The sequence below is a fragment of the Curtobacterium herbarum genome (assembly GCF_016907335.1).
In the GTDB taxonomy this organism is placed as follows: domain Bacteria; phylum Actinomycetota; class Actinomycetes; order Actinomycetales; family Microbacteriaceae; genus Curtobacterium; species Curtobacterium herbarum.
The window spans coordinates 2158669-2215942 of the sequence record NZ_JAFBBT010000001.1 but is presented as its reverse complement, the minus strand read 5'-3'; the positions used below and the strand labels follow the sequence as shown (position 1 = coordinate 2215942).

Here is a 57274-nt window from a genome sequence, read left to right as displayed (position 1 = left end):
GGTCCCGTTCCGCGGCGGTGTGCCCGACGCCACCCTGGTCTACGTCGTCGACGGGGACGACGGCGCGCTCGCGGTCATCGACCCGGGGTGGAGCGACGGCGGCGAACTCGACGTCCTGACCGAGGGCCTGCGGCAGATCGGCCGGACGGTGGAGGACGTCACCCTCATCGCGGTCACGCACCTGCACGCCGACCACCTCGGCGCGGCCGCCGCACTCCGTCGTCGCTCGGGAGCGCCGATCGCGATGCACCCGGCCGAGGTCCACGCGCTGGAGCACGCCCGCGCCGACGCGGAGCAGAACGAGCGGGACGCCCGGACCTGGGGCGTCCCCGACGACCGGCTGGACGGGGTCCTGGCGGCGTGGGGCTCCGGCCGGCAGCTCGGGCAGGGGACGGTCGAGGCACCGTTCGCCGATCTGCTGCTCGGGGACGGCGACCGGTTGCCGATCCCCGGGCGGGACCTCCGCGTGCTGTGGACCCCGGGCCACACCGGCGGCCACGTCTGCTTCGTCGACGAGCCGGACGGGCTGCTGTTCACGGGGGACCACGTCCTGCCGCGGATCAACTCCGGCATCGGTCTGGGCGGTCGCACCGAATCGAACCCGCTGCGGGACTCGCTCGACGCGCTGACGGCACTCGAGCCGTTCGCCGACTTCGAGGTCTGCCCCGGCCACGAGTACCGCTTCCGCGACGTGGTCACCCGCGCCCGGACGCTCGCCGCGCACCGTGACGAGCGCACCCGCCACGTCGCCGCCGCGCTCGACGCCCTGGACCACCCGACGGTGTTCGAGGTGGCGTCCCGCGTGCCGTTCAGCGGCGGGATCGAGTCGATGTCGGGGTACCTGCTCGCCAGCGCGCTGAGCCAGACCGTGTTCCACGCCGACCTGCTCGGACGCGCCGGCGAACTCCGCCGAGCCTGACCCGCGTCAGCCGAGCGTCGTCGCCAGGCGTTCCACCACCACCGTCGCGTCCGCGAACTCGGCAGCGGCGTGGTCGGCCAGCGGCGCGAGCCCGGGCAGCCGGTCGGCCAGGGTCGCGCTGACCACGACCGGGTGCACCGTCATGCCGAGCGCGGTGCGGAGGATGATGTCGAGCACCGGCGACGCGTGGTCCCAGTGCTCCGTCGGCGTCCCCGCGTCGTAGGTGCCGCCGCGGCTGACGACGGTCACGACCGGACGTCCGGCCAGGGGCTGCGGCGTGCCGTCGGGCCCGGGGACGAGCACGCCCGGGATGTGCACGCGGTCGAGCCAGGCCTTGAGGCTCGAGGGCACCGTGTAGTTGTAGAGCGGCGATCCGATGACGACGACGTCGGCGGCCAGCAACTCGTCGATGACGTCCTGGCGCAGCTGCTCGGCGGCGTCGGGCACGGACTCCTCCGCCCTGCGGTCGGCCGCGGCCCAGTGCAGCGCCGACGTCTCGAGGTGCGGCAGCGGGGCCACGTGCAGGTCACGGCGGACCACGGTGTACTCCGGACCGCGGGCGCGCCAGGCGTCGGCGAACGCGGCGGTCAGCGCGCGTGAGCGGGAGTGGGACAGGTCGGCGGACGAATCGATGTGCAGCAGGCTCGGCATGGCCCCAACGCTAGCTGCGGCGACCGGTCCGGCACGCGGGCACCACCGACCTGTGGATGACGGAACGGCCCCGTCGATCCGTGGAGGGATCGACGGGGCCGCGGGAGGAGCCTCCCGTCCGGATCAGCGCTGTGCGCGCCGACGGACGGTGCGGAGGCCGACCAGTGCTGCACCGGCGGCGAGCATGCCGAGCGCCCAGGGCAGGGAGTCGGTCGCGTCCGAACCGGTGTAGGCGAGACGGCCATGCGCTGTGGTCCGGACTGGGGCGGTGCCGATCGGGGCAGCGCCGATCGGAGCGGCTGCGACCGGGGCCGTGACCACCGGGGGCGTCGCGACCGGGGCGGTGGCCGTCGGCAGGACGCGGACCGGGAACGACGTCGAGAACGTGTCACCCGTTGCGGTCAGGGTGTGCGTCGACGCATCGGTGAAGGTGACGTCCGTGAAGTTCCCGACGCCCCCGAACAGCGGATCGGCGGAGATGACGTCTGAGGCGACGTTCGAGGTGAACGTCACCGGAGCCGGCATCGCGTCCTCGTCGGTCACCTCGTTGCCGAACGCATCGACGAGGCCGCCGCTGGTGAGCAGCATCCCGCCCTGCTGGACCGTCGGCGTTCCGCCGGGAGTCTCGATGTCGGAGAAGTCGCCACCGTCCTCGTCGACGGAGTAGGTCGTGTCGACGGTCGTGACCGCACCGCGGCGGTCGATGATCCAGCTGCGGATCTCGCCGTCGCGCGGAGCGGCGTCACGCTCGGATGCCGCGGCGGCACGCGACGAATCGGCGCTGAACTCCGCGCCGACCTCGAAGCCGAGCCCCGCACCTGCCTGGAGGAAGTCGGTGAACTGCTGACGGTCAGCTGCGAAGACCTCCACGCCCACGGGTGCACCGGCGACGACGGACAGTTCGACGTACTGCGTGGTGGATCCCGCATCGTTCGTCGCGGTGACCGCGAAGTCGATGTACGAGTTCGCCTCGTCCGTGTCGACGGAGAGGACACCGGTCTCGGCGTCGAAGGTGACGCCGTCGGGCAGCTGCTCGGCGGGGGTGTCCTCGGGGTCGTCGGGGTCACCTTCGTCATCGCCGTAGTACCAGGCGAGTGCGAGCTTCGGTGCCGGGCTCCCGGTGGTGCGGAAGGTGTAGGAGTACGCCTGGCCAGCAGTGGCCTCGAGGGGCAGGCTGTCCTCGTCCGCGACGGTGCCGCCGACGACGGGCTTGCCGGCCGCGTCGACGAAAACCGGCAGCTGCGTCACGGCCGCGGTCGTCGCGGTCGCGGTCTCGTCCGTGTGCCCGGCGAGCGTGTTGCGCACGGTGACGGACACGACCTTCCCCGCATCCGCGGCGACGATCGAGTAGGCGGGGCCCTGCGCCGTGGTGACGCCGTCCACGGTCCAGCGGTAGTTCAGGTTGTTGTCCTCGGTGAACCCGGCGGGGTCGGCCTCGAGTCGTTGTCCGACCTGGGCCTTCCCGACGATGGTCACGGTCGGTGCTGCGCTGGCGGCCGGCGCGGCGGCCGGGGTCGCTGCCGCAGGTGCGACGGTCGTCGGCGTGGTGCCGGTCGACGTACCACCCGCGGTCGGGGTACCACCCGCGGTCGGTGCCGACGTGGCCGTCGGTGCCGACGGCGCGGTGGTCGCGGTACCGGTGGGCGTGCCGGCTGCGGTTCCGGCGTCGGTGCCGGCTGCGGTGCCGGCTGCGGTTCCGGCGTCGGCCGGGAGGCTCGTGTCGGTCGGCGGGGTCGCGTCGCCACCTGAGACGACGGGCGCGGTCGTCGCGGTGGCGACCGGCGCCTCAGCTGCGTACGCGGTGGTGGCGGTCATGACGCCGAAGCCGGTCGTCAGGCCGATCAGAGCAGTGGCGGTGCCGACGGCGCAAGCGCGTCGGACGAAGGCTGTGCTGCGGTGCACGGGTTCCCCCAGGGTCCATCTCCGGTCAGGCACCGGAGTGTGTGAATCAGCCGAGAATCCCCGACCTGTTCCGGATCGTATTGGTACAACGCGGACGGATCCGGCCCGGACGCCCGAATGTGACCCGAGTTGGGGGGAGTGTGCGGTTTCCCGCACGATGGTCGGCCACGTCGTGTCGGTGCCCGCTCAGGACCGGGGAGCGCCGGCCGCCCGCTCGAGTGCCGTCCGGAACGCCGACACCGCCGGGGACTCGGCGCTCGCCAGACGCTGCGCCGTGAAGAGTGTCCGCCGCCCCGGTTCCGGCAGCTCGAGCAGTCGGCAGCTCGTCGACCGGCCGGCCCAGACCAGGTCCGGCATCAGTGCGACGGCGTTGCCCGACTCGATGAGCCGGATCTGCGCCTGCAGGTCCGCCGTCTCGTACCGGACGTCGGGCTCGAAGCCGGCGCGACGACAGGTCTGCTCGGCGAAGTGCCGGGAGGCCGCACCACGCGGTTCCATCACCCACGGCAGGGTCGCGGCCTCCGCGAGCGAGGTCACCGGCCAGAGTGCCGTCGCCACCGGCGGCAGCGCCAACCGCACCGGGTCCGTCGTCAGGTCGCGCCGGTCGAGGCCCGGGAACCGCGGGGCCGCGTGCGCCGGGTACTGCTCGGCGATCACCATGTCGAAGTCGCGGGCCCAGGTCTCGTTGAGCGCCGTCTCGGGTTCGCGCTGCACCATCTCCACCCGGACGTCCGGGTGGTCGAGCGCCATCGTGCGGAGTGCGGACGGCATCAGGGCGAGCGCGGCGGACTGGAACACCGCGACCCGGATGCGGCCCTGCACGGTCGTCAGCGTCGACTCGACGGACGCCTGCGCACGCTCGAGCGTGTCGAGCACCTCGCTCGCCGCCGCCACCAGGACCTCGGCCTGCGGGGTGAGCTGCAGCCGGCGCCCGGCCCGGCGGAGGAGCTGCACGCCGGCCTCCCGCTCGAGCACCGCGAGCTGCTGCGACACCGCCGACGGGGTGAAGTTCATGGCCTCGGCGACGGCGGCGACCGTGCCCCGGATCGACAGCTCGCGGAGGAGCACCAGGCGGCGGACGTCGAGCATGCCGAAAGCGTAGCTGAGCTGAACGGAATGCATCAGGAACGGTTGCTTCCGCTACCGAAACAGCGCCCGTCACACTGTCCCCATGACCGACGTCCAGCCGCGCTCCGACGCTGCCGCCCCGACCGTCCACGACGACCTCGCCGACGCGTCGGTCGCGCTCGTCCGCCAGTGGCTCGCCGAGGCCGAGACGTACCCCGTCGACGGCTCCGCGAAGCAGCTCGCCGGCGTCCTCGCCGACCCGAAGGGCCTCGCGTTCGCCGTCGGGTTCGTGGACGGCGTCGTCCGACCGGAGGACCTCGGCGTCGCCGCCCGCAAGCTCCGCGCCATCGCACCGGACGCCCCCGGGTTCCTGCCCAGCGCACTCCGCGGTCTGGTGCGTCTCGGTGGCGGACTGGCACCGAGCCTCCCGACCGTCGTCGTGCCGATCGCCCGACGGGTGCTGCGGAACATGGTCGGCCACCTCATCGTCGACGCGACCGACGCGAAGCTCGGTCCGGCGATCGCGCGGATCAAGCAGGACGGCGTCCGCCTCAACGTGAACCTGCTCGGCGAAGCCGTGCTCGGCGAACGCGAAGCCGCACGGCGTCTCGCCGGCACGCACGCGCTCCTCAGCCGCGACGACGTCGACTACGTGTCGATCAAGGTGTCCTCGACGGTCCACCCGCACTCGCCGTGGGCCTTCGACCACGCCGTCGACGACATCGTCGAGCAGCTCCGCCCGCTGTTCGCGCGTGCCGCCGCCGCGTCGCCGCGGAAGTTCATCAACCTCGACATGGAGGAGTACAAGGACCTCGACCTCACCATCGCGGTCTTCACGAAGCTCCTCGACGAGCCGCAGTTCACCGACCTCGAAGCGGGCATCGTCCTGCAGGCCTACCTGCCCGACGCCCTCGCCGCGATGGAGCACCTGCAGGAGTGGTCGGCTGCGCGCCGTGCCCGCGGTGGCGCCGACATCAAGGTCCGGCTCGTCAAGGGTGCGAACCTGCCGATGGAGCAGGTCGAGGCGTCCGTGCACGGCTGGCCGCTCGCCACCTGGCACACCAAGCAGGACTCCGACACGAACTACAAGCGCGTGCTCGACTGGGCGCTGACGCCCGAGCGGATCGCGAACGTCCGCGTCGGCGTCGCCGGCCACAACCTGTTCGACGTCGCACACGCCTGGCTGCTCGCCGGGCAGCGCGGGGTCCGCGACGGCATCGAGTTCGAGATGCTGCTCGGCATGGCGCAGGGGCAGGCCGCCGCGGTGAAGAAGACCGTCGGCTCGCTGCTGCTCTACACGCCGGTCGTGCACCCGGGGGAGTTCGACGTCGCGATCGCCTACCTGATCCGCCGTCTCGAAGAGGGCGCGTCGCAGGACAACTTCATGTCCGCGGTGTTCTCGCTCGCCTCGTCGCCGACGCTCTTCGCCCGCGAGGAAGCCCGCTTCCGCGACTCGCTGGCACCGCTCGCCCTGCCCGGTGGACTCGACGCCCCCGCCGCGCACCGCGTCGCCGACCGGTACGCCGCCGTCGAGCGCCCGGCACCCGGCCGCTTCGAGAACACGCCCGACAGCGACCCGTCCGTCGCAGCCGTCCGCGAGTGGGGCGCCGGCATCACCGCCCGCATCGCGTCGTCGACGCTCGGCGTCTCCGCCGTCCGGGAGGCCCGGATCACCTCCGCCACGACCCTCGAGTCCGCCCTGCGGCGCGTCCGTGCCGCCGGCACCACCTGGGGATCCTGGTCCGGGGCGGCCCGCGGTGCCGTCCTGCACGCCGTCGGTGACGCCCTGGAGGCGAACCGCGCAGCCCTCGTCGAGGTGATGGCGTCGGAGACCGGCAAGACCATCGACCAGGCCGACCCCGAAGTGTCCGAGGCGATCGACTTCGCGCACTTCTACGGCGAGCTCGCGGCCTCGCTCGACACCGTCGACGGCGCGGTCTTCACCCCGGCGGCACTGACGCTCGTCACCCCGCCGTGGAACTTCCCGGTCGCGATCCCGGCCGGCTCGACCCTGGCCGCCCTCGCTGCCGGGTCCGCGGTCGTCCTCAAGCCCGCGCCGCCGGCCGCCCGCAGCGGCGCCGTCCTGGCCTCGGTGATCGAGACGGCCCTCGACGCACACGGTGCACCCGCCGACGTGCTGGCGTTCCTCGACGTCGAGGAGTCCTCGCTCGGTGCGGAGCTCATCGCGTCGCCGCTCGTCGACCGGGTGATCCTGACCGGGGCGTACGAGACCGCCGAGCTGTTCCGCTCGTTCCGGCAGGACCTGCCGCTGCTCGCCGAGACCTCGGGCAAGAACGCCGTCATCGTCACGCCGTCCGCGGACCTCGACCTCGCCGTGAAGGACGTCGTCGCCTCGGCATTCGGGCACGCCGGGCAGAAGTGCTCGGCCGCGTCGCTCGTCGTGATGGTCGGGTCGGTCGCCGGGTCCAAGCGCTTCCGCAACCAGCTGCTCGACGCGGTGTCCTCGCTGACCGTCGGCTACCCGAGCGACCCGACGAGCCAGATGGGGCCGATCATCGAACCGGCCGCCGGCAAGCTCCTCGACGGCCTGACCACGCTCGGCGCGGGGGAGTCGTGGGCGGTCGAGCCGAAGCAGCTCGACGACAGCGGCGTGCTCTGGAGCCCGGGTGTCCGTCAGGGCGTCCGCCGCGGCTCGGACTTCCACCGCACCGAGTACTTCGGCCCGATCCTCGGCGTGATGACCGCCGAGACGCTCGACCAGGCGATCGACATCGTCAACGACGTCGACTACGGCCTGACCTCGGGCCTGCACTCCCTGGACCCGGGTGAGATCGGCACCTGGCTCGGCCGGATCCAGGCGGGCAACCTCTACGTCAACCGCAGCATCACCGGCGCGATCGTCCGCCGCCAGCCGTTCGGCGGGTGGAAGAAGTCCGCCGTGGGCGCGGGCACCAAGGCCGGCGGCGTGAACTACCTGGTCGGCCTCGGCTCCTGGGCGCCCACGGCTGCGACCGCCGGATCGACGCCGTCGTCGGCCGTGTCGGCGTTCGTCCGAGCCACCGGGGTCGACTCCGAGTCCCTCGGCCGCGCGGTGGCGTCGGACGAGCTCGCCTGGACGTCGGAGTTCGGTGTCGCCGCGGACGTGTCGGCGCTGACCGCCGAGCGGAACGTCTTCCGGTACCTGCCGTACCCGGGGGTGCACGTGCGGCTGGCCTCGGCTGCTGCTTCGGCTGCGGAGGGCGGGTCGGACGTGGACGGCCTCGTGCGGGTCGTCGCAGCAGCGCTGCGAGCCGGTACCCCGGTGGACGTCTCCGTCGCCGGTGACCTGCCGCTGTCGGTCGCCACGGCCCTCCGCGGACTGTCGATCGTCGGCACGCTCCGGCAGGGGGAGTCCGACGACGCCTTCGCCGCCCGCATCGCCGCCGGGCCCTCCACCCGGGTGCGACTCATCGGCGGGGACGCTGCTGCCCTGGCGGTCGGGACGAACGGACGCCCGGACATCGCGGTGTACGCCGAGCCGGTCACCGAGGCCGGCCGGATCGAGATGCTGCCGTTCCTCCGCGAGCAGGCGGTGTCCATCACGGCGCACCGCTTCGGCACGCCGAACCACCTGTCCGACGAGCTGATCTGACGTCCGGACAGCTGTCCGGTCGCCGCACGTTGTGGGCGCACCGTCAGCTGACCGGCGTTGCCTCGGACCGGCCACCACGACGGTGGCGAGTCGTACCGAGGAGCACCGCATGACCGAACCGATCGCCCGCCCCACCGCCCTGGCCCACGTCCGCGTGACCGTGACCGACATCGCCCGCAGCAAGGCGTTCTACCAGCAGCTGCTCGGCGTCGACCCGGTCATCGACTTCAGCGACCAGGTCGACGAGCCCGGCGTCACCGAGGACCGCGAGCGCTTCTACGGCGGCTGCGTGTTCCCGCTCGGCGACCAGGTGTTCGGGCTGCGTCCGGTCGCACCGTCCGGGCAGCGGTTCGACCCGGACACGGTGGGCCTCGACCACGTGAGCTTCACCCTCGGCTCGGTCGACGAACTGCACCAGGCGGCGGCCCGGTTGGACGCGGCGGGCATCGAGCACGGAGAGGTCACCGAACTCGGGGACGCCGGCATGACGATCCTGTCGGTGCAGGACCCCGACGACATCAACCTGGAGTTCGCCGCCCGGAAGTGAGTGGTCGGGTGCCCGGGCGGACGGTCGAGGCCGTCTGTCCGGGCATCGGCTCACTCGCCGTTGCCCTGCATCTCGGCAGCGTCGCCGGGGGTGCACACCGACAGGCCTTCGATCGTGTACCCGACCGGGTCGGCGTAGAGGTCGATGGACGTGGTCGGACCGCCGGAACCTCGGACACCGCGCACGGGGTCCTTGCCGCTGTTCTCGTAGGCCTGGGTCGTGATTCCCTTCGCCTTCCAGAGGTCCTGGAGCTTCGCGACGTCGGACGGAGGCGTACCGCCCGGCTTCCGGTCCACGATGTAGGAGTACGCGGCTCCGGTGCCGCCACCCGGCAGCGGGCACGACTGCACGGCGGGCCCGCTGCGGATCGTCCACTCGCCGCCGATCTCGGCGGACGACCGATCGACGATGTCGACGACCGCCCGCTTCGCCTGCGCACTGGTCATCGTCGGTGGCTCGGCCGTCGTGTGCTCGCCGGTGCACCCGGCGAGCAGGACCACGGCGGCAGCGGCGAACGTGATCGCGGCGGGTGTCCTGGTCACAGGGTGGCGGCCTTCCTCGTCGGTGACGGCGTTCAGCCGTCGGACCCGTGCTGCACGGGCCGCAGGATGTACTCGAACGTCGTCCGTGCCCGCTCGGGGTCCGGGGTCTCGCCGGAGATCAGGTCCGCGTACGTGAACGACTCTGACACGCGCACGAGCAGACGGCCGAGTTCCTCGGGGGAGAGCGGCGCCGGGTCGAACACACCGGCGGCCCGCTCCGTCTCGATGAGCGACGCCACGACGGCCACGAAGCGCCGCTGCACGTCGCTGTCGGTCGTCGTGAGCAGCCGGAGGGCCCGGGCCGGCTCGCGGGTCAGGAACGCCCGGAAGTACGGCGCTCGGATCAGGTCCGCCGTGAACCGGTCGAGGACGTCGACGATCCGCTCGGCTCCCGAGGGTGCCGCGGCTCGTCCGGCGGCGTCGAGCGTCGGGACGGCCAGCGACCAGAGGATCTCGGACAGCAGCTGGTCGCGGTTCCCGACCCAGCGGAACAGCGAGGTCCGGTCGACCCCGAGCGAGGACGCGAGCGCTCCCATGTCGATGCGGGAGCCGTCGATGAAGCTGTGCCGCGCGGCACGGAAGGCGCGCTGGGAGTCGGGGTGGGCCTCCAGGCGGGTGGCGAGCGCGCTCGGGACGAGGGCCGAGCCGAGCGCGCCGAGTGCCTGCCTGCTCACGGTTCCCCCAGAGTCGTCGTACCCGTCTTGCAACGTTTCCGAGAATGATGCATCGTTGGGGTCATGTCAATGACCGCCGCGCAGACGCCCCTGCTGGAATCCGACTTCTACCGGTTCCAGGAGCAGCTGACCGACCAGGAACGCGACTCCCTGGGCAGGCTCCGCGAGTACCTCGAGCGCGACGTCGCACCGATCGCGGACCAGTACTGGGCCCGCGCCGAGTTCCCGAAGCAGGTCATCGCACCCCTCGCCGAGCTCGGCATGTACGGTCCGGGCATCCCGCTGGTCCGCCAGTTCGAGAACTCCGCCGTGTACCGCGGCTGGGCTGCGCTCGAGCTCGGCCGCATCGACGCCGGCGTCTCGACCTTCATCGGTGTGCAGTCCGGCCTGGCCATGAACTCCATCGCCGTCGCCGGCAGCGACGAGCAGCAGCGCGAGTGGCTGCCCCGGATGGCCTCCGGCGAGATCGTCGGTGCGTTCGGTCTGACCGAGCCGCTCTCCGGCAGCGACTCGGCCCGCGGCCTCCGCACCACCGCCCGTCGCGAGGGCGACACCTGGGTGCTCAACGGGTCGAAGCGGTGGATCGGCAACGCCACGTTCGCCGACGTCACCGTCATCTGGGCGAAGGACGAGTCGGACAACCAGGTGAAGGGCTTCCTCGTGACGTCGGACACCCCGGGGTTCACCGCGACGAAGATCGAGGACAAGATCGCCCTCCGGTCGGTGCAGAACGCCGACATCACGCTCGAGGACGTCCGCGTCCCCGAGGCCCGGCGGCTGCAGCACGCCGATTCGTTCCGCTCGACGGCGACCGTCCTGCGCCTGACCCGGACCGAGGTCGCCTGGCAGGCCGTCGGGATCTCGATCGGTGCCTACGAGGCAGCGCTCCGGTACGCCCAGGAACGCGTGCAGTTCGGCAAGCCGATCGCCTCGCACCAGCTGATCCAGGACCTGCTCGTCAAGTCGCTCATGAACATCACCGCGTCGATCGCGCTCTGCACCCAGGCGTCCGCGCTGCAGGACCAGGGAGTGGGCGGCGACGAGCACTCGGCGATGGCCAAGGCGTTCGCCACGACGAAGATGCGCGAGACCGTCGGCTGGTGCCGTGAGGTGCAGGGCGGCAACGGCATCGTGCTCGAGAAGGGCGTCGCACGGTTCTTCGCGGACGCCGAGGCGATCTACTCGTACGAGGGCACACGCGAGGTCAACACGCTCATCGTCGGTCGCGCCGTCACGGGTCAGGGCGCGTTCGTCTGACCTGCGGCGGCGGCCGTCGCCCGGAAGCCCGGGCGACGGCTGCCCTGTCTCAGCCGAGCAGCTCCGGCCGCTCCCAGTCCTGCCCGAGCACGTGCTGCCCGAGGAACGCGAACACCGTCTGGTACCAGAGCTTCGCGTGCTGGGGTTGCAGCACCCAGTGGTTCTCGTTCGGGAAGTACAGGAACCGGTGCGGCATCCGGCCGTCGGCGTCCGCGTGGTGTTCGGCGAGCTCGGACCACAGTCGCAGTCCCTCGCCGATCGGCACGCGGTAGTCGTGGTCCCCGTGGACGACGAGCATCGGCGTCCGGATGTCGCCGACGAAGCGGTGCGGGTCGTTCGCCGCCAGACCGTCCGCGTCGAAGATCGACTGCCAGTACTGCGCAGCGTCCGTGGTGCCGGCGAACTGGTCGAGTGCCCAGAGGCTGGCGTGGGTGACGATCGCGTCGAACCGGTCGGTGTGCCCCGCGACCCAGTTCGCCATGTAGCCGCCGAACGAGCCGCCCATCGCGGCTGTCCGGGTCTCGTCGACGTCATCGCGCGCGACGACGGCGTCGGTGATCGCCATCAGGTCGGTGTACGGCGCCTGCCCCCAGGCGTTCCAGCCGCGGTTGACGAAGTCCAGGCCGTAGCCGGTCGACAGCGCCGGATCCGGCAGCAGCACGGCGTAGCCCTGCGCCACCGCGAGCATCGGCGTCCACCGCCACGACCACTGGTTCCACGAGTTCAGCGGTCCGCCGTGGATCCAGAGCAGCAGCGGGTGCGCCGTCCCGGTGGCCGTGGTGTCGTCGGGCAGAACCAGCCAGCCGCGGACACGGGTGCCGTCGGCCGCGGTCGTCTCGACCTCTTCCAGGCGTCCGGGGACCTCCGGCAGGGGAGCGGGCGTCGCCAGGACGTGGACCGTCCCGTCGGCGTCGATGCGGACCGGGTGCAGCGGCGCCGCCCAGGAGGCCCGCAACGCCACCACGACGCCGCTCTCGGCCGCCACGTGCAGGCTCGAGTACGCCCAGTCGTCGTGCGTCAGCTGCTCGACGGGGCCACCGTCGAGCGGCAGGCGGAACACCGGCGCCCGGCCGTCCTGGTCGGCGGTCGCCAGGAGCGCCCCGTCACCGTGCTCGAAGACCAGCTGGCTCGGCCAGCGGTCCCAGTCGGTCGCGATCCGCCGGGCACCGCTGCCGTCGATGTCCGCCGTCCAGACCTCTTGCTGGGAGGCGCCGGCCGGGGTCGAGCGCACCGTCCGCATCCAGGCGATCGTGCGGCCGTCCGAGCTGAGGGCGGGCATCTCGTGGTCGACGCCCGCGTCGTCGAAGAGCACGGTCCGCTCGGCGCTGTCGAGGTCGATCGTCACGAGGACGAACCGGTGTCCACGTGCTTCGGGCACGCCCACCGTGGCGAGCAGGGTGCGTCCGTCGGGGGTCAGCGCGCCGTCGACGGCGTCGAGGCTGCGGCCCGGATCTGGCGTGGCGTCGGTCGGCCGCGGCAGGTGTGCCGGGTACCGGGGCTCCTGCTTGCCGCTGGCGTCGTCGCCTGTCTCGCCGTCGACGCCCCCGTCGGTGCCCTGCGCTTCCTGCAGCGCGCCCAGGTCGATCCGCAGCACGTGCGTCTGGTCGGGCCCCAGGTCGTGGTCCCAGTACCGGATCGGGTAGGACTCGTGCAGGATCGCCCGGACCTTCTGGTCGTCCCGCTGCTTCCGGAGCGCAGCATCGCGGTCGACGTCCCCGTCGGCCGTCGGCAGCAGGGGTGCGGTGACCGCCACCACGTCCGATGTGGTGGCGGTCCCGAGCAGGCCGCCGATCCCGCCGGCCAGCCGGGTGACCGGGCGCGCGTCACCTCCGGCGGCCGGCAGGAGCCAGAGCTGCGCGGGAGCGCCGTCCTTGCCGGACTCGGCGTCCGGCCGGCCGGAGACGAACAGCAGGTCGCCGTGCCGGGTGAACGCGGCCGCGGACTCGCCCGTCGCCGAGCGGGTCAGCCGTGTCGCGACACCGTCGCCGGAGGTCGGGACCGACCACACCGACTTCTTGTACGTGGTGCCGTCCGCGTCGAGCGTGCTCACCGTCACGGCTGCACGTTCGCCGTCGGGGCTCAGCACGAGCCCGTCGACACGGGGCAGCGCGAGGAACTGGTCGAGGTCCGAGAACGGTGTCGTCATGCCGTCACGCTACCGACGGCACCGCCTCCGGCACAGGGCTCCGACCGGCTCTGTGGAGAACCCGGCAGAACCCACAGGCACTGGTCGTCACGCCCAGAACGCGGCGACCCGCTCCGCGACCTGCTCCGCCTGCGCCCGCCCGGCCTCTGCCGAGGGCCGCTGCGTCGACAGCGCCAGCGAGTTCGTGCCGAAGGCCCGGATCGACGCCTCGTCCGCGACCAGGACCTCCACCTGCGACCCGGCATCGCGGAGGGCGGCGACGGACCGGTCGAGCCACGGCCCGAGCGGCGACGGCCCCTCCGGGCTGCACGCGATCACGAGGACGCGCTCGTACCCGGCGGCGACGTCCGCGTTGGTCGCCGACCGCACCCCGCCGTCGACGTACGGGTGCCCGTCGATGCGCACCGGCGACCAGACGATCGGCACGGAGCAGCTCGCCGCGACCGCGCGCTCCAGCGGCACGCCGTCCTCGGCGCGGAAGACCCGGAACGAGCCGTCCACCGCGTCGACCGTGGTCACCGCGTAGGGCTGCTCCGGCCACTCGGCGCTCGGCAGCGTCTGCCGGAAGGTGGCGACACGCTCGTCGTCGCTCTGGCCGGTGGTGACCTCCTGCGCCGCAGCACCGACGCGTGCGCGGGCGTCCTGCTCGGAGGTCGCGCCCTGCATCGCGGCGCCGAAGCGCTGCTCGACCTCGGAGACGTCCACGGCGGCCGGCTCCTCGTACGTCGTCGGCAGCGGGCTCGTCTGCTGTGCGTAGGCGTCCTGCACAGCGCCGGCCCGCAGGAACGCCCCCACCACGCTGCCCGCACTCGTGCCGACCACCAGGTCAGCGGCGCCGAGGTCGACCCCGGCGTCCTCGAGCGCGGACAGGACGCCGAGCTCCCAGGCGATGCCCGCGACCCCACCGCCTCCGAGGACGATCGCGCGGGTTCCGGGCGTGGGAGTGGGCTCTGCAACATCGGTCATGTGTCCTGCATACCAAGTCCGGCGATGAACGCGCACCACGTCGGGTCGGCGGAGCCCGCCACGGGCCGGCCGGGAGGCGCGGATCACCCCCGCCCCGTGCCTCCCGTCCGCCGGTGTGCCCCGCACGACAGCAACCGGCTCGAGCCGCGGTTTCCCGTGGTTCGAGCCGGTTCCTGTTGCGCGGCGGCGAAGTGCGCCGCGCCAGGCGCGACGTCGGGTCGGCGGAGCCCGCCACGGGCCGGCCGGGAGGCGCGGATCACCCCCGCCCCGTGCCTCCCGTCCGCCGGTGTGCCCCGCACGACAGCAACCGGCCCGAACCGCGGTTTCCCGTGGTTCGAGCCGGTTCCTGTTGTGCGGCACCGAAGCGCGCCGCGCGCGTCGGGTGCCCGCGCCGCCCGCCGGGCGCGCCCGCTCGGCGCCCGCCCGCCGCCCGCCAGGCGCGCCCGCGGCCTACTCGGCCGCGACGTCGATGAGCACCTTGCCGACCGCGTCGCCCTGCACGGCGTCGTGCGCCGCCGCGGTCTCCGCGAGCGGGAAGCGCAGCAGCGGCAGGCCCGCGTCCTCGCCGACCGGCAGGACGCCGTCGCGGAGTGCGGCGGTGACGTCCTCGGCGGCGGCCGCCAGGGCAGCGTCACCGATCGTGTAGAGCAGCAGGAACTGGTACCGGGCGTTGATGCTCATGTTCGGCCGGACCGGGATCGACGCCGCGTCGCCACCGTTGTCGGCGTACATCGAGACGACACCGTGGTTCGCCAGCACGGCAGCGTCCAGGTCGGCGTTCGCGGGGATCGACACCTCGACGACGATGTGCACGCCGTCCGGGGCGATGGCGCGGATCTGGTCGGCGGCGTCGTCATCGCGGTAGTTGACGGTGTGGTGCGCGCCGGCCGCCCTGGCGAGGGCGGCCTTGTCGTCGGAGCTGATCGTCGCGATGACGGTCGCACCGGCCCACCGTGCCAGCTGGATGGCGGCGTGCCCGACGGCACCCGCGCCTCCCGCGACCAGGACGATGCGACCGGACAGGGCACCGGGGGCGAGTCGGGCGGGGCCGTCCTCGTGCACGGTCAGGGCGCGGTGGGCGGTCATCGCGGGGACGCCGAGCGAGGCGCCGACGTCGAACGAGACGCCCTCGGGCAGCGGTGCGACGCGGGTGGCGGGGACGACGGTGTACTCCTGCGCGGTGCCGGTCGGGCGGGAGGCCGCGGCCATGAACAGCCAGACGTGGTCGCCGACCGACAGACCCTCGACACCGGGGCCGACCGCGTCGACGATGCCGGCGCCGTCCTGGTTCGGGGTGATCTCCGGGAACGGCAGGCCGTCGCCGTAGGTCCCGCCCTGCCGGGCCTTCCAGTCGGTGGGGTTCACGCCGGAGACGACCACGCGGACGCGGACCTCGCCGTCGCCGGGCTCGGGGACCGGACGGTCGGCGAGGGAGAGGACGGCGGACGTTCCGGGCTGGGAGTAGACGATGGATCGCATGTCTCCACGCAACCACCGGCGGGCGGTCGCGATTCCAGGAGGGACGGGTTCAGCCGCGCGTGTCGTACCCCGAGCGGGCCTCGGCGACGCCGTCCATGTGGTCGATCGCCCACTGTTCGAGCGGCACGAGGACCGTGCGGAGGGACCGTCCGGTGTCGGTGAGCTCGTACTCGACGTGCGGCGGGATCTCGGGGAACACCGTCCGGGTGACCAGGCCGTCCCGTTCGAGGGCACGGAGGGTCTGCGTGAGCATCTTCTGCGACACGCCCTGCACCCGGGTGGCGATCGCCGAGTAGCGGCGGGGGCCGTCGGCCAGGGCGCCGATCGTCAGGACGCTCCAGCGGTCGCCGATCCGGTCGAGGAGCTGCCGGGAGGGGCAGTCCGCCGCGTAGGGGCTGTACTCGAGCGTGCTCATGGTGACCTTCCGTGGGGCCCGACCCGCGACGCGCCCGGGAAGGGCACGCACCGCGAGGTGCCTACTTACTGAAAGAGAGTAACACCCGTAGAGTGAGTGGCACGGCGCGTGACCGCGTCGGCACCATCACCACGAAGGAGCTCGAATGTCCACCATCGTCGTCTTCGGAGGCACCGGCTACGCCGGCTCCGCCATCGTCCGTGAAGCCCTCTCCCGCGGCCACGAGGTCGTCGCCGTCGCGCGCGACACCTCCAAGCTCGACGCCGCCGAACACCTCACGCTCGCCCAGGGCGACGCGTTCGACGCCGGCTTCGTGGCCGACGTGACGAAGGGCGCGGACGTCGTCATCGTCTCCCTGCACGCGGTCCAGTCGGACGGCAGCGAGCTGAAGGACAAGTTCCAGCACTTCGTGGACGCCGCAGAGGCCGCTGGCGCCCGTCTCGGCATCGTCGGCGGCGCCGGCTCGATGCTCGTCGCCGAGGGTGGCCCGGCCCTGTACGACACCCCCGACTTCCCGGACGCGTTCAAGGGCGAGGCGAAGAGCCACGGCCAGATCCTCGAGGCCCTGCGCGCCGGCGACACCGAGGTCGACTGGTTCTACGTCAGCCCCGCCGCGGCCTTCGGCGGCTACAACCCGGGCGAACGTCGGGGCACCTACCGCTCCTCGGACGACGTCCTGCTCGCCGATGCCGAGGGCAACTCGGACATCTCGGGCGCCGACTACGCGATCGCCGTCGTCGACGAGATCGAGCAGCCGAAGCACCACCAGGCGCGTTTCGGCGTCGCCTACTGACCCGACGGGCCCTGCGGGTCCGGTCGTTGCTGGAAAACACCGGTGTTCGTCGGTCGCGCCGCGCGAAAGCGCGATGCGACACACGAACACCGGTGTTTCCGCGTCGGTTACGCCCGCCGCGACGGCCGGGAGGCGCGTCAGCGGTTGCCGACGATGGCCGGCAGGGGCAGGTGGTGGCGCATGCGCACCTCGAGGTGCAGCCCGCCCCGCCGCGCCAGGACGAGCGCGGTGACGGCCGCCGCGGCGGCCGGGACACCGCCCGCGACCATCATCCCGACGTGCGCTCCGAAGTGGTCGACGACCTGGCCCATCAGCGGCCCGCCGATCGCCTGCCCGCCAAGCAGCACCAAGACGTAGAGCGACATCACACGCCCGCGGATCGCGACGTTCGAGGACAGCTGCACCAGTGAGTTCGAGGCGGTCTGGAAGAGCAGCTGCGACAACCCGACCACGACCAGCAGGACCGTGAACGGCGCGATCGTCGGGGTCGAGCCGGCGATGACGAGCAGGACTCCCGTCCAGAACACCCCGCCGACGATCGTCCGGAGCCGCACCACGGCACGCCGGGTGGACAGGACCGCCCCGGTCAGGGCACCGACGGCGACCGCGGAGTTGAACAGGCCGTACCCGCCCGCGCCGACGCCGTAGACCTTCGACGCGAACGCGGAGAGCAGCACCGGCATCGTCAGCGCGAAGACCGAGAAGAACGCCACCAGGATCACCGGGACGATGATCGTCGGCTTCGCGGCGGCGTAGCGGAGGCCCTCCATCAGCTGCCCCTTCGACCGTGGGGCCGGCGGGGTGCGGTGCAGTTCGGAGACGCGGAGGAACCCGAGCGTCACGACCACGGCGACGCAGGCGATCGCGTTGATGCCGAACGACCACCCGGCCCCGACGGCGACGAGCAGGATGCCGGACAGCGCCGGGCCGATCATGCCGCCGAGCTGGAACACCGACGAGTTGACGCTGATCGCGTTCCGCAGGTGCTGGTGTCCGACGATCTCGGTGACGAACACCTGCCGCGCGGGGTTGTCGATGACGGTGACCATGCCGACCAGGAACGCGATCACCCAGATGTGCCACGCCTGCACCACCCCGGCCAGGGTCAGCACCGCGAGCAGCAGCGAGAGCACGGCGAAGGCGCCCTGCGTGATCATCATCAGCGCGCGCTTCGAGTAGCGGTCGACGAACACCCCGCCGAGGAGCCCGAACAGCAGCATCGGGGCGAACTGGCACGCGACCGTGATGCCGACCTGCGCGACCGACCCGGTGAGCTGCAGCACGAGCCAGTCCTGGGCGATGCGCTGCATCCACCCGGCGGTCATCGCGACGAGGTTGGTGGCGGTGAACAGCCGGAAGTTCGGGACGGACAGGGCGATGAAGGACCGGCGCCACGGCGGGCGGACGGTGCTGATCGGGAGCGGCTCGGTGGGCGGGTGGATGGTCGTCGGTGACGATCGCACGGTGACGGGGAACTCCGGCTGTCGAGGGTGGGAACGGTACCCGTACGAAACTAATCGCTCGGCGCCCATTCGATCCTCCTATGATCGGCATCACTCCATTGCGATGTCGAATGAGGTGCCCGTCGTGCTCGATCCCGTCCTGCTCCAGACCTTCCTGGCCGTCGCCGAGACCGGCAGCTTCACGCAGGCCGGCGTCCAGCTCGGCATCAGCCAGCCGACCGTGTCCCAGCACGTCCGCCGACTCGAGTCGACGGTGTCGCGGACCCTGGTGGCCCGGGACACCCGCGGCGTCCGCCTGACCGACAACGGTGACGCGATGGCCGGGTTCGCACGGACGATCCTCGCCGCCCACGCCACCGCCGACGCCTACTTCTCCGGCGTCGCTGCCCGCGGCCGGCTCCGGTTCGGGGCAGCCGACGACCTGGCGATCACGCAGTTGCCGCGCATCCTCCGCGACTTCCGGAAGCTGCACCCCCAGGTGGACCTCGAGCTGACGGTGAACCAGTCCGCGCCGCTCCTCCGCCGGGTGCACGCCGGGCAGCTCGACCTCGTGTTCATCAAGCGCACCGCGGGGGAGTCCGCCGAGGGCACCCGCGTCGCCTCGGACCAGATGGTCTGGATGGCGCAGGACGGCATCGCCCTCGAGGTCGACGACCCGGTGCCGCTGATCGCATACCAGGCGCCGAGCATCAGTCGGCAGATGGCGATCGACGCGCTCGAGGCCGCGGGGCGCACCTGGCGGATCACCTGCAACACCCGCGACGTCAACGGCGTGCTGGCAGCGGTCCGAGCCGGCATCGGCGTCGCGGTGTTCCCGCACTCGCTGATCCCGGCGGACCTGGTGAAGGTGTCGCAGCGGCTGTCGCTGCCGGACCTGCCCGCGGTCGACTACGTCCTGATCGCCAACCCGACCGTGCAGCGCGAGCCGATCGAGGCCCTGACGAACGCGATCCTGTCGCGCGGGGTCGTCCGCGCAGTCTGATGCGCTGCCGAGGTCAGGGCGCGAGCATCGGGGCGGTGCCGGTGCCGGTGCCGGTGATGTCCGGCAGCGGTGCACCGAGTGCCGAGGCGACCGCCCACAGCAGCACGAGGGTGCCGACCGTGCCGAGCACCGCGCCGAGCAGGGCGACCGGCCGCTGCCACGTCGTCAGCGGGTTCCGCATCGTCACGACGGACACCAGGACCGCGAGCAGACCGAGGACCACGCCGACGGCGTGCACGGTCGCGGGAGCGGTGAACCACCACGCCGCCAGTCCGATCGTGCCGAGTCCGGCCACGGCGCCCAGGACGGCGCCCGGGGTCGGTCCGAGGGACCGTGCGGAACGCGCTGTCCCCGGCTGGGCATCGGTCGGGAGGCGCACCGCACCGTCCGGCGCGGCCGTCGCGATGGTCCCGGTCCCGGCCCCGGCGGGTGCGGGGAGCGCGACGGCGGTCGCGCGGCGCTTCGCCGGCTCCTCGACGACGGTGCGGGAACGGAAGGGACGTCGACCGGTGGTGCCGCGTCCGCGGGCGTTCCGGTGGTCGCGGGCCGAGGTCGGCGCTGCGGCCGGAGCGGAGCCCCCGGTGGTCGCGGCAGCGGTGCCGACCGCGGAAGTGGTGACCGGCGGCAGGACCGGGGCGAGCGGCGGTGCGACCGAGGCGTCGTCGGACGCGCTCGGGCCGGCGGAGGTCGGAGCAGTGGTCGGAGCCGGAGCGAGCGCCGGAGCCGGAGCAACGCTCGGTGCCGGTGCACCGATGACCGCGTCGAACGTCGGGGGAGCCGTGACCGCGGGCGGGAGGACCCGGGCCTGCTGCCGGGCGAAGCGGGCGGGGGTGCGGTAGCCGATCGGGCCGACGGGTTCGGGCTCGCCGCCCTCGACGACGAGGTGCTCCAGGCCGGGCACCGAGAACCGCGGCTGTCCGGCTGCCGGGACGACGGGGACCGCCGGTGCCGGCGGCATGGCCGGTGTCGGCGCGGACCAGGCCGCCGTGTCGTCGGCACCGGCGCGCGGGACCGGTGCAGCGACGGCGGGGAGCCCGGCTCCTGCGGACGGCGAGGGTGTGTCGGTGGCAGCGGGTGTGCCGGACTGCGGTGTGTACCAGTTGGCAGGAGCGCCGGGCGTGCTGGCGTCGACGGTGCCGAGCGGCCGGGGCTGACTCTCCGGTGCGGTGTTCCGGGGATCGGCTGGCTGCTTCCCGACGGTGTGGGCTCCGGCGTGGGGAGCGACGGGCATCGCCATCCCCGCACCGCTGCGCCTGGACGACGTGGTCTGGGCAGCGGCATCTCGCCCGGCGCCGTGTCGACCGACGGCGGTGACGCTGGCTGCGATGGTGGTGACGGTCACTCCGCTGCCGGCGGCTCCGACGGCCGGCACGCCGACAGCAGGCGCACTGGTGAGCGGGCTCACGGGGACCATGTCGACGTCCGGGGAGGTCGGGGCCGGCGGGAGCAGCTCCTGAACCGGCAGGTGGTCGGGGGCGACCGCGTTCGGGTCGAGGACCGGCGGGGCGGAGGTGGGGTGCGCCTCCAGGCCGGTGGCCGAAGCCGACCCGACGACCGGCGCCGACGCGACGACCGGAGCCGACCCGACGACCGGGACCGACCCAACGACCGGCACCGCGTCCGGCACGACGCCGACGGCGGGGACTACGCCGGCGCTCGCCGAGGTCAGCGGTGCAGCAGCGGGACGGGCGTCCTCCGGCGGGGCCGTGACCCACGCGGGCACTGCCCGGCGGGGTCGCTCCGACTCGGGCATGCGATGAGACGCCACGGCCGCTGTTCCTCTCCCTGGATTGATCCATCGTCAGTTCTACCCGGGGAGGAACAGCGGCCGAGAGCCCCAGTCAGAGGGGGTCGAACGCGCAGTGCGCGAACGTCACATGTCGCGGTAGCGCTTCGCGGCGGCGAGGGCCTCGCGGAGCTCGTCGACGGTCAGGCGCGGGCCGTAGCCGGGGGTGTCGCGCTGGATGCGCCATCCCTCGGCGAGGGGGCCGGCGTCGACGGTGTCGAAGCCGAACTCGTCGATCAGGTCGGCGACGGTCGTCTTCGCGGCGGCGTCGTCACCGGCGATGACGAGGGCGCGGCGGTCCGGGGTGCCGGCGGGGGTGGCGTGCTCGGTGAGGTGGTCCGCACCGATGTGGTTGAAGGCCTTGACGACGTGGGCGCCGACCAGGTGGTCCTGCAGCATCTCCGCCGTGGTGGTGGTCTCCTGGTCGAGGGCCGCGATCTGGCCGTCGCGCTCGGGGTAGTAGTTGTTGGTGTCGATGACGACCTTGCCGACGAGCGGCTCGACGGGGATCGTGTCGATGGCGCCGAGCGGCACGGTGACGACGACGATCTCGCCCTGGGTGGCGGCGTCCTCGCGGGTGCCGGCGGTCGCGTGCTCGCCGAGCTCACTGACGAGGTCGGTGAGGGTCTCCGGTCCGCGGGAGTTCGCGATCACGACCTGGTGGCCGTGCTGCACCGCGAGGCGTGCGAGCTGGGATCCGATGTTGCCTGCTCCGATGATTCCGATGGTTGTCATGCACAGTGCAACACCTTCGCCCCCGAGGCATTCCGTCTGGCGTTCACCGGAGGTCGGTCGCACCGGACCCTGAACGGCGGTGCAGGATGGCGGCATGACACACGAGTTCCGGAACGAGGCCGACCGAGACCGGTATGCCATGTACGTCGACGGGACCCTCGTGAGCGTGCTCGACTACCGCGTCAACGGTGACGCGATCGCCTTCCCGCACACGTACACGGTGCCGACGCACCGGGGCCACGGGTACGCGGGCGAACTGGTGGAGCACGCCGTGTCCGACGTCGAGACGACATCGACGAAGCGCATCGTCCCGATGTGCTGGTTCGTCAGCCAGTGGTTCGACGAGCACCCCGAGAAGAACGACCTCCTCAGCCGCGGCGTCGCGGACTGACCCCACCGAGAGACCCGTCATGCCGCGCATCGTCCCCTTCCTCTGGTTCGACGACCAGGCCCAGCACGCCACCGAGTACTACACGGAGCTGTTCCCCGACTCCCGCATCGACGGGGTGGGGCGGGCGCCGGACGGCTCGGTGCTCGTGGTCGATTTCACCCTGATGGGGCAGCCGTACCGGGCGATGAACGGCGGCCCCGGGCACCCCTTCACCGACGCGCTCTCGCTGCAGGTCGACGTGGACACGCAGGAGGAGCTGGACCGCATCTGGGACGCCCTGATCGCGGAGGGCGGGCACCCGGTGGCGTGTGGCTGGTTGGTCGACCGCTGGGGGCTGTCCTGGCAGGTCACCCCGTCGATGATGGGCGAGCTGATGGCGGCCGGCGGCGACCACGCGGCGGCGACGCGCGTGTACGAGGCGATGCGCGACATGGTCAAGCTCGACATCGCCGCACTCCGGTCGGCGGCGGCTCCGGCCTGATCCCGGCGGGGCAGCGGTGCCCCGGTCGGTCCCGGATGTCCCCTCTTCAGCGGACGCCCCGTTATCGTGGGTCGACGCCGTCGGCGGAGGGGCCCGTGTCAGCGACGCGGGGACCGCCACGCAGCACCGTGCCCGGAACCGGGCGACCGACCTCCGGCCGACGCCGGACGACAGACTGGAACACCATGGCCGACCCGAGGGGCCCCGGGATCCGCGAGGCGGACATCGGACGGGCGTACACCGAGCTCTCCCGCATCACCCGGCGCGCGAGCGTCCGCGCGCGCGGCACCGACGAGGCGCTGAGCATCGTGGACCAGTCGCTCGTCGACTTCGTGGTGCAGCACCCCGGGTGCATGGCGATCGACATCGCGCGCTACCTGCGGCTGAACCGCTCGACGATCTCGCGGCAGCTGTCCGGTCTGCTCGCCGCGGGCCTGGTCCGCACGGTCGACGGCGGCTCCGGCAACGCGAAGCCGCTCGAGGCGACGGACGCCGGTCGTCGGGCGCTCGCCCGGTCCGTGCAGCTGCACCGGGACGCCCTGGTGGAACGGCTGGCCGACTGGTCCGACGACGACGTGGCACTGCTCGCCGGCATGCTCGAACGACTCGGCGCCGCCGACGAGGTCGACCTGCCGATGCCGCACCACGCATCCGACGAGTGACGACACCGTGAGCACCGCGCTGGTCCTGCTGTCGGACACGCACCTGCCGAAGCGCGCGGCGGACCTGCCGCCCGAGCTGTGGGCCGACATCGACGCCGCCGACCTGGTCGTGCACGCCGGCGACTGGGTCGACCTGGCGACGGTCGACCGGCTCGAAGCCCGGTCCCGCGACCTGCTCGCCGTCCGGGGCAACAACGACCTGGGGTTCGAGGACCGTCTTCCCCTCGTCGCCACCCGCCGGATCGAGTCGCTGCGGTTCGCGGTCGTCCACGAGACCGGGGCGTCGACCGGCCGGGAGCGTCGGGCCGAGGCGGACCACCCGGACGTCGACGTCCTGGTCTTCGGGCACTCGCACATCCCGTGGGACTCCACCGCGTCGAACGGCATGCGCCTGCTGAACCCCGGGTCGCCGACGGACCGCCGCCGGCAGCCGGACCACACGTGGATGCGGTGCGAGGTCGACGGGTCGGACCTGTCGGTCACGCTGGTCCGCCGGGCACCCGGCGCGGACGGCATCCGTCTGGTCCCGTCGCCGGAAGCGTACTGACGGGCGCTCGACCGCCGACATCCGACCGGGAGGCCCGTCCCACCCCCGTCAGACCGGCTCGCCCAGCCGCTCCGGCATCCGGAAGAACGCGAGCTCCTGCGCCACCGACTGCCGGAACGCGCGAACCATCCGTCCCCGCAGCTCGGGGTCGGCCCGCCGCGCGAGCTCCTCGACGAGCTCCGTGGCCCGCGCGCTCGAGGCCGCGAACCCCGGGTCCCGGTACGCCGTGATCCAGTCGGCGAACGGGTGCCCGACCGGTGCCGTGCCGAGCCGTTCCCCGACCCAGGCGTAGACCCGGAAACAGGGCAGCACCGCCGCCGCCAGGATCGAGACGTCCCCGGACTCGGCGCTCTGCCGTGCCGCGTCGGCCAGGTGCGCCAGGTACCCGGCGCACACCGGGTGGACGGGGTCGTCCGCGTGCGATCCGGCGAGCCGACGCTGGTGCAGGTCACGGGCCTCCGCGGCGCAGCCCTCGCTGGCGGTCGTCCAGAACGTGGCGGCATCCCCGGTCGACCCGGCGGCGATGGTGGCGAGGTGCTGCTCGTACGCCCGGAGGTAGTGCACGTCCTGCGCCAGGTAGCCCGCGAACACCTCGGGGTCGAGCGTGCCGTCGGCCAGGCCCCGGAGGAACCGGCAGTCCAGCGTCTCGTCGAGGACCGCGGCGGCGTCGACCCACCAGGCGTCGGTCAGCCGCGGTGTCGGCAGGGCGGCGCGGACGAGTGCGTTGTGGTCGATCGGCCCGTGGCCCTGCCCGACCTGCAGGGCGTCCGCGCCGCGGAGGGCCGCGGCCAGCCAGGTCTTCGCCGCCCCGACCGCCAGCTCCCAGTCGCCGTGGCGGGCGACGAGCGTGGCGATCGCACTCGACAGCGAGCATCCGGTGCCGTGCGTGTTGGTCGTCGCGATCCGCGGTCCGCTGAACACCCGGACGCTGCCGTCGGGGGAGACCAGGGCGTCGTCCGCGGTCGGGCCGTCGTCGTGACCGCCCTTCGCGAGCACCCGGACGTCCCACCGGCGGGCCACCGCACGAGCAGCGCCGATGGCGTCGTTCGGCTGCGCACCCGCGAGTTGGGCCAGGACCCGGAGCTCGTCGCGGTTCGGGGTGACCAGGTCGGCGAGGGCGAACAGGTCCGCCATCGCCGACTCGGCGTCCGCGTCGAGCAGCCGGTCGCCGCTCGTCGCCACCATCACCGGGTCGACCACCACCCAGGCCGGCCGGTGTGCCCGGAGCCAGTCGACGACGACCCGCACGACCTGGGCCGTCCCGAGCATGCCGGTCTTCACCGCGTCGATCGTCACGTCGTCGGACACCGCGTCGAGCTGCTGCCGGAGGAACACCGTGTCGGGGACGTGCACCGACCGGACCCCGAGGGTGTTCTGCGCGACCAGGGCCGTGACGACCGCCATGCCGTACCCGTCCTGCGCCGCGATCGACTTGAGGTCCGCCTGCACCCCGGCACCACCCGTCGGGTCCGTGCCGGCGATGCTGAGCACCCGCGGCAGCGGCGGAACCGACGCGCCCACGCTCCCGTTCACCGGCCCGCTCCGTCCCACGCCGCCACGAACGCCCGCGCGGCAGCGCCCGGGTCCGGCGCCGCACAGATCCCCGACACGACGGCGACGCCCGCGGCCCCGGCCTGCCGGAGCGGTCCGACGTCGTCGAGCGTCACGCCGCCGATGCCCACGCACGGCACGGTCGTCGTCGCCGCGAGCCGCCCGAACCCGGCGACCCCGAGCGCCGGCGGGTGGTCCGGCTTCGTGCTCGTCGGGTGCACCACCCCGACCCCGAGCAGGTCGACCGACCCCGCGGGCATCGTCGCGACCTCGACCAGGTGCCGCGTGGTGTTCGCCGTCAGCCCGACGTGGGCGTCCGGGCCGAGCAGCGCACGGGCGGCGCTCGCCGGGACGTCCGACTGCCCGAGGTGCACGCCGGCCACCCGGTGCCCGGCGTGCCGCGCAGCCAGGGCGACGTCGAGCCGGTCGTCCACGACCACCAGGGCCCGGTCGCCCACGGCGTCGGCCACGGCCGCGGTCAGTGCCAGCAGATCGCGCGCCGACGCGGTCTTGTCACGGACCTGCACGATCCGGACCCCGGCACCGACCGCGGCCCGGACCGCGCCGAGCACCCCGTGCCCGTGCCGGTCCGCCAGCGCGGTGTCGGTCACCAGGTAGACCCCGACGTCGTCCGTGCCGGGCATCAGGCGCGATCCCCGACGGCCGCAGCCGACGTGTCGGCGGTGATCCGGGCCTCCCGGACGACGTCCTCCGGGCTCAGCGACGCGAGCCGGTCGAGGAACAGCGGCTGGAAGGTGCCGGGGCCACCGGCGTCCCGCGCCGCCAGCTCGGCCGCGATCGTGTGCACCGCGGTCGCGGCGACGGCCGCGTCCAGGGGACTGCCGGGGGACACCGCAGCGAAGGCCGCGACCACCGCACCGAGCGCACACCCGCCGCCGGTGATCCGGGTGAGGAGTTCCGTGCCGTTCGCCACCCGCACCAGCCCGGACGGCGCGACGAGCAGGTCGACCGCACCCGAGACGGCGACGGCGCCGACAGCCTCGTCACGCACGGCGGCGACCGCGGCGTCACGGGCGTCCTCGGTGCCGACGGTGCTGTCGACACCGCGACCACCGGCCGAGGCGCCGAGGACCGCCAGCACCTCGGACGCGTTCCCGCGGAGGACCGTCGGCCGGAGCGCGAGCAGGTCCCGCGCCAGGGCGGTCCGGACCGGCAACGACCCGACCGCCACCGGGTCGAGGACCCACGGCGTCCCGGCGGCCACCGCGGCGGCCGCGGCCTCGAGCGACGCCACCCGCGGCTCGGCGTGCGGGGTGCCGGTGTTGACGAGCAGCCCGTCCGCGACACCGGCGAACGGTCCCGCCTCGGTCGGTACGTCGACCATCGCGGCCGACGCCCCCAGCGCGAGCAGCACGTTCGCGGTGACGTTCTGCACCACCGTGTTCGTGATGCACTGCACCAGCGGCGCCCGGGTGCGGACGGCCTCCAGCAGGTCGGCGGTGCGGTGGGCCCAGTCGATCGTGGGCGCAGCGTTCTCCATGGACGATCCCTTCGCGAGTACGAGCTCGAGCAGGTTCGACGGGTGTGATCTCAGCCGCTCGGATGCGGCACCCCGTGTCTCGGACGACACCGTACACGCATCGCCGCCGACGTCCAGGGCCCCTTGACGGACGTTTGTGGAAAGGTGGACACGTGGACGACGAACGACGGACCGCGACCCCTGCCGGACCGCCGCCCGGACCCCCCTCCGGCCCCCGAGACCCCGGCGACGCCTGGGCCTACGGTGACGACGGCACGAAGGCCTGGGGACGCTTCGGCGCCGCGGGCCTGCTCGTCGACGACGGACACGGCCGCGTCCTGCTGCAGCACCGCGTCGAGTGGAGCCACCACGGCGGCACCTGGGGCATCCCCGGCGGCGCCCGCCACCAGCACGAGGACCCCGTCACCGCCGCCCTCCGCGAGTCCGCCGAGGAAGCCGGCGTCCCCGACGACGCCGTCGACCTCCGCCACACCGCCGTCCTCGACCTCGGGTTCTGGAGCTACACGACCGTCGTGGGGCGCGCCTCCCGGCCCTTCGAACCCGTGATGGCCGACCGCGAGAGCCTCGCCCTGTCCTGGGTGCCCGTCGCCGACGTCGAGTCCCTCGACCTGCACCCCGGCTTCGGCCGGTCCTGGGCAGCCCTCCGCGCCACCCTCGACCGCACCCCGCACGTCGTCGTCGACGCCGCCAACGTCGTCGGCAGCATCCCCGACGGCTGGTGGAAGGACCGCGCCGGCGCCGCCGCCCGACTCGTGGCGCAGGTGCGCGCGCTCGCTGCGGTCGGCGTCCCCGCGTCCGCGCTCGACCTGCCGTCGACCGCCTGGTGGCCGCGGTGGACCGTCGTGCTCGAGGGGGAGGCCCGCAGCGCCACCACGGACCCGGCACCGTCCGCCCCGCGGCCGGGTCTGCCGCCGGTGACGATCGAGCGGGCCGCCGCGTCGGGTGACGACGCGGTCGTCGCCGCGGTCGAGTCCGTCGTGGCCGCCGGCGAGGCGCCCGTCGTCGTGACCGCCGACCGCGGGTTGCGCGACCGGGTGCAGGCGCTCGGCGCCGAGGTGCGCGGTCCGGGGTGGTTGCGGGAGCTGCTGCCCGGCTGAGGACGTCTGGCGCGGTGCGGTCGGGGCTGGTCAGACCCAGCACAGCCCGATCCGGTCCGGCCTGCGGCTTCCGGCTCGTCCACGGCGCGCCCAGTGGATGGTGTCCCGGCGACCCGCCCGAGCGTTCGCTCCTGCCACTACAGTGACGAGCACGTCGACGACGACGTACAGGAGGTTCCCCCATGGAACGGATCACCAAGGCCGACGACCGGGTGCACCGGCCTGCCGGGCCGTGGACCCCCACCGTGCACCGCTTGCTGACGCACCTGCACGAGCAGGGTTTCGTCGCGGCCCCCGCCCCGATCGCCCTCGGCGCGAAGCTCGAGACGGTGACGTTCGTCCCCGGCGAAGCGGGAGAGTACCCCTGGACCGCCGACGTCGCGAGTGAAGCCGCCCTGGTCACCACCGCGCGGCTGCTCCGGCAGTTCCACGACGCCGCCGCCTCGTTCCCGCGCGACGACGCGACCGACGTGTGGTCCCAGGCCGAGCACCTGCCGGTCGAGACGATCGTGCACGGCGACTTCGCCCCGTACAACGTCGTGTACGACGGCATCGCGGCGGTCGGCGTGATCGACTTCGACACCGCGCACCCCGGCCCACGGGTCTGGGACGTCGCGAGTGCCGTGTACCGGTTCGCCCCGTTCACCAGCAGCGTCGACGAGGGTGCCCCGGTGCCCGAGTTCGCCGACCGGGTGACCCGCGCCGCCGAGTTCTGCCGTGCCTACGGTCTGGACGCCCGATCCCGCAGCGTGCTCGTCGAGACGATGACGGCGAGCCTGGTGGCCCTCGTCACGACGCTCGAGACCGAGGCGGCCGTGGGCAACCCGAAGTTCGTCAGCGACCTGGCGCACGGGCACGCGGACCTCTACCGCGCGGACGTCGCCTGGCTCGAGGAGCACGGGGACGCGATCACGGCCGCACTGGCCTGACCCGCCCGGCGGGGCGTGGACGCTCTGTCCCGCCCCGCCCTGCTGCTCAGCAGCCGCTCAGCCCGCTCGCGGCCGACACCGACCCGACGTCGGGTAGCGTTCCAGGGCCATGACCGACAGCCCGGCCGACGCCACCCCGTACGAGGTCCTCGGCGTCCCCGCGAGCGCGGACGACGAGACCCTCCGCCGTGCCTACCGGCGTGCGGCACGCGAGAGCCACCCCGACCTCGGCGGCGACGCCCAGCACTTCCGCCGGGTGCAGATCGCGTGGGAGCTGATCGGCACCCCGGCCGCCCGTCGGGCCTACGACAGTGGCGCGGTCCGTCCCGGCTCGTCGTCGGCGCCGACCGGCTCGGCAGCCTGGAGGAGCGGTGCCGGTCGCGACGACTACGCACCGCCGACGGCGCGTCGCGACTCCCGCCCCAGGGCCCGGTCGCACGGTCACCCCGGCGGTCGGTCGCGCGAGGTCTTCCTGGCAGCGGAACGCGAGTGGGTCGGACTCGGCGACCCGATCGAGGACCCCTACGACCCCGCCCTGGTCCGCTCGGCGCCGCGGTCCGTCCGCCGGCTGCTCGGCGAGGCGCTGGCCGAGGAAGCCACCGCCGCGATCATCGCCGACATGGGCATCGGCGTGACCGTGTGGCACGACCTGGACGCCGGCGTCGAGGGCAAGCTCGACCACGCCGTCCTCACCCCGACCGGGCTCTGGGCCGTCGAGTCGATCGACTGGGGCGGCCCGGTCGCGATCGAGCACGGCGAGGTCGTCGGCGACACGCTCGAGCCGGGGGAGCGCCCGGTCAAGGAACTCGTCCGCGCGGCGCGTGCCGTGCAGAAGCAGACCCGGGTGCGCTTCACCGGGCGGCTGCTCGTCGTGCCGGACTCCGCGGTGGACGAGGACGTCGAACGCATCGGCACCCCGCGGAAGCCGACCGCCCTGATCGTCCGGCGGAGCGCGCTCGTGCAGGTGCTCGCCGGCAACTGGTCCCCGGAGGGGTCGGTCGACGTCTTCGCGATCCGCGACCGCCTGCAGCAGACCGTCCGCTTCGTCTGACCGGTCGGAGCTCTGCCGGGAGCCCGGTCAGTACCCGCGGAGCTTCTCGAGGTCGCGGCGCTCCCGCTTGCTCGGACGCCCCGCGCCGCGTTCGCGGATCGGGACGAAGCCGGCCTCCTCGCGGGGGAGTCGGGGCGGGGTGTTGTCCTCGAGGTGCTTCGCCGCCTCGGCCGCACTCACCCGCTTGAGGATGATGCTCTTCACGACGACGATCCGGTCGAACCCGGCCTGACGGACCCGCACCTCGTCACCGGGGCCGACCGGCTGCGACGGCTTCGCCCGCTCGCCGTTCACCTTCACGTGCCCGGCCTTGCACGCCGTCGTCGCCGCGGACCGGGTCTTGGTGATCCGGACCGCCCAGATCCAGCTGTCCACCCGGGCCTTGTCCATCCCGCCACCCTAGCCGCGGCGGTCGGGCGGACCCCGGGCCGTACGCTCGAGGCATGCCCGACCCCGCTCGCGACCCGGACCCGGACGCGGCCCCTGACCGCGAACCCGCCCCGGACGACGCACCGGCTGCTGCCCCGTCGCAGGCCGAGATCGCCCGCGCGCAGGCCCTCGCCGTGCTCGACGCGGCGGCGCTCGGTGACCGGGTGGTGGTCCGGGCGCACGACGGCGCCGGCGCGCGGGACGCCCTCGGCGACCTCACCGCCCGCACGCCCGAGTCGGTGACCGTCACCACCCGCCGTGGACCCGTCACCGTCCGCCGTGCCGACGTCGTCGCCGCGAAGCCCGTCCCGCCGCCCCCGCCGCCCCCGCCGCCCCGACCGCGGAGCACCGCCCCCTGATCCGCTCCGCCCGGCGATCCGCCCCGCCCCGGCGAGCCGCTGACCCGGGGCCGTCGGCACGCCCGTAGCCTCGCAGCATGCTCGTCCCCGACCCTCCCGCCGCCGCAGCCGGGCAGACCGAGGACCGCACCGCCCGCGTCCGCTTCGTCCGACCGACCGGGTGGCGCACCGACGAGTCCGCCGGCGTCGACCTCCGGGTCCGCGGCGACGACGTGGTCCTCACCGTCCGCTCGCGTCCGAGTGACCGGGCGATCGGGGACGAGAACGCCTCCCTGCTCGAGCGGCTGCCGGGCTCGGTCGACGGACTGCTCCTGGTCGGCTGCGACGTCTGGACCACCGCCGGTGCTCCCGCGCGGCTGGTCGAGTACGTCCGCCCCGACGAGGAGGGTGACGTCGCCGGCGCGCACCTGCTGCTCGTCACGGGCCGCCACCGGGTCGACCTGACGATCGAGCGACCCCTGGCCCGGATGACGGCGACGGACGACGTCGTCTTCGCCGTGCTCGACTCGGTGCGGGTCCTCGACCAGGTCACCGCCCGTGAGCCCCGCACCCTCGAGACACTGCCCGTCCTGCTGAGCGGGTCCACCCTCACCGGCCCGTCGCTCGGTGCCGAGGCCGTCTCGACCCTGCAGAACCTCGCCGGCCGGCGCTGGAACCCCGCGCTCCTCCGCACCGACGGTGGCCGGGAACTCGTCGCCGCCGACCTGGTCGGCCGCTTCGGCACGGTCCCGCCGGACACCGCGACCGTCCTGGCCCCCTGGGCCGAGGGGGTGCAGCCGACCACGCTCGACCAGCACGACGACGCCGGGCGGGTGACGCGCCTCCAGGCCTGGTCCGGCACCGTCGTCGACACCGGTGCCGACGGCCGGTCCGTGGTCGCGTCCGTCCCGCCGGAACGGGTGGTCGGGCTGCTGGCCGGGAGGGTCGGCATCCGCCCGACGTGGACCTGGCCGTTCCGCACGCCGGTCCTGCCCGGCGACCTGCTCGACCGACGCCTGGCCGGTGGCGGGTCGACGCCCGACCTGCCGGGCGCGGTCGCGTCGGTCGATCCGACGCTGGCGGCGTTCTGGGCGGCCCCGTGGACGGTGTCGGCGCTCGTGCGTCCGGGGCGGACCCGCCCGCTCGTCGTGGTGTCGGCCGAGGGGATCGGCTTCGCCCGGGTCGGCCGGACCGAGGGCGGCGCGACGGCGTTCACGGCCGAGGCGTCGGCGAACGTCTACCGGACGCTCGTCCGCGCGCTGCTCGGCTGAGCTGAGCCCCACGTCCGGACAGCACGCCGTCCGGACAGCACGCCGTCCGGACAGCCCGCCGTCCGGACAGCACGACGCCCGCGCTGGGCGGCGCGGGCGTCGTGCGGTCGGATCCGTCGGGTGCCGGTGCGGTCAGGCTGCGGGACCGGCCGTCAGGGTGACCGTGACCGTCTTCGCAGTGCCGTCGCTCGTCGTGTACCCGACGGCGACCTCGTCCCCGACCCCGTGGCCACTGATGAGCTTCGTCAACTGCTCCGAGCTCGTGACCGCGGTGCCGTCGACGCTCGTGATCGTGTCGCCCGCGGCCAGTCCGGCGCTCGCGGCCCCGGAGCCCTCGACGGTGCCGGCGATCGGCACCCCGCTGGTCGTCCCGGTCGCGGTGCTGCTGATCTGCACCCCGAGGAACGCCGGCAGGCCGATCGTGATCGTGCCCGAGGAGTCACCCGCCAGGATCTTGTCCGCGATCGACTTCGCCGTGCTGATCGGGATCGCGAAGCCGGTGACGTCGGCCGTCCCCGAGGACGCGGCGGTCGCCATGCCGACGACCTCGCCCTCGCTGTCCAGGACCGGACCGCCGGAGTCGCCGGAGACGACCTGCGCCGCCAGCTGCAGCAGCCCGGTCAGGGACTCGGTGCCGGTGCCGGACTCGCTCTGCACCTGGATGTCCTGGTCGGTCGCCGTCACGGTGCCCGTCGCGGCGACCAGGTCACCGGTGCCCTCGGCGTTGCCGACGTCGGTGATCGCGTCACCGGTCGACGCGCCCCCGTCGTCGCCGAGCGTCACGGTGGACAGGCCGGAGGCGTCCCGCAGCTTGAGGACCGCCACGTCGTTCGTCGCGTCGGCGCCCACGACGTCGGCCGTGTACTGCTTGCCGGTCGTCTCGTCGGTGACCCTGATCGACGTCGCGCCCTGGATGACGTGGTTGTTCGTCAGGACGGTGCCGTCGGAGGTCAGCACCATGCCGGTGCCGGCGGCCTGCTGCGACTGGTCGTAGCCGATCACGGTGTCGATCGTGACGACGCCCTTCTTCTGCGCCGCGGTCGCCGCGGTGGCCGCGGACTCGGACGTGCTGCCGGAACCGCTGCCGCCGGTGCCACCGGTGCCCGAGCCGCCAGTGCCCGAGCCGTCCGTGCCCTGGCCGGGGACGGTGAAGCCGTTCGTGCCGCTGCCGTCACCCGTCGAGCCGGAGCCGGAGCCCGGGGTCGTGCCCTGGGACGAGGAGCCCTGGGACGAGGTCGTCGTGGTGTGCACCGAGGACAGTCCGAGCGCGGTGCCACCGGCAGCACCGACGATCGCCAGCGCCGCGATGCCCGAGCCGATCGCCAGCGCGAGCTTCCGGGAGCGCCGGTTCGTCCCGGGCGCCGTGCCGAAGGCCCCGGTCCAGCCGTGCGGCGCCGACGGGTTCGCTGCGCCGTACTGGTCGCCGCGCCCGCCGCCGTACTGGCCGCTGGCGGGGCCGCCCTGCGGTGTCCCACCCAGCGCCGGGCTGCCGACGCGGTACGGGCCGCGCCCGTCGGGGGAGTAGGCGTAGGGACCGGAGCCGTCGGGTCCGTACAGGTACGGACCGGAACCGTCGAAGGCGTACGCGGGACGCAGGGACGCCCGGTCCGCGTGCGGCGGCTCCCAGGCGGGGACCTGCTCCTGCTGCTGGCGGTGCTCCGGCTCGCGACGCTCGTCGTCCGGGGTGGGGTTCGGGGTCTCGTTCATCGGTGCTCTCCGGTCGTTCCCGGCGGCCCGGTCGGCCGTCGATGGATGTCAGTACAGGCCCCGTTCCCATGACGACCCTATGAACGCACCATGGTCACGCCGAGCAGCTGCTCGACGGTTCCCGACAGTCGTGCCGCTGCCCCTCGGCGCCGCGGCCGGGGGCATCCATTAGGCTCGCCTCACTTCCCATGCGATCCCGATCCGTCGCGCCTCCCGCGCCCGCTCCCGTGTCCCGGCTGGTGCTCGCCACCGTCCTCGCGGTCGTCGTGCTCGCCGTCGCCTGCGCGCTGAGCATCGCCGTCGGGTCGCGTCCGATCCCGCTCGGAGTCGTCGTCGACACCCTCCTGCACCCGGGACGCAACGACGAGATCGGGCTCATCGTGCTCGGCAACCGCGTGCCCCGGACCGTCGTCGGGCTGCTCGCCGGCGCCGCCCTCGGTGTCGCCGGCGCCGTCATGCAGGGGATCACGCGCAACCCGCTGGCCGATCCGAGCATCCTCGGCGTGAACGCCGGCGCGGCCCTCGCGGTCGTCGTCGGCATCGCCGTGTTCGGCATCAGCGGCACCGCCACCTACCTGCCCTTCGCGTTCGCCGGCGCCGCGCTCGCCGCGCTGCTCGTCTACGGCATCGCCGCCGTCGCCCGCGGCGGGCTGACCCCGGTCGGCCTCGCCCTGTCCGGAGCCGTCACCGCCGCCGCGCTCTCGTCCGTCACGACCGCAGTGCTCGTCACGAACGCCAGCCTGCTCGACCAGCTGCGCTTCTGGCAGGTCGGGGCCCTCGCCGGCAAGGACCTCGGCACCGCCGGCGTCGTCGTGGCCCCGGTCATCGTCGGGCTCGTCATCGCCGTCGGACTCGGCCGGTCGCTGAACACCCTGGCGCTCGGCGACGAACTGGCGGCGTCGCTCGGGCAGCGCGTGGTGCTCGTCCGCGCCGTCGGTGCCGTCGTCACCGTGCTCCTGGCCGGGTCCGCGGTGGCCGCCGCCGGACCGATCGCCTTCGTCGGGCTCGCCGTGCCGCACGCCGTCCGCCGACTGTCCGGACCCGACCACCGCTGGACGATCCTCCTGTCCGCCGTGGTCGCGCCCGCGCTCCTGCTCGTCGCCGACGTCATCGGCCGGGTCGTCGTGTACCCGGGGGAGCTGCAGGTCGGCATCGTCACCGCGCTCATCGGCGCACCGGTCTTCATCGCGCTCGTCCGGTCACGGGCGGTGCGCGGACTGTGACGGCGACCACGACCCGGACCGGCCGGAGCACACCGCGTCGACGGGGGACCCGGCGCCGCGAGGTGCTGGTCCTCCTCGGCGTCCTGGTCGCCCTGCTCGTCCTCGTCCTGGTCGGCCTCGGCGTCGGCGACATCCCGCTCTCGCCGCTGCAGGTCCTCGGCGCGCTCGTCGGGCACGGGGACACGATCTCGGACTTCGTGCTCGGGCAGCTCCGTGGCCCGCGGGTCCTGGCCGCCGTCCTCGTCGGGGCGAGCCTCGGCGCGGCAGGGGCGATCGTGCAGAGCGTCGTCCGGAACCCGATCGCCAGCCCGGACATCATCGGCATCACGGCGGGGGCCAGTGCCTCGGGCCTCGTCGCCATCGTCCTGTTCGGCGCCTCCGGCGTGCTGCTCTTCGGGGTGGTGCTCGTCGGTGCAGTGGCCGTCGCCGTGCTCATCGCCGCACTGGCCTGGCGGCGGGGGATCACCGGCAACCGGGTCGTCCTGGTCGGCGTCGGCGTCGGCGCGATGGCCCTCAGCGTCACCGGGTGGCTGCTCACCAGCGGCAGCCTGCAGCAGGCCGGCACCGCGCTCCTCTGGCTCTCCGGCAGCCTGAACGCCGTCGACCGCACGGTCGTCGGTGCGCTGCTGGTGGGGTTCCTCGTGCTGATGGCGCTCGCCCTCGTGCAGTCGCCGCGGCTCGCCGTGCTGACCCTCGGCGACGACGTGGCGGCCTCCCTCGGGCTCCGGCCCGACCGGGCGAAGGTGCTGCTCCTGCTCACCGCGGTGCTCCTCACCGCCGGTGCCGTCGCCACCGCCGGCCCCGTCTCGTTCGTCGCGCTGATGGCGGCACCCATCGCGCGGCGGCTCGTCGGCGGCGGCCGGATCGCCCTCGGTCCCGCCGCGGCGGTCGGCGCCGTCGTCACCCTCGGGTCCGACCTGGTGGCGCAGTTCGCACTCCCGGGCGTGACCCTGCCGGTCGGTGTGGTCACCGGCCTCGTCGGCGCGCCCTACCTGCTCTGGTTGCTCGCGCGCGGGCGCTGAGGACCAACCTGCCGCCTGGCCGCAGCCGGTCGACGGACGTGCACCGTGCCTCCAGGCCGTGTCCAGCCGGCGGTCGGACTCGCCGTGGAGCGGGGCCGATGCGGGTCTGCGCGCAGGCTTGCGGGAACCCGCAGAAGGCACCCGAAACCCCCCGTCCGAGGGTCCGCACGACGACATCCGTCGCCGTACCGTCATCGACGACCACCGGACTCCCGACAGCGCCCACACCCGACGGCTGCTGGTCCGGTACGAACGAAGGACAGCATGCCCGAACACCTGGACGGCGCCCCGACGCGCCGCCGCCAGTGGGGTGCCGAGCGGCGGACCCAGCCGCTCGACACGATCCACGCCCGCCCCTCCGACCGGAAGCTCGTCTCCGGACGCGTCGCCATCATCCTGACCGTCGCCTTCTGGCTGGCGTACGTCGTGTACACCGTGATCCGCCAGTTCCTGGACTCCGGCACCGAGAGCTTCCGCTTCACCACCGAGGCCATCTCGTACACGGTCGTCGTCACCTTCCTGACGTTCTCGGCCCTGATGCACCTGGTCGCACGCCAGGGGGCACTCGAGCGCTTCGCCACCCACGTCCGCGTCCCGCGCGCCGAGCTGGACCGACACTTCGCCGAGGGCCACGAGTCGCCGCTGACCGTCCTCGTGCCGAGCTACGCCGAGGAGCCCGAGGTCGTCGCCACCACGCTGTGGTCCGCCGCCCTGCAGGAGTACCCCAACCTCCGCATCGTGCTGCTCGTCGACGACTCGCCGTTCCCGACCGACCCGGAGACCGCCGCGAAGCTCGACCGCACCCGCGCCGTCGCCGACTCGATCCAGACGCAGCTGGCCGCACCGTCGCGCCGGTTCCAGGAGGCCCTGTTCGCCGCCGAGTTCGAGGCGGACGACGCACCGCAGGCCTCCGTGGAGGCCGTGCGCACCCTGGCCGAGCACCACCGCTGGGCAGACGCCTGGCTCCGGCGCCACGCCCGTGAACACGGCGTCGCCGACCACGTCGACCAGTTCTTCACCGACCAGGTCCTCGTCGGCCTGGCGGACGAGTTCCGCCTGACGGCCGAGGCCCTCGACGCCGCGATCGCCGACGCCGGCACCGCCCGGACGACCGACGTCACCTCGGCCCGCGCGGTCGAGCTGCAGCGTCGCCTGGCCTGGACCTTCACCGCCGAGATCACCACGTTCGAGCGGAAGCGCTACGCGAACCTCTCGCACGAGGCGAACAAGGCGATGAACCTCAACTCGTACATCGGCCTGCTCGGCGGCGCCTACCGCCACGAGGGGACCGCGTCCGGAACCGTCCTCCGCGCCGTCACCGACCCGGCCGACGCCGACCTGGTCGTCCCGGCGTCCGACTACGTCCTGACGCTCGACGCCGACTCGGTGCTGCTCCGCGACTACTGCCTGCGCCTGGTCTACTTCCTCGAGCAGCCCGAGAACGAGCGCGTCGCCGTCACCCAGACGCCGTACTCGTCGTTCCGCGGCGCCGCGACCCGCATCGAGCGGCTCGCCGGTGCCACGACCGACATCCAGCACATCCTGCACCAGGGCATGTCGAAGTACGGCGCCACCTTCTGGGTCGGCGCGAACGCGGTCATCCGCACCCGGGCCCTCCGCGACATCGAGGAGACCGAGACCGTCGGCGGCTTCGAGGTGAAGCGCTACGTGCAGGACCGCACCGTCATCGAGGACACCGAGTCGAGCGTCGACCTCGGCATGCACGGCTGGACGCTCGTCAACTACCCGGAGCGCCTGTCCTACAGCGCCACCCCGCCGGACTTCGGCTCCCTGATCGTGCAGCGGCGACGCTGGGCGAACGGCGGCCTGCTCATCCTGCCGAAGTACATCCGCCAGGTGCGCGAGCGCCGGGCCCGCGGGGAGCGCGTCAGCGTCGTCGAGATGGCGCTCCGCGTCAACTACATGGCGTCGATCGCCTGGGGCTCGCTCGGCCTGATCTTCCTGCTGGCCTACCCGTACGACTCCCGCCTGCTCAGCCCGATGGTGCTGCTCGCGGCGCTGCCGTACTTCTGGCTCTTCTCGAGCGACCTGCGGTACTGCGGGTACAAGCGCACCGACATCCTGCGCATCTACGGGTTCAACCTCGTCCTCATGCCGGTGAACGTGGCCGGCGTGCTGAAGAGCGTGCAGCAGGCCCTCACCGCGAAGAAGATCCCGTTCGCCCGGACGCCGAAGGTCAAGGACCGCACCGCCTCGCCGGCGCTCTACGTCCTGGCCCCCTACGCGATGGTCGCCTTCTCGGTCTTCACCTTCGTGCGGGACTTCGGTGCGCAGAACTGGGGCAACGCGGTGTTCGCCGCGTTCAACGCCCTGCTCGCCCTGTACGCGATCACCGCCTACATCGGGCTCTGGAACTCCGTCGTCGACGTCTTCATCTGGGCGACGAAGTGGATGTTCTACGACCCGTCCGCCCGCGCCGCACGCCGTGCCGCCCGCAAGGACGACCGCGCCACCGCGAAGGCGGTCCGACGCGGACTCGTGCCGGAGGCCGTCCCCGCGACCGAGGACTGGCGCTCGGTGCTCTACTTCGGCCAGCGCGGCACCACCATCCCCGAGCACCTCGGGACCGACCACGTCGGGACCACCCACCAGATCGGGACCGGCGCCGCCGGTGCCCAGCGCGGCACCGCCGTGCAGCACGACGAGAAGACGGCGGCCTGAGCATGAGCACCACACGACGACTCTCCCCGGTCCGGGTCACCCTGGCCGCCGTGGTCGCCCTCGCGGTCGTCGCCGGCGGGTACGTCGGCGTCGACCGGTGGCAGAGCGCTCAGGCGTCCGAGACGGTCAAGCCCTGGTTCGCCGCGTACACCGACGTCACCGTCACGCCGACGTTCCCGTTCGAGGACGTCAAGTCCGCGAAGGGCCGCGACGTCATGCTGTCCTTCGTGGTGGCCGACCACGACCAGGCCTGCACGCCGACCTGGGGTGCCGCCTACGGCCTCCAGGAGGCGGGGGACCAGCTCGACCTGGACCGCCGCATCGCCCGGCTCGAGCAGCAGAAGGGTGCCGTCGGTGTGTCCTTCGGCGGCCTGGCGAACGACGAGCTCGCCTCCACGTGCACCGACCCGGGCAAGCTCGTGTCGGCGTACCAGCGCGTCGTCAAGCGCTACGACGTCTCCACCGTCGACTTCGACATCGAGAGCGACGACCTGACCAAGGTCGACGCCGGCAAGCGCCGCGCCCGGGCCGTCGCCGCCCTGCAGGAGGAGCGCCGCGGTGCCGGACACCCGCTCGCCGTGTGGCTGACGCTGCCCGCCGCGCCTGGCGGGCTGACCGCCGACGGCACCCGTGCGGTGTCGCAGTTCCTGCACGCCGGGGTCGACCTGGCCGGCGTGAACGCGATGACGATGGACTACGGCGACAGCATGGGCTCCAGCCAGAGCATGTCGTCGGCGTCGATCGAGACCCTGCAGCAGGTGCACCGCCAGCTCGGCATCCTGTACACCCGTGCCGGCACCCCGCTCAGCGACCGCACGCTCTGGCACAAGGTCGGCGCAACCCCGATGATCGGGCAGAACGACGTGCAGGACGAGGTCTTCACCATGTCCGACGCGGCGAAGCTCAACGCCTGGGCCCGCCAGACCGGTCTCGGCCGGATGTCGATGTGGTCACTCAACCGCGACACCACCTGCGGCTCGAACTACGTCAACCTGTCCACCGTGTCGAACTCGTGCTCCGGCGTCGACCAGGACGGCAAGCTGTTCGCCGACGTGCTCGGCAAGGGGTTCGGCGGTGGCATCGTCGCGGCGTCCGGTGACGTGACGACGGCCGAGCCGTCCTCGACCACGCAGCCGTCCGACGACCCGTCGACGAGCCCGTACCCGGTCTGGGACAAGGACTCGGCCTACCTCGAGGGCACCAAGATCGTCTGGCACCGCAACGTCTACGAGGCCAAGTGGTGGACCTCGGGCGACCTGCCGGACGACGCCGTGCTCAGCTCCTACGAGACGCCGTGGCAGCTCGTCGGCCCGGTGCTGCCGGGGGAGAAGCCCGTCGCCGCCGTCAGCCTGCCGTCCGGCACCTACCCGGCCTGGTCGGGCACCACGCGCTACGACACCGGCGACCGGGTCCTGTTCGACGGCACGCCGTACCAGGCGAAGTGGTGGAACACCGGCGACAGCCCGGAGGCCTCCACGAGCGACCCCGACGGCTCGCCCTGGACGCGGCTGAAGGACGGCGAGGTGCAGGAGATCCTGCACGACGTGCAGTCCGGCAAGGCGGCGCCGTCCGGCGCCGGTCACTGACCGCAGACGCGCCGGAACGCCCTGGCCCACGGGTCGGACGGGAGGCTCCCCACCAGCTGGTGGGGAGCCTCCCGTCGCGTCCGTGGGTACTGCCGGGCGCCCCCTGTGGACGGGGCTCTCGCCGAGTGCGTCGTTTCCGATACGCTGGACGACCAAGAGGAGGAGGTCCACGATGCCAGATCCAGTGGTCCCGCAGCCGGGACGCCCGGAAGAGCGGCTGGTCGACACCACGCTGACCTTCAGCATGGAGAACGCCGCGGCGCTCACGCCCGAGGCCGGAGTCACAGCGGAAGAACGCGACGCGATCTCGGCGCTGCCGTCGGGCTCGGCGTTGCTCGTCGTCCGTCGCGGTCCGAACGTCGGTGCGCGGTTCCTCCTCGACTCCGACGTCACGACGGCCGGCCGACACCCCGACGCCAGCATCTTCCTCGACGACGTGACGGTGTCGCGCAAGCACGCCGACTTCATCCGTCGCGGCACGTCGTTCAGCGTGAAGGACCTCGGCTCGCTGAACGGGACGTACTTCGACGGTGTCCGCATCGACGAAGCCCTGCTCGTCGACGGCTCCGAAGTGCAGGTCGGCAAGTTCCGGCTGACGTTCTACGCCTCCCGGGTCGACCTGGCGCGCCTGGCGAACGCGTAGTGGCACCCCGCTCCGCTGCGGCGCGGGCGGTGTCCCCGGCGCCGGACCTGCTCACGATCGGGCAGGTCCTCGCGCGTCTCAAGCCGGAGTTCCCCGACCTGTCGAGCTCCAAGCTGCGCTTCCTCGAGGAGCGCGAGCTCGTCACGCCGATCCGCACCCAGAGCGGCTACCGGAAGTTCTCGCCGGCCGACGTCGACCGGCTGCGCATCGTGCTCGGTCTGCAGCGCGACCACTACCTGCCGCTCAAGGTCATCAAGGACTACCTCGCCGACCTCGACGCCGGACGCGAACCGACCCTCCCGGGTGGCGGGGACGCCCCACGGCCGTCGATGCTCGGACGGGAACGGCGGTACTCGCGCGACGAGCTCCAGCGTGCGGCCGGTGCGTCCCCGATGCTCGTCGGCGACGCGGTGTCGGCCTCGCTCATCCCGGCGTCCGACACCTACGGCGAGGACTCGGTCGGCGTCCTGAAGGCCCTGGTCGAGCTGCAGCGTTCCGGCATCGAACCCCGGCACCTCCGGACCTTCCGCAGCACCGCCGAGCGCGAGGTCGGTCTCATCGAGTCCGCGCTCATGCCGGTGTCCCGCCGCGGCGACGCCACGTCCCGCGCGAAGGCCCTCGAACTCGCCCGGGAGATCGCCGGACACCTCGAGGTCATCCGTTCGTCACTCATCCGCGCGGCCATCGGTCGGCTCGACTCGTGAGCGGCCCGGGCGGGTCGGACCCTCGACGGCGGTCGGTGTCGGGGCATATCCTCGACACGCCGGACGCGCCGGTGCGGATGTCCCGCCTCCACGCCGCCCGACTCGCTACCGTGGACCTCGGAACAACTCTCAACCCGCTGTTGAAGCTTCGGGTGGGAGCTCGATCGTCGTGGAAGGCAAGCTGATGAGTGGGAACGATGTCCCCGGTACCCCGTCTGACATGACGCGGTACGACCTCGGGCTGCTCTTCACCGACGGCCTGCCCGAGCACGACGAGCAGAACGGCTACCGCGGCACCGTCGCCGCGAAGGCAGCCGGCATCAGCTACCGCCAGCTCGACTACTGGGCCCGGACCGAACTCGTGCAGCCGACGATCCGCGGCGCTGCCGGCTCCGGCTCGCAGCGGCTCTACGGCTTCCGCGACATCCTGGTCCTCAAGCTCGTGAAGCGCCTGCTCGACACCGGCATCTCGTTGCAGCAGATCCGCACCGCGGTGAACCAGCTCCGCGAGGCCGGCGTCAGCGACCTGGCCCAGACGACCCTGATGTCCGACGGGGCCTCGGTGTACCTGTGCACCTCCGACGACGAGGTCATCGACCTGGTCTCCCGCGGGCAGGGCGTCTTCGGCATCGCCGTGGGCAAGGTCCTGCGCGAGGTCGAGTCCTCCCTGGTCGAGCTCGACGCCACCCCGGCCGAGGACCCGAGCGACGAGCTCGCGGCGCGCCGGGCGACCCGCGCGTCCTGACCGTCCTGACGGCCGCGCCCCGAGCCTCCCGGCCCGCGCGTGTGCGCACCCGCGCCGGCTGCCGCCGCGCCGCGTGCCCTCCGCCGAGCGGTCACGAATCGTCGCTCTGACGTCTCCCAGCCGACACTTCGTGACCGCTCGGCGGAACTGAGCGGGGTGTCTCGGCCGCTCGGGGCCGCCCGGGGCCGCCCACCCGGGCCACCAACCGGCCGCCCGCCGGGTACGGCACCCCCGCGTCACTCCGCCGAGCGGTCACGAATCGTCGCTCTGACGTCTCCCAGCCGACACTTCGTGACCGCTCGGCGGAACTGAGCGGGGTGTCTCGACCAGTCGGGGCCGCCCGTTCGGGCCACCACTCGGCCGCCCGCCGGGCACGACACCCCCGCGTCCCTCCGCCGAGCGGTCACGAATCGTCGCTCTGACGCGTCCCAACCGACACTTCGTGACCGCTCGGCGCAACTGAGCGGGGTGTCTCGGCCGCTCGGGGCCGCCCGTTCGGGCCACGGCCCGGCCTCTCGCCGGACACGACACCCCCGCGTCCCTCCGCCGAGCGGTCACGAATCGTCGCTCTGAAGCGTCCCAGCTGACACTTCGTGACCGCTCGGCGGAACTGAGCGGGGTGTCTCGGCCGCTCGGGGCCGCCGGCGGACGCGCACCCGGGAACGAAGAAGGGCCGCCCGCGGGCGACCCTCCGAGTGACGAACGCGCGTCAGGCGATCGCGCCCGCGCCGTCCGCGTACGGCCCGATCTTGCCCGTGCGCATGATCCGCTCGAGCAGCTGGTCGAAGTTCCGCGCCATCTCCTGCGCCGACTCGCCCGGCCAGACGTGCAGAGGCTTCGCGGCACCCTGCGCCTGCTGCAGCGAGGTGCGCTCCGGCAGCTGCGGCGAGAGCACGAGCGGCCCGAACATGTCGCGGAGCTCCTTGATGCGGAACTGGTGCTCGAGCGACTGCACGCGGGCGCGGTTCACGATGATGCCGAGGGGCTGGAGGCGCGGCGAGAGACCACGACGGATCTCCTCGATCGCACGCAGGGCACGGTCGGCGGCGGCGACGGAGAACAGGCCGGGCTCGGTGACGACGGTGACGCGGTCGGACGCTGCCCACGCGGTGCGGGTCAGGGCGTTCAGCGACGGGGCGCAGTCGATGAGGACCAGGTCGTAGTCGGCCTCGACGTTCGCCAGGGCCTCCTCGAGCTTCCAGATGTCGCGGATCGACGGGTGCGGCCCGTCGAAGTTGATGGCCGACGGGGACCCGACCATGACGTCGACCTTGCCCTGGGAGCCCTTCGTCCAGCCGGACGGCGCGATGGCCTGGCGGACGATCTTCTCCTTCGGGTTCTCGAGGACGTCGGCCACGTTGAGGTGGCCGGTCAGGTTGATGTCGAGGCCCGTGGAGACGTCCGACTGCGGGTCGAGGTCCACCACGAGGGTGCGCAGACCCTTGGCGAACGCCGCCGACGTCAGGCCGAGGGTCACGGTCGTCTTGCCGACACCACCCTTGAGGGAGCTCACGCTGAGTACATGCACGATGAGCAACGTTACCGCCAGTAAGGTTGTGAGACCTCAACCCGGGCTGAAAGGGACCTCGTGTTCACCAAGATCCTGGTCGCGAACCGTGGCGAGATCGCCATCCGAGCCTTCCGCGCAGCGTACGAGCTCGGTGCCCGGACCGTGGCGGTCTACCCGTACGAAGACCGCAACTCCCTGCACCGGTTGAAGGCCGACGAGGCCTACTTGATCGGCGAACGCGGGCATCCGGTGCGCGCCTACCTGGACGTCTCGGAGATCATCCGTGTCGCCCGCGAGTCGGGGGCGGACGCGATCTACCCGGGCTACGGCTTCCTGTCCGAGAACCCGGAGCTCGCGGCCGCTGCCGCCGCGGCCGGCATCACCTTCATCGGCCCGGGCGAGCACGTGCTCGAGATGGCCGGCAACAAGGTGACGGCGAAGGAGCACGCCATCGCCGCGGGTGTCCCGGTGCTCGCGAGCACCCCGGCCAGTCGGGACGTCGACGAGCTCGTCGCGGGCGCCGAGGCGATCGGCTTCCCGGTGTTCGCGAAGGCCGTCGCCGGTGGTGGCGGTCGTGGCATGCGCCGCGTGGAGACCCCCGCCGAGCTCCGGCCGGCCCTCGAAGAGGCGATGCGGGAGGCCGACAGTGCGTTCGGCGACCCGACGATGTTCCTCGAGATGGCGGTGCTCCGGCCGCGCCACATCGAGGTCCAGATCCTCGCCGACGCCACCCATACTGACGCGGGCACGATCCACCTGTTCGAGCGGGACTGCTCGGTGCAGCGCCGCAACCAGAAGGTCGTCGAGATCGCGCCGGCGCCGAACCTGGACCCCGCGGTCGCCGCCGCACTGCACCGCGACGCCGTGGCCTTCGCCCGGTCGATCGGGTACGTCAACGCCGGCACGGTCGAGTTCCTGCTCGACACCGTGGGCGAGCGCGCCGGGCAGCACGTCTTCATCGAGATGAACCCGCGCATCCAGGTCGAGCACACCGTGACCGAAGAGGTCACCGACGTCGACCTCGTGCAGTCGCAGATGCGGATCGCGGCGGGGGAGACCCTCGCCGACCTCGGCCTGTCGCAGGACACGGTCTCGGTTCACGGTGCCGCGCTGCAGACCCGCATCACGACCGAGGACCCGACCCAGGGCTTCCGCCCGGACACCGGCCGGATCACCACCTACCGCAGCCCCGGCGGCGCGGGCGTGCGACTCGACGGCGGCACGGTCGCCACCGGTGCGCAGATCAGCCCGCACTTCGACTCGATGCTCGCGAAGATGACGTGCCGCGGTCGGGACTTCCCCGCGGCCGTCGCCCGCGCGCGTCGTGCCCTCGCCGAGTTCCGGATCCGCGGCGTGAGCACGAACATCCCGTTCCTGCAGGCCGTGCTCGAGGACCCGGACTTCGCCCGCGGTGACGTCTCCACGGCGTTCATCGGTGAGCGTCCGCAGCTCTTCGACGGCCACGTCTCGAAGGACCGCGGCACGAAGGTCCTCAACTGGCTGGCCGACGTCACGGTGAACAAGCCGAACGGCTCGCCCGCCGCGCACGTCGTCGACCCGGCACTCAAGCTGCCGGCCGCCGACCTCACCGCCCCGGCACCCGAGGGACAGCGCGACCTGCTGCTCCGCGTCGGCCCCGCCGAGTGGGCCCGGTCGCTCCGCGCGCAGACCGCCCTGGCCGTCACCGAGACCACGATGCGGGACGCGCACCAGTCGCTCCTCGCCACGCGGGTCCGCACGAAGGACCTCGTCGCGGTCGCCCCCTACGTCGCCCGGCTCACCCCGCAGCTGCTCAGCGTCGAGGCGTGGGGCGGTGCGACCTACGACGTCGCCCTGCGCTTCCTCGGCGAGGACCCGTGGGAGCGTCTGACGTCGCTGCGGCAGGCGATGCCGAACATCCCGATCCAGATGCTGCTCCGCGGCCGCAACACGGTCGGCTACACGCCGTACCCGACCGAGGTGACCGACGCGTTCGTCGCCGAGGCCGCCGCGACCGGCGTCGACGTGTTCCGGGTCTTCGACGCGCTCAACGACGTCAGTCAGCTGCGTCCCGCCCTGGAGGCCGTGCTCGCCACCGGCACGGCCGTCGCGGAGGCCGCGCTCTGCTACACGGGCGACCTCCTGGACCCGGCCGAGGACCTCTACACGCTCGACTACTACCTGCGGCTCGCCGAGCAGATGGTGGACGCCGGTGCGCACGTCATCGGCATCAAGGACATGGCCGGGCTCCTCCGTGCGGGTGCGGCCGAGAAGCTGGTCGCCGCGCTGCGCGAGCGCTTCGACCAGCCGGTGCACGTGCACACCCACGACACCGCCGGTGGGCAGCTCGCGACGCTGCTGGCGGCCTCCCGAGCCGGTGCGGACGCGGTCGACGTGGCCGCGGCACCGATGGCGGGGACCACCAGCCAGCCGAGCATGTCGGCCCTGGTGGCGGCGCTCGCGCACACCGAGCGGGACACCGGCATCGACCTCGGCGCCGTCGGCGACCTCGAGCCGTACTGGGAGGCCGTCCGCCGTGTCTACGCACCGTTCGAGTCCGGGCTCGCCGGCCCGACCGGCCGCGTGTACAAGCACGAGATCCCCGGCGGACAGCTGTCGAACCTCCGGCAGCAGGCCATCGCGCTCGGCCTCGGGGACCGCTTCGAGCAGGTCGAGGACTGGTACGCCCAGGCGAACCGGATCCTCGGACGCCCGCCGAAGGTCACGCCGTCGTCGAAGGTGGTCGGCGACCTCGCCCTGCAGCTCGCAGCGGTGGACGCGGACCCGGCGGACTTCGAGCAGCACCCGGAGAAGTACGACGTGCCGGACTCGGTGATCGGCTTCATGGCGGGCGAACTCGGCGACCTGCCGGGTGGTTGGCCGGAGCCGTTCCGCTCGAAGGTCCTGGCCGGCCGCGACGTCCAGATCGCGGTCACCCCGGTGCCCGAGCACGAGCGCGCCGCCCTCGACACCCCGGGCACCGCCCGCCAGCAGGCGCTGAACCGGCTGCTGTTCGAGCAGCCGACCCGGCAGTTCCAGCAGGTCCGCGACGAGTACGGCGACCTGTCGGTGGTGCCGACCGTGGACTACCTCTACGGCCTCCGCGCCGGCGAGGAGCACGTCGTGCCGCTCGGCAAGGGCGTGAACCTGCTCGTCGGGCTCGAGGCGATCGGCGAGGTCGACGCCCGGGGCATCCGGACCGTGATGGCGACCATGAACGGACAGCTCCGGCCGGTGGCCATGCGGGACCGTTCGGTCGTCGTCGAGACCAAGGCCGCCGAGAAGGCGGACCGGTCCGACCCGAAGCACGTCGCCGCCCCGTTCTCCGGGGTCGTGACGCTCAAGGTCGCCGTCGGTGACGTCGTCGAGGCCGGTCAGGCCGTGGCGAGCATCGAGGCGATGAAGATGGAAGCGGCCATCACGGCACCCGTCGCGGGGACCGTCGGCCGACTCGCGATCCCGGTGACCCAGCAGGTGGACGCCGGCGACCTCCTGGTGGTGCTGCAGTAACGTGACCGTCCGTCCCATCCGCCTGTTCGGCGACCCTGTCCTCCGTTCGCCCGCCGACCCGGTCCGCATCGGGTCCGACGGTGTCCGCGAGCTCGTGCAGGACCTCATCGACACCGTCAAGGAACCCGGCCGCGCCGGCGTCGCCGCGCCGCAGATCGGGGTCGGCCTCCGCGCGTTCTCGTACAACGTCGACGGCGAGGTCGGGTACGTCCTCAACCCGGAGGTCGTCGAGACCTCGGGCGAGCCCGAGCTCATGGACGAGGGCTGCCTGTCCGTGCCCGGCCTGGCGTACCCGACGAAGCGCTTCCCGTACGCCAAGGTGCGGGGTGTCGACGTCGACGGCGAACCCGTGGAGCTCGAGGGCACCGGACTGATGGCCGAGGCCCTGCAGCACGAGTGCGACCACCTGGACGGCACCGTCTACGTGATGACCCTCGACCCGGAGACCCGTCGCCAGGCACTCCGCGACATCCGCGCGCAGGACTGGTTCCACTAGCACGTCCTCGCCGCTCTGTGCAGTCCCCCGGACGCAGGACTGACGATTTCGGTGGCGCTGTGTACGGTTGCCGCGTCCGGGTCACTTCCGGGCCGACCAGGGGCAGGGGACACACCATGCAGAGGACACGTGTGACGCGACGTCGCGTCACCACCATCGCGGTCGGGGCGGCATTCGTCGCGCTCGTCGGCACCACCATCAGCGTCGTGCCGGATGCGAGGCCGGCGCAGGCCGCCACGTCGCAGCAGGTCGAGGCCCCGGACTTCGCGTCCGAGGTCTACGGCGACCCGTGGGACTACTCCAACACCGAGGACCAGAACACCGACGAGGTCGGTACGCCCACCTCGGTGAGCGCCGGCAAGCTCAAGGTCGCCCTGCGCTCCGGTGACCAGGTCTCGCTCGTGCAGACGGTCAGCGGCAGCCTGCCGTACGGACGCGACGGCGCATCGAAGCCGGTCAACGCGTCGAAGTACAAGAGCCTGTCGTTCAGCATGGACCAGCCCTTCACACGGCAGATCGGTGCCGTGTACTGGTGGACCTGCCGCGAGAAGACCTCCGCGTGCGGTGGCGGCATCACCTTCCCGGTGACCGCCGGCAGCCACGTGTACGACCTCGCGCTCTCGAAGAGCTCCGAGCTGCAGGGCAAGAAGCCCTTCAGCGGCAACATCGTGGCGCTCCGGCTCGACCCGGTCGTCCTGCCCGCCGGCAAGACCGGCTCCGCGTCGATCGACTGGGTCCGTCTGCACGGCACCGGTGGTTCGCGTGCCGCCTACCCGCCGGGGACCTACGGCGGCATCACCGTCGCCCCGCGGCCCCGTCCGGTCGTCGACTCGCCGAACCCGTCGCAGGGCGTCGACCTCGCGACGCGGCAGCGTGGCAAGCCGTGGGTCTTCACCTCGCCGGACGCCATGCAGGGCATCGGCGTCAAGTACGCCACGATCCTCGGGTACAACAACGCCGGCGTGACGGCGCGCAACTCCGGGCAGTACCCCGGCGACTCGCAGCTCTCGCTCCCGGTGTCGCGCTTCGCGGCGAGCACTTACCACAACCTGTCGATCGAGTACACGTACGACGGCTCGTACTCGTTGAAGTCGACCGCCGGCGGCGGCAAGATGGCGCGGCTCATCTGGTTCGATCCGTCCTCGACCGTCCCGCAGATCGGGAACGACATCCTCACCTACTCGCACGGCAACGCGCGAGAGATCCGGCTCGACCTCAACGCGCAGAACGACCTCGACGAGGACGCCCTCAACCCGAAGCTCGGCTGGGCCGGGCGCACCGTGTCCGCCCTGCGCTTCGACCCGAACGAGGACCCGGGCGCGCTCACCTGGCACCTGCGTGCGCTGCATCTCCGGGCCGACCCCACGGCGGTCGGGTCGACGACCATCACGTTCCACGACGCCGCCTGGGTCGCGGGCACCACGGCGACGGTCTTCGTCGCCGGTGGCGGCTCGAACACGTGGAGGCCGATCGCCGACGACATCGCCGTGAAGAAGGGCTCCAACTCCGTGCCGTTCTCCATCGCGAAGCTGCCGGCGTCGAAGTACCGCGTGAAGGTGACGATCACCCACCCGGGTGTCGCGAGTGCCGTCGGCATGGCCAGCTCCACCATCACCATGCGGCGCTGACCGACCCGGATCCGGACGCCCCCGCGGGCGGTCGGCGTGCTCCCCACTCGGGACGCCGTCGCCGCCCGCGGGGGCGTGCCTGTTGCCCGTGGGGGACGTTGTGTCTGCTCGTGGGGGACACCTGCCGCCCTGACGGGTGACACCCCAACGCGGGATTGTCGTCACATGCCGACGAAGCGGTACCGTGTCCCGGTCGGTCTTCCCGCCGACACGGTCTCCCACCTCCCAGGACCCATGATGACACTCCACACCGACGAGCTCAGCTCGCACCGCACCCGCACCAACCGACGCCCCGAGCCGCTGCCCGCGACGACTGCCGCGACGGCCGTCCTCGAGCCGGAACAGGGCCAGGAGCCCGCCTCCGCCTGACGCGCTCGGCGCTGACGCGCTCGGCGCGGACGCGCAAGCGGACGCGCACCCGGACGACGACGACGACGTCGGCCTGCCGCAGCGACACGACCCCGGACGCACGCAGCAGACAGCACGCACGCAGCAGACCGCACGCACCTGGAGGCCCGGTGCCGGTCCACGGAACCGGCACCGGGCCTCCAGTGCGTCCTACACGTCCGGCGGTCAGCACCGGAGCACGCGGCAGCTCACCGCCGCCGGCGGCTCTCGATCACCGGCGTCGCCGTGGTCTGCACCTTCGAGCCCGAGTAGATGTACTCGATGTCCGCCGCGAAGTCCCGTAGGACGACCGACCGCTTGATCGTGAGCTTCGGCGTGAGGTGACCGGACGCCTCCGTGAGGTCCGCGTCGAGGACCGAGAAGGACCGCACCGACTCGGCACGGGAGACCCGCCCGTTCGCGGTGTCCACGGCCTCCTGGACGGCCTGCTGCACGCGCTCGTCGTGCGCGGCCTGCTGCGGCGTGAGCGCGGGGACGATGCCGCGCGCCTCGCACCAGCCGGGCAGCATGTCCCGGTCGAGCGTGACGAGGGCGGCGACGAAGGGCTTGCCCTCGCCGACGACGACGACCTGCCCGACGAGGGGGTGCTCGCGGATCGCGTCCTCGAGCGGGGCCGGTGCGACGTTCTTGCCGCTCGCGGTGACGATGAGCTCCTTCGCACGGCCGGTGACGGACAGGATCCCGTCGCCGTCCAGTCGGCCGAGGTCGCCGGTGCGGAACCAGCCGTCACGGAACGCGGCGGCGGTGGCCTCCGGGTTCTGCCAGTAGCGGTCGAAGACGTCGACGCCGCGGATCAGGATCTCCTGGTCGTCGGCGATCCGGACCTCGACGCCCGGCAGCGCACGGCCGACCGATCCGATCCGCAGTTCGGTGGCGCGGTTGACCGTCGCGGGTGCGGTCGTCTCGGTGAGCCCGTAGCCCTCGAGGATGTGCACGCCGATGGAGCGGAAGAAGTGCGACAGCCGTGGTGAGAGCGGTGCGGAGCCGCTGATGGCGTAGCGGACGCGGCCGCCGATCGCCTCGCGGAGCCTGCTGTAGACGAGCCGGTCGAACAGCCGGAAGCGCAGGGCCAGACCCAACGGGACCCGTCCGGCGGCGACGGCCTCGGAGTGCGCGACGGCGGTGGCGGCGGCAGCGCGGAAGACCCGGCCCTTGCCGCCGAGGTCGGCCTTCTGCTCCGCCGAGTTGTAGATCTTCTCGAAGACCCGGGGGACGGCGAGCAGGAAGGTCGGCTTGAAGGTCGACACCGCCCGCATCAGGTCCTTCGTGTCCGGCTCGTGCCCGACCAGGACCCCGGCCGACACCGACATCGCCGCGATGAACCGGGCGAAGACGTGGGCCATCGGGATGAACAGCAGCGTCGAGGCGTCCCCGGAGACGATCTCGGACATGGCCTCGGTCGACCCCTCGACCGTGGCGGTGAAGTTGTCGTGCCGCAGCACGCAGCCCTTCGGCCGACCCGTGGTACCCGAGGTGTAGATGATCGTGGCGTCGTCCCGCCCGGAGACGGCGGCCGTGCGGGCGTCGAGCTCGTCGTCCGCGATCCCCTCTCCGAGGCGGGCGAGGTCGTCCAGGCCACCGCCGTCGACGGTCCAGTGCTGACCGAGGTGCGGCAGGTCGTCGGCGATGCCGGCGACGCGGCGCGCGTGCTCCTCGTTCTCGACGACGATCGCCACCGACTCGGAGTCCGACAGGATGTGTCGGATCTGGTCCGGGGAGCTCGTCTCGTAGACGGGGACGGACACCAGGCCGGCGGTCCACACCGCGAAGTCGACGAGCGTCCACTCCATGCGGGTGCGGCAGAGGATCGCGACGTGTGCCCCGGGCTGCAGGCCGGCGGCGACGAAGCCCTTCGCGATCGCGCGGACCCGGGCCAGGACGTCGGCGGCCGCGATGCCGGTCCAGGTGTCGCCGGTGCGCTCGGCGAGGATCGGCCGGGCGGGGGTGAGGCGCGCACGGTCGGACAGCAGGCGCGCGGCGGAGCCGTGGTCGGGGGCGACCGGGCCGGTGTCGCGCACGGTGCCCGGCCTGGTGTCGGGCCTGGCTTCGGGCACGGCGTCGCTCGGGTGTGCAGAGCTGTCGGGCGCCGCACGGCCCACGGCTGGTGACCCGCCGGTGGGTGTGCCACCCGTGCTGGTGGACGTGGTGCGGTCGGCACGCTGATCGGTCACGGCAACTCCCTCGTTGTCCCGTTCGATGTGAGACCGCTCATCTTCGAGTCGGCTCCCGCTCAGCATAGGACGCCTCCCGGGACGTTCGGTGAGTCGTCGTCGAACCGGTAGGCTCCGTGTTCGTGCATGCCATCGGAATCGACATCGGGGGCACCAAGATCGCGGGAGCGGTCGTCACGGAGCTGGGCGAGATCCTCGCCGAGGACCGCGTCGCCACGAACGCTGCGGACCCGATCGCCATGCTCGACGACGTCGTGTCGATGGTCGAGCGCCTCAGACTCCAGCACCAGGTGGGTGCGGTGGGGGTCGCCGCCCCCGGGTTCATCGACGCCTCGCAGTCGATCGTGTACTACACGCCGAACATCCGCTGGCGGAACGAGCCCCTGCGCCAGAAGCTCCAGGAGCGTCTGGGCGACCTGCACATCACCGTCGACAACGACGCGAACGCCGCCGGGTGGGCCGAGTTCCGCTTCGGTGCCGGTCGGCTCGTGTCCGACATGACCATGCTCACCATCGGCACCGGGGTCGGCGGCGCGATCGTCACCGAGGACCGGCTGTTCCGTGGCGGCTTCGGCACCGGCGGCGAGATCGGCCACCTGCGCATCGTCCCGAACGGCCTACCCTGCGGCTGCGGTGCCCGCGGCTGCATCGAGCAGTACGGCTCCGGTCGCGCGCTGCAGCGGATGGCGAACGACGTCGCGGACGCCGGCGGCATCGGTGTCGCCCTGGCCGAGGCACGCGACGCCAACGGCGGTCAGCTCGACGGCGCCGTGGTCGGGGAGCTCATCCTCGCCGACGACCCGGGCGCCCTGGCGGCACTCCGGCGTCTCGGCCGCCACCTCGGCGAGGCCTGCGCGTCACTCTCGGCCGTGCTCGACCCGCAGCTGTTCGTCTTCGGTGGCGGCGTCGCCAGCGCGGGGGACCGGTTGCTCGAGCCGATCAAGCAGGCGTACCTCAACAACCTGCCGGCCCGGGGCTACCACCCGGAGCCGGACTTCGTGATCGCCGAGCTCGTCAACGACGCCGGCGTCGTCGGTGCTGCCGACCTCGCCCGCATCCACGCCCGGACCGCCTGACCGCGGCTGCCGGCACCCCGCACGGTCCGCCACACCTCCCACCCGACGGAGTCGACGATGCTCTACTGGCTGCTGAAGAACTTCGTGCTCGGCCCGCTCATCCTGACCCTGTTCCGGCCCTGGGTGGTCGGACGTGAGAACGTCCCCGCCTCCGGTCCGGTCATCTTCGCGTCGAACCACGTGTCGTTCATCGACTCGGTGATCCTGCCGGCCGTGCTCGACCGCCGGATGTCGTTCCTGGCGAAGAGCGACTACTTCACCGGACGTGGCCTGAAGGGCTGGGCGACGAAGACGTTCTTCAACGCGATCGGACAGCTGCCGATCGACCGCTCCGGCGGCAAGGCGTCGGAGGCCTCGCTCCGCACCGGCCTGCAGGTCCTGGCGCGCGGTGAGCAGCTCGGCATCTACCCCGAGGGCACCCGCAGCCCGGACGGCAAGCTCTACCGCGGCCGCACCGGCATCGCGCGGATGGTCCTGGAGGGCCGGGTCGTCGTGGTCCCGGTCGCCATGGTCGGCACGCGCGACGTGCAGCAGATCGGCCAGAAGTTCCCGAAGTTCAAGCGCGTCGGCGTCGTCTTCGGCAAGCCGCTCGACTTCTCGCGCTTCGAGGGCCTGGAGACCGACCGCTTCATCCTCCGCAGCGTCACGGACGAGATCATGCACGAGCTCCGCGGGCTGAGCCGCCAGGAGTACGAGGACGTGTACGCGACGAGCGTCAAGGAGCGGGCGACCAGCGCCCGCGAGAGCGTCATGCGCGAGCGTCGGACCGCCGCCGGACGGTAGGCTCGGACGGTCCCGCATCCGCCGGGACGCCGTCGCCCGCCGACGGCCGAGCGTGAACCAGAACACCGAGGTGCAGCCTTGTCCGAGTCGATCGACTCCCTCACCCTGCAGGATCCGGACCTGATCGCGGGGCTCGACCACTGGCGCACGCTCCCGATCAAGCAGCAGCCGACCTGGCCGGACCCCGCCGCTGCCGAAGCCGCCTCGGCCGAGATCGCCACGCTGCCGCCGCTCGTCTTCGCGGGCGAGGTCGACCAGCTCCGCGACCGCCTGGCCGCCGCCGCGTCGGGCCGTGCGTTCCTGCTGCAGGGCGGTGACTGCGCCGAGACCTTCGCCGGTGCCACTGCGGACTCGATCCGCGACCGCGTCAAGACGATCCTGCAGATGGCCGTCGTCCTCACCTACGGTGCGTCGACCCCGGTGATCAAGATGGGGCGGATGGCGGGTCAGTTCGCCAAGCCGCGCTCGAGCGACTGGGAGACCCGCGGCGACGTCACCCTGCCGGCGTACCGCGGCGACATCGTCAACGGCTACGACTTCACGCCGGAGTCCCGCCAGGCCGACCCGCGTCGTCTGGTGCAGGGCTACCACACGGCCGCGTCGACCCTGAACCTGGTCCGCGCGTTCACCCAGGGCGGCTTCGCGGACCTGCGGCAGGTGCACTCGTGGAACAAGGGCTTCGCCGCCAACCCGGCGAACGCCCGGTACGAGAACCTGGCCGCCGAGATCGACCGCGCGATCCAGTTCATGGCCGCGTGCGGTGCCGACTTCGAGGCGCTCAAGCACGTCGAGTTCTACGCCTCGCACGAGGGGCTGCTCATGGACTACGAGCGCCCGATGACCCGCATCGACTCCCGCTCCGGCCAGGCGTACGACACCTCCGGACACTTCATCTGGATCGGGGAGCGCACCCGCGACCTGGACGGCGCCCACGTCGACTTCCTGTCCCGCGTGCGGAACCCGATCGGCGTCAAGCTCGGCCCGACCACCTCGGTCGCCGACATGGAAGCCCTGATCGAGAAGCTCGACCCCGAGCGCGAGCCGGGCCGCCTGACCTTCATCACCCGCATGGGTGCCGGCAAGATCCGCGACGAGCTGCCCAAGCTGCTCGAGGCGGTCAAGGGCATGGACGCCACCCCGCTGTGGGTGACGGACCCGATGCACGGCAACGGGCTGACCACGCCGAACGGCTACAAGACCCGCCGCTTCGACGACGTCGTGGACGAGGTCCTCGGCTTCTTCGAGGTCCACCGCGCGGTCGGCACGTACCCGGGCGGCATGCACGTCGAGCTCACCGGTGACGACGTCACCGAGTGCCTCGGCGGCTCGGAGCACATCGACGAGGCCACCCTGGCGACCCGCTACGAGTCGCTCTGCGACCCGCGGTTGAACCACATGCAGTCCCTCGAGCTCGCCTTCCTGGTGGCCGAGGAGCTCCGCGCGCACCCGTCGGTCATCCGCGGCTGACGGGCAGCACCGCCTGACGGACGGGAGGCCCGACACCGGACCGGTGTCGGGCCTCCCGTCCGTCAGGCGGTCGCGCCCGTTACTGCTGGTACTCCAGAGCGATCGTGTCGCCCTTGTGGACCGTGGCACCGTCGCCCGGGTCCGTGGACGTGACCGGCAGCTTGCTCTTCCAGTCGTAGAACTGGCAGAGGATGTTCGTGCAGTCCGGGTAGCTGACCTTGAGCCCGAGCGCCTGCAGGGTCGACGTGGCCTCGTCGATGGTCTTGCCCTGCACGGACGGCAACGTGATCGGCGCCGGACCCTTCGACACGACGACGTCGACCGCGGTGCCCTTGACCGCGGGGTCGGCGGCGGGTGCGGCGGAGATGACCTGCCCGGCCGGTACCGTCTCGCTGAACTGCTCCGTCTGGCTGCCGAGCTCCAGACCGACGCCCCGCAGGGTGCTGGTGGCGTCGGCGACCGTCTTGCCGGTGACGTCCGGCACGGCGCCGAGCGAGACGGTGAGCGTGACCGGGCCCCGTTCCGGGTACTGCTCGACGGTGGTCAGGTCGACGGGCCCGGAGTCGTCGCGGCCGGTCGCGGCGATGACGGTGCCGGCCGGGACATCGGTGGAGAACTGGAACTGCGGGTCCTGCAGGTCGAAGTCGTCGTCGAGCGCGGCGCGCGCGGTGGTGGCGGACTGGCCGACGATCGCCGGCAGGGTGATCATCCGCGGGCCGCTCGAGACGACGATGCGGATCGCGGTGCCCTTGCGGACGAACCGGTCCACCGGCGGCTGGGTCGCGGTGACCAGGCCGGCGGCGATGTCCAGGTCGGGACGGCTCGTCGTGGCCTCGGCGGCGCGCAGTCCGTTGGAGGCCAGGGTCTGGCGGACCTGCGAGACGGTCTTGCCGGCGACGGCGGGGATCCGGATGTTGCCGCCCGGTCCGGGCCCGTACCAGGCGGCGATGCCGGCGCCGACGAGGGCCAGGACGAGCACGACGACCAGGGCGATCCAGCCGCGCTTGCGGCGCTTGGCGGACTTGTCGGCCAGACGCTGACCGGCCGGCGACAGGGCCGCGGTGACGGCGCCGGTCCGTCGGGGGCCGGGTGCGTTCCGGGGCCGAGGCGGCGTCTCCTGCGTGCCCCGGCGGTCCAGGACCGTCGTGTCGTGCTCGCTGGCGTCCTCGATGTCGTCGCCGAACCCGGCAGCCCCGGCGCTGCCGCCGGACGGGAGGATCGCGGTCGCGTTCTCGGGGCGCAGCACGGCGGTCCGGTACTGGCCGGTCGCGCGCTGCTGCACGCCCGCCATGTGGTCGAGCATCTCGCGGGCGTCGAGGGGACGGTCGCGCGGGTCGCGCGCCGTGGCCCAGGCGACGAGCTCGTCGAGCTCCGCCGGGACGCTCGGCAGCGCGGCGCTCGGTGCGGGGACCGTGTCGTTCGCGTGCTGGTAGGCGATCTGCATCGGCTGCTCGCCCTTGTAGGGCTGCTCGCCGGTGAGCATCTCGTAGAGCATGATGCCGAGCGCGTAGATGTCACTGCGCGAGTCGGCGGCGCCGCGGGTGACGAGTTCGGGGGAGAGGTACGCGATCGTGCCGAGCAGCGCGGCCCCGGTTGCGGTGTTCGCGGTCGTCGCCCGGGCCAGGCCGAAGTCGCCGAGCTTGATGCGCCCGTCGTCGGCGAGCAGGACGTTCTCGGGCTTGAGGTCGCGGTGCACGATGCCGGCGCGGTGGGCCGAGGCCAGGCCGGCGAGCACGGCGCGGAGGATGTCCGTCGCCTGCTCGGGCGTC

Annotated in this window: 49 protein-coding genes and 1 riboswitch (2 of these 50 running past the window's edge); of the genes, 29 read left to right on the top strand and 20 right to left on the bottom strand. The window is 72.9% G+C overall.

Translation table 11 applies throughout. The annotated features are described in order from the left end of the window. Positions 1-919: the 3' portion of an MBL fold metallo-hydrolase gene (locus JOD51_RS10550; protein WP_204608214.1), read on the top strand. Its footprint begins 101 nt before the window's first position; 919 of the gene's 1020 nt are visible here — the last part of the coding sequence; the start codon falls outside the window, past its left edge; its stop codon occupies positions 917-919. 6 nt (positions 920-925) lie between these two features. Here the strand turns inward: JOD51_RS10550 and JOD51_RS10545 are convergent, their stop codons facing one another. The 3 genes from JOD51_RS10545 to JOD51_RS10535 all read right to left on the bottom strand — a co-directional run bounded on the left by JOD51_RS10545 (position 926) and on the right by JOD51_RS10535 (position 4561). After that, positions 926-1570 carry an FMN-dependent NADH-azoreductase gene (locus JOD51_RS10545; protein ID WP_204608213.1) on the bottom strand — a complete coding sequence of 215 codons (645 nt, stop codon included), beginning with the start codon at positions 1568-1570 and terminating at the stop codon, positions 926-928. A gap of 123 nt (positions 1571-1693) precedes the next feature. Continuing rightward, complete coding sequence (locus JOD51_RS10540) at positions 1694-3472, bottom strand: hypothetical protein (RefSeq protein WP_204608212.1); 1779 nt, start codon at positions 3470-3472, stop codon at positions 1694-1696. A 186-nt stretch (positions 3473-3658) separates the two neighbouring features. Further along, entirely contained in the window at positions 3659-4561 is a 903-nt protein-coding gene (locus tag JOD51_RS10535; RefSeq protein WP_204608211.1) for a LysR substrate-binding domain-containing protein, read from the bottom strand. 82 nt (positions 4562-4643) lie between these two features. On the opposite strand from JOD51_RS10535, the gene JOD51_RS10530 reads away from it, so the two are divergent. Both JOD51_RS10530 and JOD51_RS10525 read left to right on the top strand, forming a co-directional pair. Beyond that, a complete protein-coding gene (locus JOD51_RS10530; protein ID WP_204608210.1) occupies positions 4644-8132 on the top strand; it encodes a proline dehydrogenase family protein in 3489 nt (1162 codons plus the stop codon). 109 nt (positions 8133-8241) lie between these two features. Beyond that, positions 8242-8679 (top strand): VOC family protein, encoded by a 438-nt coding sequence (locus JOD51_RS10525; protein WP_204608209.1) that lies wholly within the window; start codon positions 8242-8244, stop codon positions 8677-8679. 50 nt (positions 8680-8729) lie between these two features. On the opposite strand, the gene JOD51_RS10520 is transcribed toward JOD51_RS10525, so the two are convergent. Both JOD51_RS10520 and JOD51_RS10515 read right to left on the bottom strand, forming a co-directional pair. Next, on the bottom strand, positions 8730-9221 hold the full coding sequence (locus tag JOD51_RS10520) for a hypothetical protein (protein ID WP_204608208.1): 492 nt from the start codon (positions 9219-9221) through the stop codon (positions 8730-8732). Positions 9222-9253: 32 nt separating this feature from the next. Then, positions 9254-9895 (bottom strand): QsdR family transcriptional regulator, encoded by a 642-nt coding sequence (locus JOD51_RS10515; protein ID WP_204608207.1) that lies wholly within the window; start codon positions 9893-9895, stop codon positions 9254-9256. Positions 9896-9964: 69 nt separating this feature from the next. Between JOD51_RS10515 and JOD51_RS10510 the strand changes: the two genes are divergently transcribed. Then, positions 9965-11152: an acyl-CoA dehydrogenase family protein gene (locus JOD51_RS10510; protein WP_204611106.1), complete on the top strand. Its 1188-nt coding sequence runs from the start codon at positions 9965-9967 to the stop codon at positions 11150-11152. Positions 11153-11201: 49 nt separating this feature from the next. On the opposite strand, the gene JOD51_RS10505 is transcribed toward JOD51_RS10510, so the two are convergent. The 4 genes from JOD51_RS10505 to JOD51_RS10490 all read right to left on the bottom strand — a co-directional run bounded on the left by JOD51_RS10505 (position 11202) and on the right by JOD51_RS10490 (position 16158). Next, complete coding sequence (locus JOD51_RS10505) at positions 11202-13298, bottom strand: S9 family peptidase (RefSeq protein ID WP_204608206.1); 2097 nt, start codon at positions 13296-13298, stop codon at positions 11202-11204. Between the two features lie 87 nt (positions 13299-13385). After that, entirely contained in the window at positions 13386-14264 is an 879-nt protein-coding gene (locus tag JOD51_RS10500; protein WP_204608205.1) for a patatin-like phospholipase family protein, read from the bottom strand. A gap of 450 nt (positions 14265-14714) precedes the next feature. Next, the gene (locus JOD51_RS10495; RefSeq protein ID WP_204608204.1) at positions 14715-15743 is read right to left on the bottom strand and encodes an NADPH:quinone reductase; all 1029 of its coding nucleotides are present in this window, start codon (positions 15741-15743) and stop codon (positions 14715-14717) included. A 49-nt stretch (positions 15744-15792) separates the two neighbouring features. Then, a complete protein-coding gene (locus JOD51_RS10490; RefSeq protein WP_204608203.1) occupies positions 15793-16158 on the bottom strand; it encodes a winged helix-turn-helix transcriptional regulator in 366 nt (121 codons plus the stop codon). 145 nt (positions 16159-16303) lie between these two features. Here JOD51_RS10490 and JOD51_RS10485 point away from each other — a divergent pair, with 145 nt between their 5' ends. Further along, positions 16304-16951 (top strand): NAD(P)-dependent oxidoreductase, encoded by a 648-nt coding sequence (locus tag JOD51_RS10485; RefSeq protein WP_204608202.1) that lies wholly within the window; start codon positions 16304-16306, stop codon positions 16949-16951. A 137-nt stretch (positions 16952-17088) separates the two neighbouring features. Here the strand turns inward: JOD51_RS10485 and JOD51_RS10480 are convergent, their stop codons facing one another. Then, entirely contained in the window at positions 17089-18483 is a 1395-nt protein-coding gene (locus tag JOD51_RS10480) for an MFS transporter (protein ID WP_239539839.1), read from the bottom strand. A 55-nt stretch (positions 18484-18538) separates the two neighbouring features. Here JOD51_RS10480 and JOD51_RS10475 point away from each other — a divergent pair, with 55 nt between their 5' ends. Next, positions 18539-19396: a LysR substrate-binding domain-containing protein gene (locus tag JOD51_RS10475; RefSeq protein WP_204608201.1), complete on the top strand. Its 858-nt coding sequence runs from the start codon at positions 18539-18541 to the stop codon at positions 19394-19396. 13 nt (positions 19397-19409) lie between these two features. Here JOD51_RS10475 and JOD51_RS10470 read toward each other — a convergent pair whose 3' ends face one another. Both JOD51_RS10470 and JOD51_RS10465 read right to left on the bottom strand, forming a co-directional pair. Further along, complete coding sequence (locus tag JOD51_RS10470) at positions 19410-21164, bottom strand: hypothetical protein (RefSeq protein ID WP_204608200.1); 1755 nt, start codon at positions 21162-21164, stop codon at positions 19410-19412. 105 nt (positions 21165-21269) lie between these two features. Continuing rightward, entirely contained in the window at positions 21270-21917 is a 648-nt protein-coding gene (locus JOD51_RS10465) for an NADPH-dependent F420 reductase (protein ID WP_204608199.1), read from the bottom strand. Between the two features lie 94 nt (positions 21918-22011). On the opposite strand from JOD51_RS10465, the gene JOD51_RS10460 reads away from it, so the two are divergent. From JOD51_RS10460 to JOD51_RS10445, 4 genes are all read left to right on the top strand, one after another. Further along, positions 22012-22308 (top strand): GNAT family N-acetyltransferase, encoded by a 297-nt coding sequence (locus tag JOD51_RS10460; RefSeq protein WP_204608198.1) that lies wholly within the window; start codon positions 22012-22014, stop codon positions 22306-22308. Positions 22309-22327: 19 nt separating this feature from the next. Further along, positions 22328-22789, top strand: a complete 462-nt coding sequence (locus tag JOD51_RS10455; RefSeq protein WP_204608197.1) for a VOC family protein — start codon at positions 22328-22330, stop codon at positions 22787-22789. Between the two features lie 185 nt (positions 22790-22974). After that, positions 22975-23451, top strand: coding sequence for a MarR family winged helix-turn-helix transcriptional regulator (locus JOD51_RS10450; RefSeq protein WP_204608196.1), 477 nt, complete (start codon positions 22975-22977; stop codon positions 23449-23451). A gap of 7 nt (positions 23452-23458) precedes the next feature. Further along, positions 23459-23998, top strand: a complete 540-nt coding sequence (locus JOD51_RS10445) for a metallophosphoesterase family protein (RefSeq protein ID WP_204608195.1) — start codon at positions 23459-23461, stop codon at positions 23996-23998. A gap of 48 nt (positions 23999-24046) precedes the next feature. Here the strand turns inward: JOD51_RS10445 and thiD are convergent, their stop codons facing one another. The 3 genes from thiD to thiM all read right to left on the bottom strand — a co-directional run bounded on the left by thiD (position 24047) and on the right by thiM (position 27050). Continuing rightward, a complete protein-coding gene (thiD, locus tag JOD51_RS10440; RefSeq protein ID WP_259557218.1) occupies positions 24047-25531 on the bottom strand; it encodes a bifunctional hydroxymethylpyrimidine kinase/phosphomethylpyrimidine kinase in 1485 nt (494 codons plus the stop codon). After that, complete coding sequence (gene thiE / locus JOD51_RS10435) at positions 25528-26193, bottom strand: thiamine phosphate synthase (protein ID WP_204608194.1); 666 nt, start codon at positions 26191-26193, stop codon at positions 25528-25530. The genes thiD and thiE overlap by 4 nt, the downstream gene beginning before the upstream one ends. Next, positions 26193-27050, bottom strand: a complete 858-nt coding sequence (thiM, locus tag JOD51_RS10430; protein ID WP_204608193.1) for a hydroxyethylthiazole kinase — start codon at positions 27048-27050, stop codon at positions 26193-26195. The genes thiE and thiM overlap by 1 nt, the downstream gene beginning before the upstream one ends. Then, positions 27039-27135: riboswitch (TPP riboswitch) on the bottom strand. Its footprint overlaps the gene before it by 12 nt. 67 nt (positions 27136-27202) lie before the next feature. Here thiM and JOD51_RS10425 point away from each other — a divergent pair. The 3 genes from JOD51_RS10425 to JOD51_RS10415 all read left to right on the top strand — a co-directional run bounded on the left by JOD51_RS10425 (position 27203) and on the right by JOD51_RS10415 (position 30127). Then, positions 27203-28147, top strand: a complete 945-nt coding sequence (locus JOD51_RS10425; protein ID WP_259557215.1) for an NUDIX domain-containing protein — start codon at positions 27203-27205, stop codon at positions 28145-28147. A gap of 182 nt (positions 28148-28329) precedes the next feature. Beyond that, complete coding sequence (locus JOD51_RS10420) at positions 28330-29076, top strand: phosphotransferase enzyme family protein (protein ID WP_204608192.1); 747 nt, start codon at positions 28330-28332, stop codon at positions 29074-29076. A 109-nt stretch (positions 29077-29185) separates the two neighbouring features. Then, positions 29186-30127, top strand: coding sequence for a DnaJ domain-containing protein (locus JOD51_RS10415; protein ID WP_204608191.1), 942 nt, complete (start codon positions 29186-29188; stop codon positions 30125-30127). 27 nt (positions 30128-30154) lie between these two features. On the opposite strand, the gene JOD51_RS10410 is transcribed toward JOD51_RS10415, so the two are convergent. Continuing rightward, entirely contained in the window at positions 30155-30517 is a 363-nt protein-coding gene (locus JOD51_RS10410; protein WP_110903073.1) for an RNA-binding S4 domain-containing protein, read from the bottom strand. Positions 30518-30570: 53 nt separating this feature from the next. On the opposite strand from JOD51_RS10410, the gene JOD51_RS17105 reads away from it, so the two are divergent. Continuing rightward, entirely contained in the window at positions 30571-30915 is a 345-nt protein-coding gene (locus tag JOD51_RS17105; RefSeq protein ID WP_239539838.1) for a hypothetical protein, read from the top strand. Between the two features lie 77 nt (positions 30916-30992). Then, the gene (locus tag JOD51_RS10400) at positions 30993-32165 is read left to right on the top strand and encodes a hypothetical protein (protein ID WP_204608190.1); all 1173 of its coding nucleotides are present in this window, start codon (positions 30993-30995) and stop codon (positions 32163-32165) included. A gap of 132 nt (positions 32166-32297) precedes the next feature. On the opposite strand, the gene JOD51_RS10395 is transcribed toward JOD51_RS10400, so the two are convergent. Next, positions 32298-33872: a trypsin-like peptidase domain-containing protein gene (locus JOD51_RS10395; protein WP_204608189.1), complete on the bottom strand. Its 1575-nt coding sequence runs from the start codon at positions 33870-33872 to the stop codon at positions 32298-32300. Positions 33873-34060: 188 nt separating this feature from the next. Between JOD51_RS10395 and JOD51_RS10390 the strand changes: the two genes are divergently transcribed. The 7 genes from JOD51_RS10390 to JOD51_RS10360 all read left to right on the top strand — a co-directional run bounded on the left by JOD51_RS10390 (position 34061) and on the right by JOD51_RS10360 (position 42477). Continuing rightward, on the top strand, positions 34061-35095 hold the full coding sequence (locus tag JOD51_RS10390; protein WP_204608188.1) for a FecCD family ABC transporter permease: 1035 nt from the start codon (positions 34061-34063) through the stop codon (positions 35093-35095). Then, positions 35092-36117 (top strand): FecCD family ABC transporter permease, encoded by a 1026-nt coding sequence (locus tag JOD51_RS10385; protein ID WP_204608187.1) that lies wholly within the window; start codon positions 35092-35094, stop codon positions 36115-36117. The genes JOD51_RS10390 and JOD51_RS10385 overlap by 4 nt, the downstream gene beginning before the upstream one ends. A 264-nt stretch (positions 36118-36381) precedes the next feature. Next, positions 36382-38799, top strand: a complete 2418-nt coding sequence (locus tag JOD51_RS10380) for a glycosyltransferase family 2 protein (protein WP_204608186.1) — start codon at positions 36382-36384, stop codon at positions 38797-38799. Between the two features lie 2 nt (positions 38800-38801). Then, positions 38802-40385 carry a chitinase gene (locus JOD51_RS10375; protein WP_204608185.1) on the top strand — a complete coding sequence of 528 codons (1584 nt, stop codon included), beginning with the start codon at positions 38802-38804 and terminating at the stop codon, positions 40383-40385. 172 nt (positions 40386-40557) lie between these two features. Beyond that, positions 40558-41028 (top strand): FHA domain-containing protein, encoded by a 471-nt coding sequence (locus tag JOD51_RS10370; RefSeq protein ID WP_204608184.1) that lies wholly within the window; start codon positions 40558-40560, stop codon positions 41026-41028. Next, entirely contained in the window at positions 41028-41732 is a 705-nt protein-coding gene (gene ftsR, locus JOD51_RS10365) for a transcriptional regulator FtsR (RefSeq protein ID WP_204608183.1), read from the top strand. The genes JOD51_RS10370 and ftsR overlap by 1 nt, the downstream gene beginning before the upstream one ends. A gap of 184 nt (positions 41733-41916) precedes the next feature. After that, positions 41917-42477 carry a MerR family transcriptional regulator gene (locus JOD51_RS10360; protein WP_110825505.1) on the top strand — a complete coding sequence of 187 codons (561 nt, stop codon included), beginning with the start codon at positions 41917-41919 and terminating at the stop codon, positions 42475-42477. Positions 42478-43186: 709 nt separating this feature from the next. Here JOD51_RS10360 and JOD51_RS10355 read toward each other — a convergent pair. Beyond that, positions 43187-44005, bottom strand: a complete 819-nt coding sequence (locus tag JOD51_RS10355) for a ParA family protein (protein ID WP_204608182.1) — start codon at positions 44003-44005, stop codon at positions 43187-43189. A gap of 60 nt (positions 44006-44065) precedes the next feature. On the opposite strand from JOD51_RS10355, the gene JOD51_RS10350 reads away from it, so the two are divergent. The 4 genes from JOD51_RS10350 (at position 44066) to JOD51_RS17380 (ending at position 49969) form a co-directional block, all read left to right on the top strand. Beyond that, complete coding sequence (locus JOD51_RS10350; RefSeq protein ID WP_204608181.1) at positions 44066-47476, top strand: pyruvate carboxylase; 3411 nt, start codon at positions 44066-44068, stop codon at positions 47474-47476. Between the two features lies 1 nt (position 47477). Continuing rightward, positions 47478-47972 carry a peptide deformylase gene (def, locus tag JOD51_RS10345; protein ID WP_204608180.1) on the top strand — a complete coding sequence of 165 codons (495 nt, stop codon included), beginning with the start codon at positions 47478-47480 and terminating at the stop codon, positions 47970-47972. A 116-nt stretch (positions 47973-48088) separates the two neighbouring features. Continuing rightward, complete coding sequence (locus JOD51_RS10340) at positions 48089-49600, top strand: hypothetical protein (protein ID WP_204608179.1); 1512 nt, start codon at positions 48089-48091, stop codon at positions 49598-49600. A 237-nt stretch (positions 49601-49837) separates the two neighbouring features. Then, positions 49838-49969 carry a hypothetical protein gene (locus JOD51_RS17380; RefSeq protein ID WP_275578882.1) on the top strand — a complete coding sequence of 44 codons (132 nt, stop codon included), beginning with the start codon at positions 49838-49840 and terminating at the stop codon, positions 49967-49969. 227 nt (positions 49970-50196) lie between these two features. Here the strand turns inward: JOD51_RS17380 and JOD51_RS10335 are convergent, their stop codons facing one another. Then, entirely contained in the window at positions 50197-52179 is a 1983-nt protein-coding gene (locus JOD51_RS10335) for an AMP-dependent synthetase/ligase (RefSeq protein WP_204608178.1), read from the bottom strand. 122 nt (positions 52180-52301) lie between these two features. On the opposite strand from JOD51_RS10335, the gene JOD51_RS10330 reads away from it, so the two are divergent. The 3 genes from JOD51_RS10330 to JOD51_RS10320 all read left to right on the top strand — a co-directional run bounded on the left by JOD51_RS10330 (position 52302) and on the right by JOD51_RS10320 (position 55505). Beyond that, complete coding sequence (locus JOD51_RS10330; protein WP_111075108.1) at positions 52302-53255, top strand: ROK family glucokinase; 954 nt, start codon at positions 52302-52304, stop codon at positions 53253-53255. Positions 53256-53312: 57 nt separating this feature from the next. Then, positions 53313-54038, top strand: coding sequence for a lysophospholipid acyltransferase family protein (locus JOD51_RS10325; protein WP_204608177.1), 726 nt, complete (start codon positions 53313-53315; stop codon positions 54036-54038). A 120-nt stretch (positions 54039-54158) separates the two neighbouring features. Continuing rightward, the gene (locus tag JOD51_RS10320) at positions 54159-55505 is read left to right on the top strand and encodes a class II 3-deoxy-7-phosphoheptulonate synthase (protein WP_204611091.1); all 1347 of its coding nucleotides are present in this window, start codon (positions 54159-54161) and stop codon (positions 55503-55505) included. Positions 55506-55584: 79 nt separating this feature from the next. Here the strand turns inward: JOD51_RS10320 and pknB are convergent, their stop codons facing one another. After that, a protein-coding gene (pknB, locus tag JOD51_RS10315) for a Stk1 family PASTA domain-containing Ser/Thr kinase (protein WP_204608176.1) crosses the window boundary here: on the bottom strand, positions 55585-57274 show its 3' portion. Its footprint extends 341 nt past the window's final position; only the last 1690 of its 2031 coding nucleotides appear in the window; the start codon falls outside the window, past its right edge; its stop codon occupies positions 55585-55587.

Excerpts from the sequence above, each read along its gene's own strand:
- JOD51_RS10525 (WP_204608209.1), top strand. The coding sequence starts at position 8,242 with ATGACCGAACCGATCGCCCGCCCCACCGCCCTGGCCCACGTCCGCGTG.
- JOD51_RS10465 (WP_204608199.1), bottom strand. The coding sequence starts at position 21,917 with ATGACAACCATCGGAATCATCGGAGCAGGCAACATCGGATCCCAGCTC.
- JOD51_RS10390 (WP_204608188.1), top strand. The coding sequence starts at position 34,061 with ATGCGATCCCGATCCGTCGCGCCTCCCGCGCCCGCTCCCGTGTCCCGG.
- JOD51_RS10530 (WP_204608210.1), top strand. The coding sequence starts at position 4,644 with ATGACCGACGTCCAGCCGCGCTCCGACGCTGCCGCCCCGACCGTCCAC.
- JOD51_RS10545 (WP_204608213.1), bottom strand. The coding sequence starts at position 1,570 with ATGCCGAGCCTGCTGCACATCGATTCGTCCGCCGACCTGTCCCACTCC.
- JOD51_RS17105 (WP_239539838.1), top strand. The coding sequence starts at position 30,571 with ATGCCCGACCCCGCTCGCGACCCGGACCCGGACGCGGCCCCTGACCGC.
- JOD51_RS10410 (WP_110903073.1), bottom strand. The coding sequence starts at position 30,517 with ATGGACAAGGCCCGGGTGGACAGCTGGATCTGGGCGGTCCGGATCACC.
- JOD51_RS10485 (WP_204608202.1), top strand. The coding sequence starts at position 16,304 with ATGTCCACCATCGTCGTCTTCGGAGGCACCGGCTACGCCGGCTCCGCC.
- JOD51_RS10460 (WP_204608198.1), top strand. The coding sequence starts at position 22,012 with ATGACACACGAGTTCCGGAACGAGGCCGACCGAGACCGGTATGCCATG.
- thiE (WP_204608194.1), bottom strand. The coding sequence starts at position 26,193 with ATGCCCGGCACGGACGACGTCGGGGTCTACCTGGTGACCGACACCGCG.
- JOD51_RS10415 (WP_204608191.1), top strand. The coding sequence starts at position 29,186 with ATGACCGACAGCCCGGCCGACGCCACCCCGTACGAGGTCCTCGGCGTC.
- JOD51_RS10535 (WP_204608211.1), bottom strand. The coding sequence starts at position 4,561 with ATGCTCGACGTCCGCCGCCTGGTGCTCCTCCGCGAGCTGTCGATCCGG.
- JOD51_RS10360 (WP_110825505.1), top strand. The coding sequence starts at position 41,917 with ATGAGTGGGAACGATGTCCCCGGTACCCCGTCTGACATGACGCGGTAC.
- JOD51_RS10450 (WP_204608196.1), top strand. The coding sequence starts at position 22,975 with ATGGCCGACCCGAGGGGCCCCGGGATCCGCGAGGCGGACATCGGACGG.
- JOD51_RS17380 (WP_275578882.1), top strand. The coding sequence starts at position 49,838 with ATGACACTCCACACCGACGAGCTCAGCTCGCACCGCACCCGCACCAAC.
- JOD51_RS10495 (WP_204608204.1), bottom strand. The coding sequence starts at position 15,743 with ATGCGATCCATCGTCTACTCCCAGCCCGGAACGTCCGCCGTCCTCTCC.
- JOD51_RS10490 (WP_204608203.1), bottom strand. The coding sequence starts at position 16,158 with ATGAGCACGCTCGAGTACAGCCCCTACGCGGCGGACTGCCCCTCCCGG.
- JOD51_RS10370 (WP_204608184.1), top strand. The coding sequence starts at position 40,558 with ATGCCAGATCCAGTGGTCCCGCAGCCGGGACGCCCGGAAGAGCGGCTG.
- JOD51_RS10420 (WP_204608192.1), top strand. The coding sequence starts at position 28,330 with ATGGAACGGATCACCAAGGCCGACGACCGGGTGCACCGGCCTGCCGGG.
- JOD51_RS10510 (WP_204611106.1), top strand. The coding sequence starts at position 9,965 with ATGACCGCCGCGCAGACGCCCCTGCTGGAATCCGACTTCTACCGGTTC.
- JOD51_RS10480 (WP_239539839.1), bottom strand. The coding sequence starts at position 18,483 with ATGGGCGCCGAGCGATTAGTTTCGTACGGGTACCGTTCCCACCCTCGA.
- JOD51_RS10455 (WP_204608197.1), top strand. The coding sequence starts at position 22,328 with ATGCCGCGCATCGTCCCCTTCCTCTGGTTCGACGACCAGGCCCAGCAC.
- thiM (WP_204608193.1), bottom strand. The coding sequence starts at position 27,050 with ATGGAGAACGCTGCGCCCACGATCGACTGGGCCCACCGCACCGCCGAC.
- JOD51_RS10375 (WP_204608185.1), top strand. The coding sequence starts at position 38,802 with ATGAGCACCACACGACGACTCTCCCCGGTCCGGGTCACCCTGGCCGCC.
- JOD51_RS10340 (WP_204608179.1), top strand. The coding sequence starts at position 48,089 with ATGCAGAGGACACGTGTGACGCGACGTCGCGTCACCACCATCGCGGTC.
- JOD51_RS10325 (WP_204608177.1), top strand. The coding sequence starts at position 53,313 with ATGCTCTACTGGCTGCTGAAGAACTTCGTGCTCGGCCCGCTCATCCTG.
- JOD51_RS10505 (WP_204608206.1), bottom strand. The coding sequence starts at position 13,298 with ATGACGACACCGTTCTCGGACCTCGACCAGTTCCTCGCGCTGCCCCGT.
- JOD51_RS10395 (WP_204608189.1), bottom strand. The coding sequence starts at position 33,872 with ATGAACGAGACCCCGAACCCCACCCCGGACGACGAGCGTCGCGAGCCG.
- JOD51_RS10500 (WP_204608205.1), bottom strand. The coding sequence starts at position 14,264 with ATGACCGATGTTGCAGAGCCCACTCCCACGCCCGGAACCCGCGCGATC.
- JOD51_RS10380 (WP_204608186.1), top strand. The coding sequence starts at position 36,382 with ATGCCCGAACACCTGGACGGCGCCCCGACGCGCCGCCGCCAGTGGGGT.
- JOD51_RS10400 (WP_204608190.1), top strand. The coding sequence starts at position 30,993 with ATGCTCGTCCCCGACCCTCCCGCCGCCGCAGCCGGGCAGACCGAGGAC.